The following is a 57,671-nucleotide window of genomic DNA, read 5'->3' as shown; positions in this document are numbered from 1 at the left end:
ATGATATTGAGATGGAGCTGTTACAAAAAGAAATTCAAAGCTATTATTCATCTCTTGAAGTACTGGCAAAACAAATTGAAGAGTTACATGCTGAATTAAAAGATAAAGAGTATATGGATATTACAGCGTTAGGTGAACACATAACAGAATTACAAATTAATCTCGATATCATTAAAGAAAAACGTCAACGCGCGCAAAATGCGGTAACATATATTTCTGATTTACATGAAAATATTAGACGTATTGATGAGCAAATTCATGAGGAAGAAAAAGCGTTCCAAGAACTTGTTGATTTATATGAAGTAATGAAAGGTGATAACGAAAGCCGTATATCATTTGAACGTTACATCTTAATTGAGTATTTAGAACAAATTGTTCAAATTGCAAACGAACGATTACGTAAATTATCAAATGGACAATTTTATTTAAAACGAAGTGAACGAGTTGAAAAGAGAAATCGTCAAAGTGGATTAGGATTAGATGTATACGACGCATACACTGGTCAAACACGCGATGTAAAAACATTATCTGGCGGCGAGAAATTTAATGCATCGCTTTGCTTAGCGCTTGGAATGGCAGACGTCATTCAATCGTATGAAGGTGGGATTTCCATCGAAACGATGTTTATCGACGAAGGATTCGGTTCACTAGATGAGGAATCATTAACAAAAGCGGTAGACGCCTTAATTGACTTACAAAAATCAGGCCGATTTATCGGTGTTATTTCACACGTTCAAGAGCTGAAAAACGCAATGCCAGCTGTATTAGAAGTAACGAAGCAGAAGGATGGGTGTAGTCAGACGAGGTTTGTGGTGAAGTAAGTTCAATTGTAATTCATACTTAAAGCATTGTTTGCGAGTTTCTAGTATAGAACTTATGATAAAACAAATGCCACCTCTTTATAGAGGTGGCATTTGTTTGTTATTCTTAGGAGTTATCAGTAGAAGGCGGTGTATTTTCCAATCGATTATAAGTTTTAAAGGCCGAAATTGCCGAGATAACACCACCGACTAAAAATAAAGCTGATCCACCGACCAAAATGATACGACTGACATATGTTTCGCGCGCTTCTTCAACTTCTTCTTGTAACATTGTTGGCATTTGAATTCCTCCTAAACAACATTTATTTTGTAGATAGTATATACAAATGCCTAAAATATGTTAAAATCACTGGATAGTGTTATGAGGAAGTATATAGTTAGATGTGAATTGTTTGAAAAATCTTCATTATAAATATATGCTAACTTCACATAGAGCACATATTAACATTGTATTATGTATATGTACCAAATAAATAAAGTGAATTGTATTTCATTCTGTTTTTAAAAATTTAAAATTCTATTATTTTTATATAAAGGTTTCTCGTCGGAGTTTTAAATATTTTGGAAATAGATATAAATAAGAGAAATTCACATAAAAGGGGAATGTCTTATGACAACATATACGAGTGAAATGAGAAAAAGTTTAGTTTCAGAAGAAGATGTAGATATTTTAAAAATTATGGCGCACCCAATCCGATTACAAATTGTAAATGAATTAAGTACGAGAAAAACTTGTAATGTAACGCAATTAACAGAATTACTAAATATTCCACAATCGACTGTTTCGCAACATTTATCAAAAATGAAAGGTAAAGTGTTACGAGCTGAGAGAAGGGGCTTAGAAATTTATTATCACATTAATAATTTAAAAGCGAGTAAGATTGTAAGTGTTTTAGGATATATAAACTAATGAAGTATTTTCATATAAAATAGCCGCTGCTGGTAAGCAGGGGCTATTTTTTGTTGTTTTATGTATTCTTATTTAAAATTTTATAGTTTTTATGATTTACAATTGTTCGATCAAATTCAAAAGTACCACCGCTTACATCTGTAATTTCAACTAAGACCGATTCAGTATATAGTTTTAGTACAGATCCTGTAATCTTTAAATTATTTCGGTGAAAAAGTATAGTATCCCCTACGTTTGCTTTCATAGTACCTCCTTATTAAAGACAGAATTATTTTTTTATTATATATATTAAACCACGTATAGATATATTAGTGAATATTTAGTTTTGTTTATCAATAAAAAATTTTTTGTTTTATAAAAAATAAAATGCATCGTAGTGTAAAAATAGTTTTTTTAGTTGTATAGGAAAATCAAAATTTTGTAATCTAGCCATGATATAACTTGAGACATAATTTTTATAAAAGAAGATGGTAAAACAGCTGTAAGTCGTATGGATGTGAAACATGATAATAGCTATTTACGTATTTAATAATTCGTTTTTTGTATTTCGTCCTTCGTATTCTGTAACTGATTCCATATTTTTGACGCTCTATCTTGTAAGTGCTTACATAAGTGGTAACATCTTATACAATGAAGGTGTTAAATCAAAAGAGGTGGTCAATATGAACATAAAAAAAGTAAATTTAGCGAACAGCATTGAAATAGAAAGAGGAGGCGAAAAGGTATGAAAAAATCAAATGTTAATCCATGGCTAGTTGTACTTGGCACAGTCATCGTACAAATGGGGCTTGGAACAATATATACATGGAGTTTATTCAATCAGCCTTTAGTTAGTAAATACGGTTGGAGTCTTAACGCAGTTGCTATAACTTTCTCAATTACTAGTCTTTCCTTAGCATTTTCAACTTTATTTGCAAGTAAATTGCAAGAAAAATGGGGACTTCGTAAACTTATTATGATAGCTGGACTAGCATTAGGGCTAGGGTTAGTACTTAGCTCACAAGCTTCCTCATTAATATTGCTGTATGTACTAGCGGGAGTTGTTGTAGGTTATGCAGATGGTACAGCGTATATCACTTCATTATCCAATTTAATAAAGTGGTTTCCAAAGCGTAAAGGTTTAATTGCTGGTATTTCTGTTTCTGCATATGGTTCAGGTAGCTTAATCTTTAAATACGTTAATGCACAGTTAATTGAATCAGTTGGAGTATCACAAGCATTTATATACTGGGGTTTAATTGTTACAGCTATGATTGTCCTTGGAGCTTGTTTAATCCATCAAGCTGCAGATCAAGGTGCAGTTCATGAGACAAAAACTCACGAATATACAACGAAAGAAATGCTAGGCACAAAACAAGTATACTTATTATTTATTATGTTATTTACATCATGTATGAGTGGCTTATACTTAATTGGTATGGTAAAAGATATTGGTGTTCAACTTGTAGGACTTAGCGCAGCAACAGCAGCTAATGCGGTGGCTATGGTTGCAATCTTCAATACATTAGGTCGTATTATTCTAGGACCGTTATCAGATAAAATCGGTCGTTTAAAAATCGTTACTGGTACTTTTGTTGTTATGGCAAGTTCAGTCTTAGTTCTAAGTTTTGTAGATTTAAATTACGGTATCTACTTCGTATGTGTAGCAAGTGTAGCGTTTTGCTTTGGTGGAAATATTACGATTTTCCCAGCTATCGTTGGTGATTTCTACGGTATGAAAAACCATAGTAAGAACTATGGAATTGTGTATCAAGGATTTGGATTTGGAGCGCTTGCAGGTTCCTTTATCGGTGCGCTTCTAGGTGGATTCAAACCAACATTCATGGTGATCGGCATATTATGTGTCGTATCATTTATTATCGCAATTTTAATTCAAGCACCTAAACAGAATAAAGAACAAGAAGAAGACTATCGCAGTGTAGCATAAGTATATAAATCTTCTTTAGCTCTTTGATTAGAAAAAGCACCCTATTAAATAGGGTGCTTTTTTATGAATAACAACTTGTGGAATTTTCTTGAGGCAAAAAGCGAGTAAAGTATTCATTTGGATTATATTGGAATATTGAAAAGTGATACATTATATTCGAACTACTTATTAAATCTTAAATTATAAACACGATATACATTGGTAATTGCAAGATATACTTTCTCGATATTTTCAGAAAAATGTTGAGAAAGTATATACTCGATTTTTTGGTAAGGCTTTGTAAATGAGGGTATCTATAGTTTATCTTCTTTAATTTTACAAAGAGGAGTAGGAATTAAATGTTTAATGTACGTGTTTATTACTACTTTTAGATGTAATTGCATTGAGAAGTACTAAAATGTTTTATCTGAAAAATAAAAATAGGTTGACAAGTTTATTGAGAAAGATTATCATTTCGGTGTAAGAATATTAAATGAAAAACATTATCAATGAATAATATTTTGATGGAAAGTACACTTGACCAATTAGTTTAGTAAGTGTATTATTTTTTACATTGATAATGATAATCGTTATCAAATTTGGTTAATTAGATTAATTTTCAAGTGAAAGGATAGAGGAAATGAACTTAGGGGAATTTGTTGGAAAAACGGTTTTAGTAACAGGTGCAGCCCGAGGTATAGGTAGTGTTGTTGCCAAAATGTTTTTAGAAAGAGGAGCTACAGTTATTGCGGTTGATCAAAATGAAGAGGGGTTAAATGTTCTCTTAAATGAAAATGAATTAAAGGAAACACACCTGAAAACGTTTCGTTTAGATGTGAGTGATAGTACCGCTGTTGAAAATATGGTAAACGGTATTGAAAATGATATAGCGCCGATAGATATATTAGTAAATGTTGCAGGGGTTTTACGTATGGGAGCAATTCACTCTTTAAGTGATGAAGATTGGAATAAAACATTCTCTGTAAATGCTACAGGCGTTTTCTATATGTCCCGAGCGGTAAGTAAACGTATGATGCAAAGAAAGTCAGGGGCAATTGTTACAGTTGGTTCAAATGCAGCAAATACCCCGAGAATGGAGATGGCTGCGTATGCGGCATCCAAAGCTGCAACGACGATGTTTATGAAGTGTTTAGGATTAGAACTTGCAGCATATAACATTCGCTGTAACTTAGTTTCTCCAGGTTCAACTGAAACTGAAATGCAAAGGTTACTATGGGCTGATGAGAATGGCGCAAAAAATATAATAGCAGGTACTCAAAGTACATATAGACTCGGTATACCGTTACAAAAAATTGCACAGCCTTCAGAAATTGCCGAAGCGGTATTGTTTTTAGCTTCTGATAAAGCAAGTCACATTACAATGCACAATTTATGTGTCGATGGCGGAGCTACATTAGGCGTTTAATAAAAAATAGGGGGCTACTATACTATGAATGAACTTACGGCTGTAAAGGAACTGTCAGAACAATTATTAGAAGATTATAAAACTGAATCTTCGTTCTTTTTCGCTTCACCAACTCGAACGATATTGACAGAAGGAGAGTGTACTACAGTAAAACATCGTGAAATTGAAAGTTTTCCAGAACTAGTACAGGCAGTATTACGTAATGCAAAACAAGCTGAAAATCCGAATCCTATCGTTGTGGGTGCTTTGCCATTTGATCGTAGAAAAGAAGTTCAACTTATCGTACCAGAATATTGCAGAATATCTGAACGATTACAATTAGATACAACAAATCAGCTTGAAACAAATGAGAACTTAACATTTGAAATGACGCCTGTACCAGGTCCTGAAGTGTATATGAATGGTGTGAAGCAAGGAATTGAAAAAATACAAGACGGTGATTTAAAGAAAATCGTTCTATCAAGATCGTTAGATGTTAAATCTTCCGAAAAGATTGATAAGCAAAAGCTCCTTCGAGAATTAGCAGAGCATAATAAGCACGGTTATACATTTGCTGTTAATTTACCGAAAGATGAAAACGAGAATAGTAAGACATTAATTGGAGCAAGTCCTGAGTTACTCGTTTCACGTAATGGCATGCAAGTTATTTCTAATCCGTTAGCTGGTTCAAGACCGCGTAGTGATGATCCAGTTGAAGATAAAAGAAGAGCAGAGGAATTACTTTCTTCTCCAAAAGATTTACATGAACATGCGGTAGTAGTAGAAGCGGTAGCTGCTGCGCTTCGTCCATACTGTAAAACATTACATGTTCCAGAAAAACCATCCGTGATTCATAGTGAAGCGATGTGGCATTTGTCTACTGAAGTGAAAGGTGAACTAAAGGATCCGAATACTACTTCTTTGGAATTAGCAATTGCACTTCATCCTACGCCAGCAGTTTGCGGAACGCCAATGGAAGAAGCGAGAGAGGCGATTCAAAAAATTGAGCCATTTGACCGTGAATTTTTTACAGGAATGCTAGGGTGGAGCGATTTAAATGGAGATGGTGAATGGATTGTTACAATTCGTTGTGCTGAAGTGCAAGAAAATACACTTCGACTATTTGCAGGAGCGGGAGTTGTTGCTGAGTCAAAACCAGAAGATGAGTTAGCAGAAACGTCAGCTAAATTCCAAACGATGCTGAAAGCTTTAGGTTTGAATGATAGCTCATTGAATGAAGATTAGGGGGGAGAAAGAATGCTAATAGGTTATACAAAATGGCCAAAAGAATTTGCCGATCACTATCGAGAGGAAGGGTGTTGGCTTGGTGAAACATTTGGCGGGGTCTTAAGAGAGCGTGCTGAAAAATATGGAGATCAAATTGCGGTTGTAAGTGGTAATACGCATATAACGTATAGTGAGCTTGATAAAAAAGTAGATCGCTTAGCGTCAGGTTTACTGAATTTAGGAATAAAACAAGAGGATCGAGTTGTAATCCAATTACCTAACGTTATCGAGTTTTTCGAAATATGTTTTGCGCTATTTCGAATTGGAGCACTTCCTGTCTTTGCCCTACCTTCACATCGAAGCAGTGAAATTAGTTATTTTTGTGAGTTTGGTGAGGCGAGTGCTTACGTTATTTCAGATAAGGCTCTCGGCTTTGATTATCGAAAACTAGCAAGAGAAGTGAAAGAGAAAGTGTCAACTTTACAACATGTAATTGTAGTGGGAGAAGAAGAAGAGTTTGTGAACATAAGTGATCTGTATATAGATTCTATTCCATTACCAGACGTTCAGCCAAGTGATGTTGCGTTTCTCCAATTGTCAGGAGGGACAACAGGACTTTCTAAATTAATTCCTAGAACACATGATGACTATATTTATAGCTTACGTGTTAGCGCTGAAATTTGTAATTTGAATACGGATAGCGTCTATATGGCAGTTCTTCCAGTAGCGCACAATTACCCGATGAGTTCTCCAGGGACATTTGGAACTTTCTATGCAGGCGGAAAAGTAGTGCTAGCAACTGGAGGTAGTCCAGACGAGGCATTTGCTCTAATAGAAAAAGAAAAAGTTACGATTACTGCTCTCGTTCCGCCATTAGCAATGATCTGGCTTGATGCTGCATCTTCTCGTAATAACGATTTATCGAGCCTAGAAGTGATTCAGGTTGGTGGTGCGAAATTTGGCGCCGAAGTTGCAAAGCGTATACGCCCTACATTTGGATGTACGTTACAGCAAGTGTTCGGTATGGCAGAAGGTTTAGTAAATTACACAAGATTAAATGATCCAGAAGAAATCATCATTCATACACAAGGTAGACCGATGTCTACATACGACGAAGTAAGGGTTGTTGATGAAAATGATAACGATGTAAAAGTTGGTGAAGTAGGAAGTTTATTAACAAGAGGACCATATACAATTCGAGGCTATTATAAAGCAGAAGAGCATAATGCACGGTCATTTACAAAGGATGGATTTTATCGCACAGGAGATCTTGTGAAAGTAAATGAACAAGGTTACATCATTGTAGAAGGTAGGGATAAAGATCAAATTAACCGTGGTGGTGAGAAAGTTGCTGCGGAAGAGGTTGAAAATCATCTATTAGCACATGATGCAGTACATGATGTTGCAATTGTATCAATGCCTGACGATTATTTAGGGGAACGTACTTGTGCATTTGTTATAGCTCGCGGACAAGCTCCGACAATAAGTGAATTAAAAATGTTTTTAAGAGAACGCGGTATAGCAGCTTATAAGATTCCGGATCGAATTGAATTTATTGAATCATTCCCGCAAACAGGTGTTGGAAAGGTAAGCAAAAAAGAGTTACGTAAAGTCATTGCTGAAAAACTTATTACAGTAAAACGATAAAAAATATAAAAATTGGAAGGAAGTGATTAGATGGCTATCCCATCTATTTCAGTATACAAAATGCCAGTTGAATCAGAACTACCAAAAAATAAAGTGAACTGGACGCCAGATCCGAAACGAGCGGTTCTTCTAATCCATGACATGCAAGAATATTTTCTTGATGCCTATAGCGATAAAGAGTCACCGAAAGTAGAACTCATTTCAAATATTAAGGTGATAAGAGAAAAATGTAAGGAACTTGGTATACCAGTTGTTTATACTGCACAACCAGGTGGACAAACATTGGAACAACGAGGGTTATTACAAGACTTCTGGGGTGAGGGTATTCCTGCTGGACCAGATAAAAAGAAAATTGTTGATGAACTTACTCCTGATGAGAATGATATATTCTTAACAAAATGGAGATATAGTGCATTTAAAAAGACAAATCTATTAGAAATTTTAAATGAACAGGGAAGAGATCAACTTATTATTTGCGGTATTTATGCGCATATTGGCTGCCTTTTAACAGCTTGTGAAGCGTTTATGGATGGTATAGAGCCGTTCTTTGTAGCAGATGCAGTGGCGGATTTTTCATTAGAGCATCATAAACAAGCATTAGAGTATGCATCTAATAGATGTGCAGTGACGACATCAACCAACTTACTATTAAAAGAGTTACAAAATGTAAAAGGCGATAAGAGTGAAGTGATCACTTTACAGGAAGTACATGAACTAGTTGCACAATTACTTCGTGAACCAGTAGAAAGTATTGAGACTGATGAAGATTTATTAAATAGAGGACTTGATTCGGTCAGAATTATGAGTTTAGTAGAGAAGTGGCGTCGCGAAGGAAAAGAAATCACTTTTGCGGATTTAGCAGAGAACCCAAGCGTTGTTGATTGGTACCGCTTATTATCTCCGCAAACAGAAAATGTACTTTAATATAGACTACATAATAAAGGGGTAGTAAAGAATGCCTAATAGTCAAAAGGTTCGTCATTCGTTATCATCTGCGCAGACTGGTATGTGGTTTGCACAGCAATTAGATCCACTTAATCCGATTTATAATACTGGGGAGTATGTTGAAATAAGCGGAAATATTAATCAAGAAATTTTTGAATTAGCAGTACGTAAAGCTGTAACAGAAGCAGAAGCACTACATGTTCGTTTCGAAGAGGATGAAATGGGCCCATGGCAAGTTATTGAAGAATTACAGTTTCATATGCATTTTATAGACGTTCGTAAAGAAGAAAATCCTGAAGAAGCTGCTAAAGTATGGATGAAAAATGATTTATCTATGCCGGTCGATTTGAAGACAGATACATTATTTACTGAAGCACTTATTCAAGTTGAAAATCATCGTTTCTTTTGGTATCAGCGCATCCATCACATTGTGATGGATGGCTATGGATTTTCACTTCTTAGCCAAAAGGTAGCGAAAGAGTATACATCACTTATAGAAGAAACAAACAAGAATGAAAAGTCTTTTGGTTCTATTTCAAAAATTGTACAAGAAGACATTGAGTATCGTGAGTCGAAACAAATTCAGGAAGATCGTACTTTTTGGTTAGAGAAGTTTGCAGATGAACCAGAAGTTGTAAGTTTAGCAGAACGAGCGCCGAGAACATCAAATGGGTTTTTACGAGAAACAGCTTATTTATCCAGTTCTAGTACGAAAACTTTACTAGAAGATATTAATGTTTCGTTAACAAGTTGGCCAGAATTTATTGTCGCTGTAACAAGTATATATATGCATAAATTAACAGGTGCAAATGATATTGTTTTAGGTTTACCGATGATGGGGCGCCTCGGTTCTGCATCTATATTTACACCAAGCATGGTAATGAATTTAGTACCACTTCGTCTCACTGTAACTCCCAATATAACTTTTGCAGAATTATTGCAGCAAGTTTCTAAAGAAATCCGAGACGTACGTCGTCATCATAAATATCGCCATGAGGAATTAAGAAGAGACTTAAAGTTACTAGGTGAAAATCAAAGGTTATTCGGGCCGTTAGTGAATGTTATGTCTTTTGATTACGGGCTTAACTTTGCTGGGAATCGTGGTATTACACATAATTTATCAGCAGGACCTGTCGATGATTTATCAATAAATGTTTATAAACGTTTCGATGAAAATGAGTTAATGATTCATTTTGATGCGAATCCGGAAGTATATAATGGTGCGGAACTAGCGTTGCATAAAGAGAGATTTATGAAGTTATTAGAATTTGTGATACATGCTAATCTAAAAGACGAGTCGATTGGAAGCATAAACATTACTCTTCCTGAAGAAAATCACAAAGTCCTAATAGAATGGAATGAAACTAAAGAAGCTGAAGAGTTAATCCCTTTACCTATATTGTTTGAAAAACAAGTACAAAAAAATCCAAATAAAATAGCGGTTACGTGTAACGGAGTAGACTTTACGTATAATGAGTTAAATGAACGAGCAAATGAACTGGCACACTATTTAGTAGAAGAAGGAATAGGGTCAAATCAGTTCGTAGCTTTAGTGTTTCCAAGATCAATAGAAATGGTAGTTAGTATGCTAGCAGTTTTAAAGGCTGGTGCAGCGTATTTACCGATAGATCCAGAATATCCAGCTGAGCGAATCAATTATATTGTAAATGATGCAAAACCAGTGTGTATCATCACACATTCATCTGCTTTAGTTATAGAAAATGATATAAAAAAAATCGAATTAGATAGCGAAGAAACAGAACTAGCATTAAAAGCATATTCTCATATGAATTTACCATTTAGAAATGATGAATCACTTTTAAACCCAGCTTATACAATTTACACTTCAGGATCAACGGGAAATCCAAAAGGTGTAATTGTTCCTATGAGAGCTTTAAGTAACTTTTTATTGGCTATGGACAATATGTTTTCATTACATGAAAACGATCATTTAGTAGCAGTTACAACGTTCGCGTTTGATATTTCTGCACTAGAAATTTATTTACCTCTTATTAGTGGTGCAAGTTTAACAATCGCACAAAAAGAAGTAATTCAAGAACCTTCTGTGTTAACGGCATTGTTGCAAGAAGAAAGAGCGACAATTATGCAAGCTACACCGACCCTTTGGCAGGCGTTAGTAATGGAATATCCAGAGAGACTACAAGGGCTAAAAGTGCTTGTTGGTGGTGAAGCACTTCCAGCTCATTTAGCAAATACATTAAAAGAATTAGGTTGCTCTATTACAAACTTATATGGACCTACTGAAACGACTATTTGGTCTACTTTCAAGAACATCTATGAAAATGAAATGGGTATACCTCCTATTGGAAAGCCGATTTGGAGTACAGATGTATATGTATTAGATGCAGGATTACAACCAGTACCACCTGGAGTAATTGGTGAACTATATATTGCTGGAGAAGGACTTGCGAACGGCTATTTAGGAAAACCAGAGTTAACGGCGGAACGATTTGTTGCAAATCCTTTTGGAGAACGAGGGAAGCGCATGTACCGCACAGGTGATCTTGTGAAATGGCGTAACGATGGTGTGCTGGAATACGTGAGCCGAGCAGATCATCAAATAAAAATCCGTGGTTTCCGAATTGAATTAGCTGAAATTGAACTGGTATTACAACGACATGAAAATATTAAACAAGCAGTAGTAATGGTACGAGAAGATCGCCCGAATGATAAACGAATTATTGCGTATATCGTTGCTGAAGAGAAGGATACAATTAACTTTGCAGAAATTCGTTCTTATATTTCAGAAAGTTTAGCGAATTATATGGTACCTTCAGCGTTTGTGTTGTTAGAAGAATTACCATTAACACCAAATGGAAAGGTTGATAGAAAGAAATTACCAGCTCCTGATTTTAATGAAATGAATAAGGAGAGAGTTGCTAGAAATCCGAAAGAAGAAATATTATGTGATTTATTTGCAGAAGTACTTGGTGTTTCTCGTATTAGTATAGATGATAATTTCTTTGAAATGGGAGGCCATTCGCTTCTTGCATCTCGTTTAATGGCAAGAATTCGTGAAACGTTAAGTGTCGAATTAGGAATTGGAAAATTATTCGAATCGCCAACTGTTGCGGAACTAGCGAAACAATTAGACCGAGCAAAAAGTGCAAGACCAGCTATTAAGAAAGTAAGTAGACCAAATGAAGTTCCACTTTCATTTGCACAGCGTAGATTATGGTTCTTAAATTGTTTAGAAGGTCCAAGCCCTACTTATAATATTCCGTTAGTCATTCGTTTGACTGGAAAGTTGAATGAGGAAGCATTGCAAGGTGCTTTTTATGATGTAGTCGAGAAACATGAAACACTGAGAACAATTTTCCCTAACGTATTAGGTAGTTCTTATCAGAAAATTTTAGATATAGAAAATTTAAATCTAGAAATGATTAAAACAAAAACATGTAAAGATGAATTAGAAAGTATGATTGCAGAGGCGGTAAGATATAGCTTTAACCTAGATGTTGAACCAGCAGTTCGTTTGCAGCTATTTACAGTGAATGAAAACGAACATGTATTACTAATTCTATTGCACCATATTGTTGGGGATGGCTGGTCATTACAACCGTTAACGAGAGATTTTACAGCGGCCTATAAAGCACGATGGCAAGGGGAGAGAGTACAGCTGGAGACACTTCCAGTTCAATACGCAGATTATGCACTATGGCAACAGCAATTGCTAGGTGATGAAACTACACGAGAGAGTCTCATTTCAACACAATTAGATTTTTGGAAACAAGAGTTAAAGGGTTTACCAGATCAATTGGAATTGCCTACAGATTATCAGCGTCCAATTGAAACGAGTTACCGAGGAGAAACAATTCATTTTCAAATAGATGCAGGCATGCATAGTAGGTTAGTAGAGCTTGCACGGAAAAACGGAGTTAGTTTGTTTATGGTGTTGCAAGCAGGGCTTATTGCACTATTTACAAGATTAGGTGCAGGTACTGATATACCAATCGGAAGTCCAATTGCTGGAAGAAACGATGATGCTCTCTCTGATATTGTCGGTTTATTTGTAAATACATTAGTGTTACGTACAAATACATCAGGAGATCCAAGCTTTAAAGAATTATTGAATAGAGTGAAACAATCAAATCTTGCAGCTTATGAAAATCAAGATGTTCCATTCGAACGACTCGTTGAAGTGTTAAATCCAGTACGTACTCGAAATAGTCATCCGCTATTTCAAGTTATGTTAGCTTTCCAAAATACGCCAGAAGCGACCTTTGATGCTCCGGATATAGAAGCGAACCTTGAAATTCAAAGCGTTGGCTCTGCGAAATTTGATTTAACATTTGAAATTAGCGAGAGTAACGGAGTTGATGGTACGCCAAATGGCTTACACGGATTGTTAGAGTTTAGTACTGATTTATATAAACGTGAAACGGTTCAAAAATTAATAGAAAGATACATTCTATTATTAGACGATGCGGCGAAAAATCAGGATCAATCAATTGGTAGACTAGAAATATTAACTTTGGCAGAGAAAAATACAGTGTTAGAAAAGTGGAATGGCGGTTTTCAAATTGTACCAGAAATGACATTACCACAATTATTTGAAAAACAGGCTTATATAAATCCGAATTCTATTGCTGTCGTCTTTGAAGATGAAAAATTAACTTATGAAGAATTGAATAAAAAAGCAAATAAAATAGCTCGATTGTTAATAGCAAAAGGAATCGGTCCGGATCAACTCGTTGCTTTAGCAATGCCGAGATCTTTAAATATGGTTGTAAGTTTACTCGCGGTTCTTAAAGCAGGAGCAGGTTATCTTCCATTAGATCCAGATTACCCGTCTGAACGTATTTCATTTATGCTCCACGATGCGAAACCATCATGTGTTTTAACAAATTCAGATGTGGAAATTGAATGTAATGAGGAACTGAAAGTTTTAGTCGATGATGAAAAAGTAATAAAAGAAATAGTGAAATATAGTGAAGATAATATTGATGAAATGGAGCGTGTGAAGCCATTAACGCCTTCACATATTGCTTACGTTATTTATACGTCAGGCTCAACAGGTAGACCGAAAGGCGTTATAATACCTCATCAAAACGTAGTAAGACTTTTAGGAGCAACTGATCATTGGTTCCAGTTTGACGCAGACGATGTGTGGACGATGTTCCATTCCTATGCTTTTGATTTCTCGGTTTGGGAAATCTGGGGACCTTTATTATATGGAGGGCGTCTAGTCGTAGTACCACATACTGTAAGTCGTTCGCCGAAAGAATTTTTACAACTTATTGTTAAGGAAAAGGTTACTGTTTTAAACCAAACACCATCAGCGTTCTATCAATTGATGCAAGCAGATCGTGAAAATGAAGAGATTGGTCAAACATTATCTTTACGATATGTTGTTTTTGGAGGAGAAGCACTTGAGCTAAGTCGATTAGAAGATTGGTATAGTCGACATCCTCATAACGCACCAAAGCTTATTAATATGTACGGTATTACAGAGACGACAGTACATGTTAGTTATATTGAGTTAGATGAGAATATTGTTTCTTTACGTGCGAATAGTTTAATTGGTTGCAGTATACCAGACCTTAAAGTATACGTATTAGACAACTATTTACAACCAGTGCCACCTGGAGTAGTGGGAGAAATGTATGTTGCAGGTGCTGGGCTTGCTCGTGGTTATTTAGGAAGAGCGGGCTTAACTGCAGAACGCTTTATTGCAGATCCATTTGGTAAGCCAGGTACAAGAATGTATCGTACAGGAGACTTAGCTCGTTGGCGTAAAGATGGGACGCTAGATTATATAGGGCGTGCAGATCACCAAATAAAAATTCGTGGATTCCGAATTGAATTAGGAGAAATAGAAGCGGTTATAATGAAACACCCTAAAGTTGAGCAAGTAGCTGTTATTGTACGGGAAGATCAACCAGGGGATAAACGATTAGTATCTTATATCGTCGCATCTAATAATGAAATGGTTGATACGAATGAAATGCGTCAGCATGCTGGAGGTAGTTTACCAGATTACATGGTTCCATACGCTTTTGTAGTAGTAAATGAGTTACCTTTAACTCCAAACGGTAAATTAGATAAAAAGGCATTGCCAGCTCCAGAATTTATCGCTTCATCTTCTAGTCGTGGACCAAGAACACCGCAAGAAGAAATGTTATGTGACTTATTTACAGAGATTTTAAGTGTACCTCAAATTGGAATTGATGACGGATTCTTTGATCTTGGAGGCCATTCACTTCTTGCGGTGCAGCTTATGAGCCGAATTAAAGAAGCGCTTGGAGTGGAATTAAATATTGGAACTTTATTTGCAGCACCTACTGTTGCAGGGCTTGCGGAAAGACTTGAAATGGGAAATGGTCAAAGTGCACTTGATGTGTTGCTTCCATTACGAGCAAGCGGAGACCAATTGCCACTATTTTGTGTACACCCAGCAGGTGGATTAAGTTGGTGCTATGCAGGACTTATGAAATCTTTAGGAACAGATTATCCAATCTACGGTGTCCAAGCACGTGGTATCGCTAAAAATGAAGAACTTCCAACAAGTTTAGAGGAGATGGCGGCAGATTATTTAAAACACGTTCGTGAAGTACAGCCTCACGGACCATATCGTTTACTCGGTTGGTCGCTCGGAGGAAATGTTGTGCATGCAATGGCGGCGCAACTGCAAAATGAAGGGGAAGAAGTAGAAGTACTCGTTATGCTAGATTCTTATCCTGGTCACTTCTTACCGAATACGGAAGCACCTACTGAAGAAGAAGCGTTAATCGCATTACTTGCTTTAGGTGGATATGATCCAGATAACATGGATGGTAAACCACTTACGATGGAAAGTGCAGTAGAAATACTTCGTAAGGATGGAAGTGCATTAGCAAGTCTTGAAGAAGAGACGATTTTAAATTTGAAAGAAACGTATGTAAATTCGGTAGGGTTGTTAGGGAAATATGTACCGAAAGTTTATAACGGAGATATTTTATTCTTTAGATCTACTGTTATACCAGACTGGTTTGATCCTATTTCTCCAAATACGTGGTTAAATTATTTAGACGGGGAAATTGTGCAACACGATATTGATTGTAGACATAAAGATTTATGTCAACCAGGACCACTTACAGAAATTGGACAAGTATTAGCGGAATATTTGCAGGATAAGAAAGGGGTAAGTACAGTATGACGAATCCATTTGAAAATGATAATTACACATATAGAGTATTAAAAAATGAGGAGGGCCAGTATTCTCTCTGGCCTGTCTTTCTTGATGTACCGATTGGTTGGAATGTTGTACATGAAGAGGCTAGTAGGAATGATTGTTTACAATATGTTGAAAATAAGTGGGAAGATTTGAATCCAAAAAGTAATCAAGTTGGCGAAAAAATATTAGTAGGAAAACGATAATGAAGGAAAAAATAAATCCGAAAGTAGTTGTAAGTATCGTATATATAACAGCGATGTTTATGGCTGCGATGGATGCAACAATTGTGAATGTAGCATTGCAAACGATAAGTAAAGAATTACAAGTTCCTCCATCTGCTATGGGGACAGTTAATGTTGGATATTTAGTTAGCTTAGCTGTTTTCCTTCCGATTTCTGGTTGGTTAGGAGATCGCTTCGGTACGAAAAGAGTATTTCTAACCGCTCTTTTCGTATTTACTACTGCGTCTGCATTATGCGGAGTAGCGAACGATATTACTTCATTGAATATTTTTCGTATCATGCAAGGTGCTGGCGGGGGGCTTTTAACACCGGTTGGGATGGCGATGTTATTCCGAACATTTTCACCAGAGGAAAGGCCGAAAATTTCAAGGTTTATTGTGTTGCCAATTGCTGTCGCACCGGCAGTAGGACCAATTATTGGTGGTTTCTTTGTAGATCAAATGTCTTGGCGCTGGGCATTTTATATTAATGTACCGTTTGGAATCGTAGCGTTACTATTCGGTCTACTATTTTTAAAAGAGCATATTGAAAAATCAGCTGGTCGCTTTGATTCTCTCGGTTTTGTTCTTTCAGCACCAGGATTTGCGATGCTTATCTATGCACTTAGCCAAGGTCCATCAAAGGGCTGGGGTTCTCCAGAGATTATAAGTACTGGAATAGCTGGGAGTATATTCATTACATTGTTTATCATTGTTGAACTTAAAGTACAGCAACCGATGTTAGATTTACGCTTATTAAAAGAACCAGTCTTTAGAAAAATGAGCCTTATTTCATTGTTTTCATCTGCTGGTTTACTGGGCATGTTATTTGTTTTTCCACTTATGTATCAAAATGTAATAGGAGTTTCCGCACTGGAATCAGGTCTTACGACATTCCCAGAGGCGATTGGATTAATGATATCGTCACAGATTGTACCATGGTCTTATAAGAAATTAGGAGCTCGCAAAGTAATTTCTATTGGATTAGCTTGTACAGCGGTTATCTTTGTATTATTAAGTTTTGTAAATCACGATACGAATCCATGGCAAATACGGGCATTATTGTTTGGCATAGGTATTTTCTTAGGCCAGTCTGTTGGAGCAGTTCAATTTTCTGCATTTAACAATATCATGCCACCTTCTATGGGGAGAGCAACGACTATATTCAATGTGCAAAATCGATTAGGATCTGCAATAGGAGTTGCTGTTTTAGCTAGCATATTATCTGGATTTGGAAGTCATGAAATACAGAATCATACACAGTCAGATTTCTTACCATATCAAGCTGCATTAATTGGATCGGCAATGTTTTTACTCGTAGCATTACTATTTTCTTTACGTATTTCTGATAAAGAGGTAATGTCAAAGAAGAAAAAGCAGTTACCTGTATTAAACAAAGAGAAAGCAGTTGTAAACGAATAAGCTATAGAGTAATAATACTCTTTTGAAATAAAATGATATTGTTTGTTAGAAGGAGAGAGTTTACATGATAGAAAGTAAAGTTGTAGATTCTGTACCAACTCTTAGTGAGAATGATTGTCAAATATGGTGGGGAAGAATTTCAGATTTACAATCATGGCATTACAATTTACTAAATGACGTTGAACGAGAGAAAGTAAATTCATATCATCATTCGGTAGATCGTGCACGATTTATAATAGGTTGTGTAATTAGTAGATTAGTTCTTGGAAAGATACTTTCTATGTCGCCAGTCCAAGTACCGATTGATCGAATGTGCCCAGTATGTAAATTACAACATGGCAGACCGCAATTACCAGAAGGAATGCCGCAGTTATCTGTTTCGCATTCAGGTGAGTGGGTTGTTGTTGCATTCACAAAGTCTGCACCTGTAGGCGTTGATGTTGAACAAATGAATCCAAATGTAGATGTTATGAAAATGGCAGAGGGCGTATTAACAGACACTGAAATAGCACAAGTTATGAAATTACCTAATGAACTGAAAATAGAAGGTTTTTTAACATATTGGACTCGAAAAGAAGCAATACTAAAAGCGACAGGTGAAGGACTAATGATTCCGCCAGTACATATTACTGTGTCGGCTCCAAATGATCCTCCAAATTTGTTAGTTTTTAAGGATAGGCAAGAATTAGTAGAAAATACAATGATGGCACATATAAGGCCTAGTGTAGATTATATGGCTTCCATTGCAATATTTAGTAAAGAAGTAACTGAAATCACACAGTTAGATGCAGTAGCGCTTTTAAATTATAAATAAGTTAAATAAAAAATCTTATAGAAGAGGTGTTCCTCATGTTAGTAGCGGAAAATAGAACAAATGAATTCACTTATAATGTACAAGCAATTAAAAATATTTTATTTTCTGGAGATACATCATCTATTCATGCTTTAGAAAATCTTTTGAATGATACAGTTCAGTTTGATGTTCTTGAACAAGAGGTAATTGATAGACAATACATCCCGAAAGAAGCAAAGAATTTCTTTGATAAAAACGGAACATTTCTTTACCGTGTATCCCATGTTAGTTATAAAGGAAAAGTATTATCTGAAAATCTCATTTTTGCGGATACTTCGTTTTTACCAAATACAATAAAGAGTGATTTCGAGAGTGGAAATATTCCAGTTGAAAAACTTATAGAAAAGATGGAAGTAAGAAGGAACGTATTATATGAAGGATATCAGCCGTCTGGAAATATTATTGAATTGTTTGATGGATGCTCTGTTACGGCGAACGTGTATCCAACTAGAAAATATCAAATTGTTAGTAATTGCAAATGTATATTTTATATTTGTGAAGTATATCATGCTGAGAATATAAAAAATCTGCTTAAATAAGAAATAAACAAAAAACCAGCCATTTTATAGGCTGGTTTCTTGTTTATTTAACAGCTTCTTTTAACTCTTTACCTGCTTTAAATGCTGGAACTTTACCAGCAGCGATTTGAATCTCTTCGCCAGTTTGTGGGTTACGTCCTGTACGAGCAGATCTTTCGCGCACTTCAAAAGTTCCAAAGCCAATCAATTGTACTTTATCGCCAGATTGTAATGCAGTAGCAATTGTGTCAAATACGGATTGTACCGCTGCAGAAGCTTCCTTTTGAGAAATATCAGCGGATTGTGCCACGTTTTTAACTAATTCTGTTTTGTTCATGTTTTCACCTCATAAAAAATTTTTTAGAATGAATGTTTTAGTATAATGGATAGTATAGAGAAAGCAATTTATCTGGTTAGAAAGAATGCTATATAGTTATGTTAACTTCGTTGTAAGAAACTGAATCCCTGCTAATAATTAGGGATTAATTAAGAATTGATGTATAGAAAACGCTGTAGTATGAGGATGAGGGGGAGTATACGGATGATTTTTCGTGAAAAAGATGAGAAAGAAAGTATATTAATTCGTCAACATGATCACGGTTTTTTAGCTGGGGAAATTGCGAAGCATATAAAAGAAGATTTTTTTGATGATGACACGTACTTAAAAGCGGCTATTGATGCAATATATGAGCATGATAGAGGATGGATAGAACTTGATAAAGTGCCAATTTTGAATGATGCTAAAAATATCCCATATACATTTATGGACTGTCCAAGTTCATTACGCTTTGTTTTTTATACGATTGGTTTGAATGAAATTGAAGATTCAAATCCATACGGAGCATTACTTTGTAGTAAACATTTTTTATCATTTCCATTAAATGAGGAAGATGAAGAGATGATGTCATTTTATACAGGGGAATTGGAACGACAAAAAAGAATTTTGAAAACGTTAACAAAAGAACAATTTGCGATGTTCGATAAACATTATAGATTATTAAAGTTTTGCGATGAACTTTCTTTATATGTATGTATGAATAAACCTGGTGTAGAAAAGGAAAATGAAATTGATTTGTTTAAAGATGGTTTTGAAGGAACAGAAATGTTTAATAGTAAAGAAGGGAAACCTATTCAAGCTGAATGGGTAGATGAGGAAACAATTCGGATTGCACCGTTTCCATTTCAAACTGAATTTCATACGTATGTAAAATATAAAACTATAAATAAACGTGAAATTGAAGAAAAAGGAATTGTAAAGGCTGATAGGGAGTCAGAAATGAAGAAACAAACCATTCATTTCATACAATAGGGGGGCGATTTTGATTGAAAGAGTACATGTTAAAACAGGTGGATTACCATGCTTGGGCTAATATACGATTATTCAATCGACTAAAAGAATTACCAAGCTATGAGACTATTATTAATGAACAGATACAGAGTGTATTTCCATCAATTAAGGATACTTTTGCACATATGTATATTACAGATCAAGTGTGGTTACACATATTGCATGGTAAAAGTATGAATGAAGCAATACAAGACCGAGAAAGTTTACGAACACAAATCGAAAATAAATCGTTATATGAATTAGAAAAAATGTTTGAAAACATGGTGAATCAATATAAAGACTTTTTAAATACAATACAAGACGTGAATGCTGTGTTTGTTATCGAGAATCCATATGCAGGGAAATTAGAAAATTCGATTTTAGAGTTAGTACAACATGTCGTAAATCATGGGACATATCATAGAGGAAATATAACAGCAATGATTCATCAACTTGGTCATTCATCGATAATGACGGACTTTGTGCTGTATTTACATATGGTACAGAAGAAAGTGAAATAGGTAAAAAAAAGAATGGCTTATTATAGATAAGCCATTCTTTTTTAGTGATTAACTTGCCTGCTTTTTATGACGTTCTTTCAATTTCTCTGCTTGTAAAAAGCGATTTGTTTCAGCTACAACAATACCACTTAACCCAATCAGACCAATTAAGTTTGGAATCGCCATAAGTCCATTTGCAATATCAGCAAATGTCCATACAATGCCTAGTTTTAAATTAGCCCCAATAGCAATCATGACGATAAAGATAGCTTTATAATATTTAACAGCTCCTTCACCGAATAAATAAGCTACACACTTCTCACCGTAATACGACCAGCCTAAAATAGTAGAGTAGGCGAATAATATAATCGCGATACCGAGAATCATACTACCTGCAGTACCAAATACAGATTGGAAGGCTAATGTGGTAGCTTCAACACCAGTTTTTCCTGACTTCCATGCACCTGTAGTAATTAATACAAGTCCTGTAATAGTACATACAATAAACGTATCTAGAAAAGTACCAGTCATTGAAACTAAAGCTTGTTTTGCAGGTGAATCAGTTTTAGCAGCCGCTGCGGCAATAGGCGCACTACCTAAACCAGCTTCGTTCGCAAATACACCGCGCGCCATTCCAATTTGGATAGCAGATGCAACTGTTGCACCGATAAAACCTCCAGCAGCTGCAGTACCAGTAAACGCACCAGAAAAAATAAGTGAAAATGCTTCTGGAATTTGATCGTAGTGATAGAAAATAATAATAAGACCAGCAATGATATAAAAGAAAGCTTTAATAGGAACGATATATCCTGTCACTTTCCCAATTTTTTTAACGCCGCCTAAAATAACAATAGCAATTAAAAAGGACATGAATATACCAGTTAAAGCAGGGGGGAAAGAGAAATTAATTCGCATTGCCTCTGCTACAGAGTTAGATTGCACCATATTACCGATACCGAAAGAAGCAGTTGTACCGAATATAGCAAATAAAACCGCAAGCCATTTCTTACCTAAACCACGTTCTAAATAATACATTGGTCCACCTGAATATTCACCATTTTCATTGCTAACACGGTATTTCACCGCAAGAATTGCTTCGGCATATTTTGTTGCCATACCGAACAAAGCAGTAATCCACATCCAAAAGATTGCACCGGGTCCACCGATTGTCACAGCAGTTGCAACACCGGCTATATTTCCCATACCAATCGTTGCCGCCATAGCTGTCATAAGTGCTTGGAAGTGGCTAATATCTCCAGAGGAAGATGTATCTTCTGATTTTTTAAATGCTAGTTTGTGAGCGTATAATAGTTTACTAAATTGTAAACCTTTTAAACGCACTGTGAGAATGATACCAGTACCAACGAGTAACAACAATGTTGGTAATCCCCACACATAGTGATTGATTTGTTCTAATACTGTACTTACTGTCTCCATCTGTATTCTCCTTTTTTAGAAAAAATAAAAACCACTTCAAGTAAATGAAATGGTCTCTGGAGAAACAAGGGATAGAAAAATAAACCGATACAAATCGGCTTTTTCTTTCGCTTGTCTCTGTCCTTTTACCTGAGAGATTATCCGCTATAGTAGCGGATTTGCTCCTTCGGTGCTCGTTTTCCTCCGCGCTATATAAAGCGAGAGGGAGTCTCTCCAGAGATTCGTCCCCATGCAGTTCTACTTGTAACCAAGACCTGAGAGTTTCAAAGTTGGTTTTACAACTTTTTGCCCCGTCGGTAGATCAATTGATCTTCTCCTGAATGGTTCATCCGAATTATAAAAATTATAAGATCATTGATTGTAAATCAATAAAAACATTATAGACAGACAAAATGTGAATTGCAATCTTTTTTTATTTTAAAATAGTAACCAGTTTTATTTTTTTGCAAGTCTTAATTTAACTTCAACTTCATTTAACGTAGATAAAGCGAGAACAATATGTTGATCCGCAAGTCCTAAAGCATGTTTAGTATTTTCAATTGTTTCATTGGATGGAGTAGAGTTATTTGCTCCGTCTATGATTAAATCTGCTGCGTTTTTCATAAATTTAGAAGCAGTCTTAAATTCAGTTGTGAAATAAATTAGTTGTTCTTGTATTTGTACTTCCGATATATTTTCTTTAATTTTCACAGTGTCTATTTCGTTCATAATTTTTTCGTATTGTTTGGAAATAGCAGTCATTGTGACTAATAGTTTATCTCTGTCTACTGAATCTCCGTTCGTGTTAATTTCTTCCCAGGCAGGCAACCAATCTTTTTCGATTATGTCATTATAATTTGTAGTTAATTCATCAATTTTTGGTTGTAATTTAGTTTTAAAACTTTTTGCATCAACTGTTTCTACGGTAGTTTTTGCGTTATTATTTTTATCTTTAGTTGCGTAGAAAATCGTACAGGTAATAATAAAAATAGAAATAGCTATTGTCCATTTATTAAAAAATAATTTCTTCAACGGGTAATACCTCCAAAAAATCTTTTGATTGTAATATATAACAATAATATTGTTAATGGTAGAGAAAATAGTCTGGAATTGATTTTAATTATATTTTTTCTATACATAAATAATTAATATTAGTAAAATGATGAAAGTTATATGTGAGAAGAGAGGGTTTTTAGTGAAAATGAATAGAAGAAAACTAGTTTCAAATATTTCAACGGCTGTGTTATTAGTTGGTTTATTTACACTTATATATTTAGACAAAGAATCTAAAATTGAAGATTTTCCAGTACCAATGTCAGCAATCCATATTAACGATGATAAGGAAGGGGATTATAAATATATAAGTGTAATACCTATTACAAAGGCCAGTGGATGGGAGAACTTAGGGGAAAACGGGCATACTGTTAGTTTTAAAAAAGGGGAGAGGAATGTAGCTGTAATACATTATCCGGGAGAACTAACGTATTATTTATTTGAGCAAAGGGTGAATAAGGGAGATAAGAAAAAGATGTAATTCGTTATGGAGTACATCTTTTCTTTTGATTCAGAATTATTTGAAATAAAAACGGATAGATGGTTTGATAGATGTAGTGATAAATATGATTCGTTCTATATGTGGATAAGGAACACTAAAGAGATCATAAAATTATTATGTAAACTAAAAGTTGTGAGAGGAAGATAAATTATAGCCTAAGGGGGAATTAAAAATGTTACTAAAAACAATCTATTGTAAAGTGGAAGAAGAGAAAAAAAACTTATTTTCAAAAGCACAAGAAAAATGGCGTGATATACAGCATCTAGATGGATTTCAAGGACAATTTGGTGGATGGAATAAAAATGAGGCATGTGTATTTACTTTATGGGAAGATCGAGGTGCATATCAATCATTTATGAATGGTACTCACGATACCATTTATGTAAATAGTAATCAAGAGGATACGTTTCTTTCATGTGAAATTGAATTGTTTCAAACGTTGTATGATATAACTGAAAAGCCTTTAAATGACGTTGTTACAGAAGGAACATTCGTAAGAGTTGCTATATGTGACGTAAAAGTTGGAAAGGAAAAGTATTTTTTACATAAACAAGAAACGATTTGGAATACAGGAATGGAAAAAGCAAAAGGGATGTTAGCTGGATTTGTTGGGAAGTCTTTAAAAACTGAAAATCGTTACATCGTGTTAACTTATTGGAAAGATGAAATGGCACATCGAAATTATGTAGAAGAGATTTTCCCTGAGTTGTATAAACTAGCTAATATTCATGATGACTTAGAAGATATAAGAGGTAAACAAGCTATATGTAAGGAAGAGTGGCTTGTATATTAAGTGTACAAAACGTGCATAAATGAATGTATAATAAAGATATTTTCTTATAAACGAGTAATTAATAGAAGACGTTATATACCCTTTCATGTTAATATATTTAAGTTATAATAGAAGGCTTACCCTTTTGTATTGTACGGTAGAAGCAGTGTGAGCTTGAAATTTTGTTTAGAAAAGGATGTGCCTAATTTGCGTATCAATAAATTTATTAGTGAAGCTGGAAAAGCGTCTCGACGTGGAGCAGATAAATTAATTAATGAGAGAAGAGTAATTATTAACGGTAAGGTTGCAAAAATCGGTGACCAAGTCAATCCAGGTGATGATGTGCGCGTAAATGGAGAGCAACTTCGTATTGCTCGAGATCACGTATATATTGCTTTAAATAAACCAGTAGGTATTACATGTACGAGTGAAAAAGCTGTAAAAGGTAACATTATCGATTTAGTGAACCATCCTTTACGGATTAGTCATATTGGACGTCTTGATAAAGACTCAGACGGTTTAATATTGTTAACGAATGATGGTGATATCGTTAATGAAATTTTACGTGCTGAAAACAAACATGAGAAAGAATATATCGTTTCAGTAGATAAGCCAATTACACCTGATTTCTTAGAAAAAATGGCAGCTGGTGTGAAAATTTTAGGAACAAAAACGCTCCCTTGTGAGATCACACAGTTATCAAAATATGAGTTCAACATTATTTTAACACAAGGGCTAAATCGCCAAATTCGTCGTATGTGTGAAGCTTTGGGTTATCAAGTATACACGTTAAAACGTACGAGAATTATGAATATCGAATTGAATAATTTACCTGTTGGACAGTGGAGAGATTTATCGAAGAAAGAGAAACGACGTCTATTTTCAGACTTAAATTACGAACCACAAGATTGGTAAAATTGAGAAGGGGAAACCAAGAATCTATTTTTGGTTTCTTTTTTTATTAAATAAAAAAACTTTTTTAAACACTTGCAATAATAAAATGAATAGGATATAGTAAATAACAATTAATGGATGTATTATAAAAGCAAAGAAAAGGACACGAGTTATTTTGCCCGGTTATACAGAGAGGGAAGGAAAGCTGAGAACTTCCTAACGCAGAAAAATAACTTACCACCTTAGAGCTGCACTAGGGAAATTAAGTATCTAGTGCCGTGTAAGCGACGTTATCGCAAAAGAAGCCATTATGTTTTTTGTGATGGGAATCTGGGTGGAACCACGAATATAAGCATATTCGTCCCTAATTTTTAGGGATGAATATGCTTTTTTGCATTCAATTTCATAATAAGCGAAGAAAAGGACACGAGTTATTTTACCCGGTTATACAGAGAGGGAAGGAAAGCTGAGAACTTCCTAACGCAGAAAAATAACTTACCACCTTAGAGCTGCACTGGGGAAATTAAGTATCTAGTGCCGTGTAAACGACGTTACCGTAAAAGAAGCCATTGTATGTTTACGATGGGAATCTGGGTGGAACCACGGGTAAAAGCACACTCGTCCCTATTTTAGGGATGAGTGTGCTTTTTATTATGAAATGGAGAGATGAAAAATGAAAGAACAAATGATTGAAATTAAATTTCCAGATGGTAGTGTTAAAGAATTTGCAAAAGGAACTACTTTAGAAGAAATTGCTGGATCCATTAGTGGTAGTTTGAAAAAGAAAGCAGTAGCGGGGAAAGTAAATAATCAGTTATATGATTTACGCCGAAATATTGAAGAAAATGCGGAAGTAGAAATCGTTACTATAGATTCAAATGAAGGGGTAGAAATTGCAAGACATTCTGCGGCACATATTTTAGCGCAAGCTGTAAAGAGAATGTATGGCAATGTAAACCTTGGTGTAGGACCGGTTATTGAAAATGGATTTTATTATGATATGGACCTTCCAAATAGTGTAAACGTAGAGGATTTACCGAAAATTGAAAAAGAAATGAAAAAGATTATAAATGAAAATGTAAAAATAGAGCGAGTCGAGGTTTCTCGAGAAGAAGCAGCAAAACTGTTTCAAGAAATGAATGATCACCTGAAATTAGAACTGTTAGAAGCAATTCCTAGTGGGGAAAGTGTAACACTATATAAACAAGGTGAATTTGTAGATTTATGTAGAGGACCACACTTACCGTCAACAGGCTATTTGAAAGCATTCCAATTAACTCACGTTTCCGGTGCATATTGGCGAGGTGATAGTAACAATCAAGTGCTTCAGCGTATATATGGCGTTGCGTTCTCTTCTCAAAAAGAATTAGAAGAGTATTTACATTTCGTTGAAGAAGCCGCAAAGAGAAATCATCGTAAGTTAGGTAGTGAGCTAGAGTTATTTATGTTTTCAGAAGAGGCTCCGGGAATGCCATTTTATTTACCGAAAGGCCAGATTATCCGAAATGAATTAGAAGCATTTTTAAGAGAAATTCAAAAAGAGTATAAGTATCAAGAAGTACGTACTCCGTTTATGATGAACCAAGAATTATGGGAGAAATCAGGACACTGGGGACATTACAAGGATAACATGTATTTCTCAGAAGTAGACAATAAAAGCTTTGCATTAAAACCGATGAACTGCCCAGGACATATGCTAATGTTCAAAAATAAATTACATTCTTATCGTGAATTACCAATTCGTATGTGTGAGTTTGGTCAAGTACACCGACACGAATTTAGCGGGGCATTAAACGGATTATTAAGAGTACGTACTTTCTGCCAAGATGATGCTCATTTATTTGTAACTCCAGAACAAATTGAAGATGAAATTAAATCTGTAATGGCGCAAATTGATTACGTTTATAAAACTTTCGGATTCGAATATGAAGTAGAGCTTTCTACTCGTCCAGAAGATTCAATGGGGGATGATAAGTTATGGGAGCAAGCAGAGGCGTCATTAAAAAATGTATTACATTCATTGAATTGTAAATATAGACTAAATAAAGGTGACGGTGCATTTTATGGACCGAAAATAGATTTTCATATTAAAGACGCTTTAAATAGAAGTCATCAGTGCGGAACAATCCAGCTAGATTTCCAAATGCCAGAGAAGTTTGATTTAAGTTATATAGATGAGAAGAATGAAAAGAAAAGACCAGTTGTCATTCACCGAGCAGTTTTAGGATCTTTAGATCGTTTCTTAGCCATATTAATTGAGCACTTTGGAGGTGCGTTCCCGGCATGGGTGGCACCAGTTCAAGTGAAAGTCATTCCAGTTTCGAATGCAGTCCATGTACAATATGCAGATGAAGTTGCAGATAAATTAGAACAAGCTGGTGTTCGTGTAGAACGAGATGTACGGGATGAAAAGTTAGGATATAAAATAAGAGAAGCACAAATGCAAAAAGTTCCTTATATTCTTGTTATTGGGGATAAGGAAATGGAGAACGGAGCTGTAAATGTACGTAAATACGGGGAAGAAAAATCAGAAGTTGTTGAACTAATTGGGTTTGTGGAAAGTATGAAAGAGGAAATAAATAATCGGAAATAAAGTTTAAAAAGAAAACACACCAATTCAAAAGGGTGTGTTTTCTTTTTTACCTTACAAAAATGTAAGGTAAATGTAAGCGAAATCGAAGGAACGAGTTTTAGAAAAGTGAGAATATGAAATAGGAAAAAGGTTTACATAACTCGTGTAACCCTTTCTGATTGAAAAATTAAAAAAATCTTAAGGGTTTACATGAGAAAAAGATAAGAAATATGTGAGAAATTCATTTTATACAAAAGGGATGGAGTGAAAGAGATGTCAACAAATGTAGTTACTGTAGAAAGTGTAGAAAAAACGTATGGGAAAAGAAATGAGAATCAGTCAAAAGCATTAAGGGGTGTGACATTAAGTATTAAAGAAGGGGAATTCGTCGGGATTATGGGTCCTTCTGGCTCTGGAAAAACGACACTACTTAATGTGATAAGTACACTGGATCAAGCGACAGGTGGCAGTGTGACAATAGCTGGCACAAATATTACTTCAATGAAGGGGAATGCTTTATCAGATTTTCGATCTCAAAAATTAGGATTCATTTTTCAAGATTTTAACTTACTAGAAAACTTATCAATTTATGAAAATATTGCTTTACCACTTTCTTTGCAAGGCGTACCTTCAAGCGAGATTACTGGAAAGGTGAATGAGGTTGCGAAAAAATTAGGGATTACTGAAATTTTAACAAAATATCCAACTGCTGTTTCTGGTGGACAAAAGCAAAGAACAGCGGCAGCACGAGCTTTAGTACATAATCCAGCAATCGTATTAGCAGATGAACCGACAGGAGCGCTTGATAGTAAAAATGCAAAAAGCTTATTAGAAGCGATGCAAGATTTACATGAAAATCACAATGTAAGTATTTTAATGGTAACACACGATGCATTTAGTGCGAGTTATTGTGAACGTATTTTATTTATTCAAGACGGCCTTCTATACAAAGAGTTAAAGCGTCAAGGAACACGAGAAAATTTCTATCAAGACATTTTAGGTGTGCTCGCTCATATGGGCTCAGCTGCTGAGTCTAAATAGGGGGGCGAGACTATGTTATTTAAATTATCACGTCATAGTATGAAAAAAATGTTAAAAGATTATATGGTTTTACTTATTGGTCTCGTTATTAGTATTAGTATTTTCTACATGTTCCAAACGATGGCGATGAATAGTGAATTCACGAAGGATAATAGTCTTATTAGTAGTATTAGACTCGTATTTTGGGTAGGGGCAATACTATTATCTTTCATTACTGTATTTTATATTATATATGCTAATTCTTTCTTGCTCACATTAAGAAGAAAAGAACTCGGTATGTATATGATGCTCGGTGCGAAAAAGAAAAAAGTAGCGCAATTATTATTTATTGAAACATTCGGTATGGGTATTGTCAGTATTATTATCGGGATTTTAGTAGGGATGTTACTTGCAAGTGTAGCAGGAAACTTTTTAATGAATGGTATGGAAATTTCAGCGAAAGGTAGTTACTCATCTGTATATACACCAGCAATCTTAGTTACAGCTATTTTCTTCTTAATACTATTTTTTATTACTGGTTTAATGAATAGCATCCGGTTATTACGCAAAACAGAACTAGAGTTAATTCGTGAAGATGAAACACTAGATGAAGTGAAGAAAAGTAAAACTCGTATTATTATAATGACAGTACTCGGTATATTGCTAGTAAGTACAGGATACTACTTTATGGTAAATATAAAAACATTTGCCGAACTTGGTTTTATAATAGCGACAATCGTTACAACACTTGGAACATATTTTATCTTTAGTTCATTGCTCCCGTTTTTTGTGATGAAAATTAAAGGGAATAAAAAACGAAATGAAACGGGCTTAAATAGTTTTACATATGCCCAGCTACGTTTTCGCGTAAATAGTTTATCGAGAGTATTAGGTACGGTAGCGATGTTAATTGCATTAGGTGCAGGAGCAATGACGGCAGGTATGGCGTTTCAAAAAAATGTCGGCATTATGACAGACTTTTCTCGTGTATATGATGTTGTAATTCATGATCCAAATGAACAGGATAATGTGGCCTTGAAAGAAATGAAAATTGTTGAAGAAAGTAAGTACAAGTATAAAGTAGATGGAGAAGCGGTTTATTATTTACGTAACGACTTAACTGCGAAACCACCACTTGTTTCCGATCACTTTGATACAAAAACTTTAAAAGAGCCTGCTCGTAAACGTGTGGCTGAATCTTTAACTGAACCTGTATATTCTGCTTTGGAAGCTCCCGAAGCAGCGAATAAGCTGCCTCGTATGCCAAAAGATTGGGAAGATGCAGTTGTAAGAGAAATACAAATTACACATAATCAATTTAACGGAAAACCTGTAAGAATTGCTGATGAAGAACACTACAAAGCAGTTCAAGGAACGGAACATAGTGTAACATTAGCAATAGTAGATGATATGAAAAAATATAAACCATTGTTGCTCGATATAGATAAGAGGCAAAAAGAATTAATTGAAACAACAACAGGTACAAAAGTAGAACTATATACAAAAATGACAATTTATCAGTTTATGAACAGTTTCATGAGTGGAACAATGTTTATGGGATTTTTCCTTGGAATTGCCTTTTTAGCAATGATGGCAAGTTCGCTAATGTTCAAAATATTAACAGGTGCTTCTCGTGATGTACGCCGTTATGAAATGTTACGAAAAATCGGTGTGAGACGTAGTATGTTAACGAAAAGTATTTATAAAGAAATTTCATATTTATTTATCTTCCCAGCGATTATTGGAATTTCCCACGTGTTAGTAGGGCTTAACTTATTCAGCTTTATACTAGTTGACCCGTTTGTAAAGGTGTGGGTGCCGATAGGGATTTTCTTAGTCATTTATTTCATCTATTACTGGATTACTGTCCAACTTTATAAAGGTATGGTAATGCCGAAAGAAGAAGTAGCGAAATAATTTAAGAAAAGAGTCCTTGTTTAGAAAACAAGGGCTCTTTTCTATATTTGTAATACATTGTGATTGAGTCTTTCTATGAATTGTATATTGAAAATTAAGGAAATATTAAGAGTTTATATAGCGGAAAGTTAAGAAGTGTATGGGATATTAAGAATATGCAAAAGATCAAGGTGAAATTGCAGAGCGAAATTGTCATATATTCATATTATTTTGAGGGAGTTTTACAGAATTAAATTGATGTTTTTATAAATTGTAAAGAAAGGAGACTACTTATGAAGAAGATAAAAAAATTAATAAAACTTATTGGTGCCATCACTACGCTATTATTAATCGTAGCACTAATATTTCCTACATGGACCTCGCAAATAAAAGGGAAGAATAGTATAAGTACATTAGAGCAAGTAGAGATAAATGGAAGTGGTCATGAAATTATGATACGCGGAAAAGATAAGAACAATCCGGTTATTATTTTTGTACATGGTGGACCAGGTACTTCAGAAATACCATATGCTCAAAAATACCAAAACTTATTGGAAGAGAAATTCACAGTTGTTAATTATGATCAAAGAGCGAGCGGGAAGTCGTATCATTTCTTTGAAGACTATTCGAATCTTACATCAGATCTTCTTGTAGAAGATGTATTAGCTATGACAGATTATGTTTCAAAACGTCTTGGTAAAGAAAAAGTAATATTGGTTGGTCATTCTTACGGTACATATATTGGGATGCAAGCTGCCAATAAAGCTCCTGAAAAATATGAAGCATATGTTGGCATAGGGCAGATGAGTGATACAGTAGAAAGTGAAATGGATAGTCTAAACTATGTGATTGAACAGGCACAAAATGCTGGGAATACAGATGAGGTTTCCTATTTAAATGGGTTGACTGAAAAAATTAAAAATGGTGATACATACACTCCGAGAAATTATGTTGCGAAATATGGTGGAACATCAAGACTTATTGAAAATCCAGATGGTGATAACATCGGAATGTTACTCAGTAATGAATATAACTTGTTAGACGTAATTCGTTATAATGTTGGATTATCACATTCTCAAACTGTCTTATTAGAAAAGGATTTAAAGAGTCCATTGCCTACTAAGGTGACTAAAATGAAGCTACCGCTTTATTTCCTTATGGGGACATATGACTATAACACTTCATTTCAGGCAGCAAAAACATATTTTGATACGATTGAAGCAGAACAAAAAGAATTTATTACTTTTGAGAAATCAGCTCATTATCCACAATTTGAAGAGAAAGAAAAATTTTACAAGTGGATGTGCGATACATTTGTAAAATAAATAAAGTGTATCTGAACTTTAGAGAATTAATATAGTTAGCGAGACGTATCAAGATTTTTGATGCATGGTATTAACTGAAGCGAAGTTATATAAAAAGACTCTTGTATAAATGACAAGAGTCTTTTTATAATGTTCTCGATACAGAAGGAAAAGATTGGATAATAGTCGAAAAATATAATATAACTTCCAAGAAATGACTAGATTAATAAAATTTTGTCGAGAGAAAGGATACGAAGTATGAAAGAAATGCTACAGTTATTTCGCAACAAAGTGTATGCACGTTTTTTTCTAGCAAATATTTTAGAGCGACTCGGTTCTATGATTGCTGGAGTTTCTTTAATGTTTTATTTGCTAGATCAATACGGAAAACAACCAGTTTACGCAACGATGACACAAATTATGATGGCATTACCTGCATTAATCTTTTTTCTATTAGTAGGGACAGTAGTGGATCGTTTTGATAGACAGCGTATATGCACGGTAAGTAACATATGTTGTTCGCTCTGTAATATCGGAATTCTAATTTCGCTTTATTACGGGATGATTATACTAGTCTTTATATTTTTATTTTTGGAAAATGCATGTATACAATTTTTCTCTCCATCAGAACAGTCGATGATACAGGGAGTAGTTGAATCCGACCAATACGGTGCAGCAGCAGGTGTGAATCAAATGGTGAATAGTTTGTATGCTTTGTTTGGTGTAGGAATTGCAACGATGGTGTACTGGACTTTTGGAATATACGGGAGTATTTTAGTAAATACGCTCACTTTTATTATGAGTGGTATTTTGATTCAAACGATCTCCATTCCAGAAAAAGTGCGTTTGCCAAACGGTAGAACAAAATGGAAAGAAGTTAATTTGAAAATGTTAATAACAGAGTTTCAAGAAGGGATCAAGTATATATATCAAAATGACACTTTAAAAAAATTACTTTTAGGATTTATCGTATTTGGACTATTAAATGGTATTTTAAGCGTATCCACAACTTACATATTAAAATATAAATTAGCACCTGCAACGTATGAAAGTTTAGCGATGGTGGGTGGTGTAGTTGGAGGGATTTCATTACTAATTGGAAGTATAGTAGCAACAAGTGTAGGGAAGAAATATGCACCAAAGCCTATTATTGTCTTTGGTATGGCAGGCTCAGGGGTCTTTTTCGGTATGTGTTACTTTGTAAACCACGTATGGTCTTTTTATGTATGTATCGCTTTTGCGACTTTCTTTTTACCATTTATTAATGTTGCAATTATGGGCTGGATGTATGAAATTGTGGAAGAATCATTCATGGGACGTGTTCAAAGTTTACTTAGTCCATTAACGACAGGATTCCAGCTGTTATCTCTCGGTGCGATAGCAATGTTGTTCCCGAAATGGATTCGTGCAGATACGTTGTTTATTATTTTATTTGTTTTATTGTTTTTTGTTACGTGTTTATATCAAACCATTTTACCTAGTGGGAAGAAACGGGTGCAAAGTATAGCTGAAGAGATATAATAAATGTGGTTTTTGATTTCTGAATATTCTATCGGATGGTAAGGAGAAATCGTTATGTTGATGCGAATTGCTAAATGGTGTGGGGTTACTTGTTTACAATTAGTAGCTTCCATTTTATGTATAATCTGTCTAGGCGCGCTACCGCGTTTATTTAAGGGATTGCAAATTGATTTAATCGGTTTTTGGAACACGATTGTCTTTCTTGGAGGGAAGATACTTCAACCGGGTGAAATTACATATGGATTTCGAGACTCAAGAAAATTATTTCCGCAAATATGGATTCATTATTTTGAAACGATGATTGTATTTCTATCAGCGTTTTTACTATCTTTGCTTATAGCGTATATACTTGTTGTTTGGGTATTGCAGCGTTCTCATATGAAACAAAAAATGTGGAACGGAGTTTTTCTTACGCTTGAGAGTATACCGGATATTTTACTTATTTTATTATCGCAACTTCTTGTCGTAATTATGTTTCAAAAAACAGGGTTTATGCCGGTCAAACTGGCTGGATTAGGGGAAGAAAGGATACGTTTGTTACCAATTATATGTCTTACAATACCAACAACATTATTGTTTATTAAACTGTTGTTATTACGGTTTAAAGAAGAATTAGAGAAAGATTATAGTTTGTTTGCCAAGAGTAAAGGGCTAAGCTTACGGCATATTTTGACACATCATATTTCAAGAAATGTTTTATTAACGACAATTTATTACGCGAAAACAAATATTTTATTTATGCTTTCTAATTTATATATTATTGAATGGATATTTAATACATATGGTATGTTTGTTTTTGTAAAAGAAAATTCTAAATTAGAAATATTTACAGTGAGTCTAGTAATATTATATGTACCGCTTTTTATACTATTTCGTATATTACATACGCTTTTACAAAATGTTATAAAGGAGCGTGTGTAACATGTGGCAAGTTGTAAAAAGAGATGTGAGATTTTGGATAGGTATTACTTTTTTGAGTGTACTAATGATTATTAGTATTGGATATACGGTGTTTTTTGATGGGAATATTCGTGAACTTACGATGATGTATAACGAAAAAGGGGAACTAGAGGCAGCCCCATTTTCGCCATCAAGTAAATTTTGGTTTGGAAGTGATGTGAAAGGACGTGACCTTGTTCAATTAATCATAGAAGGCGCGAAATGGACAGTTGGAGCAAGTATAATTATAGCGATTTTACGAGTTATAGTTGGCGGGGGAATTGGTTTACTTCTTGGTATGTATGGTAAACGTTCTTTTCCAGTTATTTCATCCTTTTTTGATCCTTTTAGTATTGTACCGATGGTTATGATTTCTTATTTTATGTTAAATGAAGTTTTAACGTTTGATAGTGGAGCAGAAGTTGTGCCGTTGTATTTGCGTGTGGCATTTCAAATTATAGTTCTTGTATGTCTTGCTGTACCAACGGTTATGTTGTATGTAGCGCAAGAAGTAAAGCGTATTAAGAAAGAAGAATTTATGTTGGCAGCTACTGTGCTCGGCGGAAGTAAGTGGCATAGGTTGAAGCGCCATATATGGCCGCATATGTTACCATCATTTCTTTTATTAGTAGCGCAACAATTTGTGAGTACTTTATTGCTTCTTTTACACCTTGGTTTGTTGCAATTATTTTTTGGTGGAACAATAACCTTCAGTGGAATGGACCCAGATAGTGTAACAAAAGAATGGACGGGTCTAATTGGTCAAAACTTCCGCCACTTAACGACTCATACATGGATTGTACTTATACCGATTGCTTTTTATAGTATGACAATTCTTGCGGGAAATCTAGTAAGTAATAGTATGCAAGATGCGATTAAATTAGGAAATGTAAAAATACCTAAGAGCAAGGATAAAGAAGTAAAGGAAGAAAAACGAGTACAAACTAATGTGAATGATTTTTCTTTTTATAGAGAGATACAAAAATAAAAAAGATAGCTGAAGACATATCGTTTTCAGCTATCTTTTTTTGTTTATAGTGGTGGTAAATCAATCTTACCTTCTTCAAATAATTCTTTTATCATATGCTTCGTATAACCAGCGGCCTGACCAAAGGTGATTTTTGCTGGCATTGGTGCTTCATTTGCATCTACAACTACATCAATAATACACGGTCTATTTTGTTTTACCGCATTTTCGAAAGCAGGAAGTAGTTCATCTACATTCTCAACACGGTATCCAATACCTCCGCATGCCTCTGCGTATTTTGCAAAATCAGGGTTTGTTAAGTCTGTACCAAATTCGATATTCCCCATAACTTCTTGTTCGAATTTAATCATGGCGATTTTATTATTATTTAAAACGACGACAACGATTGGCAGTTTATATTTAACAGCTGTTACGAAATCGTTCATTGTCATTCCGAAACCACCATCACCACAAACAGCAAATACTTGTTTATCTGGGAAAGCAATTTTTCCAGCAAGGGCACCAGGTAAACCGCAGCCAAGTGTTGCGAGCCAGCTAGAAATAATAAATTGCTGATTTGTCATACGGAAGTGCCTTGCTGTCCAAACGGTTACATTTCCGACATCGACTGATAATATTGCATCATCATGAGCTACTTGTTGCAGTGCATGCATAACGCGTTGTGGTTTAATTGGAGTAGAAGTATCGACTTCTTGATCGTGTAATTTTTCTTCCCATTTTTTCATCATTTCTTGATGATGCTCTAAGAAGGAATGGTCCTCGTGTTTTTCTGCATTTTCAATTAACCATTTTAATGTTTTATCAGCATCACCAGCTAAGCCGATATCTGTAACGTAACGTTTTCCGATTTGGGCAGGATCAGTATCGATATGGATTGTTTTTGCTTTTTCGGGTAAGAAACCGGTGAACGGATAAGAAGTACCAACCATAATTAAAGTATCTGCATGTTTCATTGCATCATAAGAAGGTTTTGTTCCAATTAATCCTAATCCACCGATACAAAGTGGATGTTCGTCAGGGATAATTCCTTTAGCTGGTAATGTAAGTACAATTGGAGCACCAATGTGTTCTGCGAAAGTAAGTAAAGATTCTCTCGCATGTTTTGCACCTTTTCCAGCTAAAATAACTGGCTTTTTCGCTTCATTTATTGCGAGTTTTGCAGCGTGTAAATCTTCTTCTTGCGGAAATAACTCAGGTAATGTAAAAGAAGTATTTGTAACACGAGCACCACTTTTTACTTCGAATTTCGGAACATCATCTGGAATTGTAAGAACGGATACCCCTTTTTTCGTATAAGCCATTCGAATCGCTTGATTCACGACAGCTGGTAGCTGTTCTGCTGACATAATGCGCTGGTTATAAACCGCGACATCATCGAACAATCTTTCTAAGTTTACTTCTTGGAAAAAATCCGTCCCGAGTAAATCGGTTTCTACTTGACCTGAAATTGCTAGAACAGGTGCTTTATCGAGTTTGGCATCATATAAACCATTTAATAAATGAATAGCACCGGGCCCTGCGATTGCCATACAAACGCCAAGTTTTCCTGTTAACTTAGCATAGGCAGCTGCTGCTAGTGCACCAGCTTCTTCATGGCGAACTTGAATGAATTTAATTTTATCTTGTTTTTTTCTTAAAGCTTCAATGATAGAGTTGATAGAATCTCCAGGCATTCCGTATATGTGTTCTACTCCCCAGTCAATTAATAGGTCAACTAGTGCTTCACCGGCTGTTTTCTCAAACATAATTTTTTCCTCCTTATAATAGGTAGTTACTATTATGTTTTGGAGAAAAAGGAAAAATATACAAATGATAAAATATATTAGTTTTAATGGTGACCAGTAAATAGTGTAAATACTGTTATAAGTAAAAATCCACTAGTAGCCCACGTAAGAAATGAAAGGAAAGAGAGCTGTTTCTTTGCCTTCCAAAGCATTTCATGAATTGTAACATAGCCAAGTGAACCGATAGCGCTCCCCATAATGAGTCCTTGTAAATGTAGGGCTTTTCCTTCCATCAAAATGCCAAAAACAGTACCGGTACCGAGGATAAGGGAAAGTAATAAAGTTGTTAATAAAAAGGAAATATATTTATGTTTTGTAAAGAGGAAGGGGATAATTAAAGCTAATCCTTCAGGAATATGGTGAATTACAATCGCAAGTAAGAAAGGAATGGCAGAATCATTATGATTTATAAATGCTGTACCTAATGCAAAGCCGCTCGGCAAATTATGAATAAATATAGCAAAAGAAAGAAAAAGGAAAGTTTGCCATGCTTGTTGATCTTTTTTATGTATCATTGGATGATGACAATAGTTATCTAATAGGCCCATAACTAAAATACCGATAGCTATACCGAGTATAGGGCCGATTATTTCATAGCTTGCAAATGTTTCAGGAATAATTTCAAGGGATAAAAGCCCAAGCAAAATTCCGCCACATAATGCATATAAACGATGCATTTTTTCCTCAATTAGCTGGCGCGTAGCAATGCCGACAGCACCGCCTAATAGTAATCCACCGAATGAAAAAAATGTAACTATCATAGGAATCCATAATCGTTCCATCGTATCACACTCCAATTCTTCCACTTATTTTTAGCTTACGAAAAGGAAAGTTAGATTAGTCCAAGTAATTGTGTTTGATTATAGAGAAAAAACTAATAATTCGTTATAATTTATATATTAAATTTAAGTGGAAATATGAAATGGGGAATAAGTTTGTATACAAAATGGAGTCTATCTGAATATGAAAATCCAAAACGATATGATATAGAAAATAAAAGTTTGTCAGATTTTCCGTTATTACTATCATGGGCACAAAAACTAAGTATACAAAATGAATGGATTCTAGATATTGCCTGCGGAACAGGAAGGGTTACAATTCCATTTATAGAAAACGGATATAAAATGATCGGTGTAGATATACATGAAGGTATGCTTGCTGAAGCGAAGAGAAAATCTGCGGAGTGTAAAAAAGTAAAATGGCTACAACAAGATTGCTTACAATTAAAGATTGAAGAAACGATTCCGTTCGCATTTATCCCGCGTTAACGGACAGTAAAACTCCCACCTCAAAATTCAGTTGGAGCAAAGAAGTTAGGTGGGAGATCAACTGTCCGTAAACGTCCGATTGGTTCAACTAATAATCAGTGGGGGATGAACAAAACCCCCACTGATTAAAGTTTCACTTTATGGTTGGCCACGGATTTCAGCATTTTCTTACGAATACTGATCAAAATAATTTATTAACATCTATCCATCATGTGTTAGCTAATAATGGTATATTTATATTCGATACACGTTTTCCTTCAAAAGAAGAATTAATACAACCATCTACAGAAGAATATTGGACAACTATTCGTGATGAAATGGGAAGGAAATGTAATTTATATACTGAAATGACATACGATTCAATTCAGCAAATACAGCACTACATAATAACAAGAAGATTTTATGAGGATGATGGGCAAGTAGAGGAACTGAAAACAACGATTGATCTGCGCTATACATATCCGCAGGAGTTAGAAAGATTATTAGCAGCGAATGGTTTTGAATTATTACATATATTTAATGATTGGGAAGGAAATGAGTTAGGGGAAGACTGCTATTCTATGGTAGTAGTTTGCCGGAAGAAAAAATAGTGTCATTTCATGCTATGTGCTGGATGAAGGTTTTACAGATAATAATTGAAAAGAATAGTAGTAAATGGAGGAACTAATTATGCAACAAATTAAAAAAATAGGAAACTCATTTTGGTATATGACACCTGTTTCAGAAACAGATAGACCTATATTAGGAATGGTCGTTGGACAAGAAAAAACTTTAATGATTGATGCAGGGAATTCAGAAGAACATGCACAATTATTTCTAGAAATGCTAAAAGAACAGAATGTATCAAGTCCTGATTTCGTAGCATTAACGCATTGGCACTGGGATCATATTTTTGGATTGCCTGTACTACAAAATGCATTAACTATTGCGCATGCTGAAACGAAAAAAGAAATGCAATCACTAGTATCTTATGAATGGACAGATGAAGCGTTGGACGCACGCGTAAAAGAGGGTACTGAAATTGCATTTTGTGCAGATTGCATCAAGAAAGAGTTTGAAGAAAAAGCGAGGAATATTAAAATCATTCCTCCAACCTTAACGTTCCAGAATCAAATTGAATTAGACCTTGGTGAAGTGACATGCGTGTTAAAACATGTCGGCGGAGATCATGCGCATGATTCAGTTGTTATTTACGTGAAAGAAGAAAAGATATTATTTTTAGGAGACTGTATATATGCAGATATCTTTTCTTCAAAATGGAACTATACGACGAAACGAACGTTTAAATTAATCGAAGAGTTGGAGGCATTTGATGCTGAAACCTATATTCTTTCTCATGGGACAGCTATAAGTCGGGCTGAGTTTTTACAAGAAATGCATTTGTTAAAAACAGTGGGAACTTATACAGAAATTCATAAAGGCGATGAAGAGAGAATAAAGGCAGCGTATAAACTAGACATAGATAGAGAATTAAATGAAGATGAATTAGAAACAATAACGTTTTTTGTAAATGGTTATGAAATGGATAATCAGTAAGATACTACATGAATCAAATATAATTAAACTGCACAAAAAGAGTATTGAAATTTAATTCAATACTCTTTTTAATAGTTAAATATGTAGTTTCAACCAAATGCTAATTAGAGGGTTACATCGTTTGAAGTGATGCCATTCTATTTATTTTTCGTATAGATAAGTTTTCAAAATGAAGCTTTCTTCGCTAATTCAGTTATATAGTTAAAAAATCCATTGTGGTTTACATCATAAACGACATTTACAGGTCGCCCGCCATCAAATTCTACTGTACGTCCTTGGCTAGGTCCATATGTATGAACAATACTATAAATTGTTTGTAATTTGGCAAGGTCAGACTTCCCGATAAAGGCAGCAGTTAATACATCCCACAAATAGTAAGTAGAGTTCGTTGAGAAATGAACGAGAGGAGGGACCATTGCATAGCATTGACCAAGGAAATCAATACCAATATATTTTCTCTCTTTTGCCCAACGTTCACGTATGTCTATAGTTAATGGGACTTGGTTTGTACTTTCTAGTGTCACTAAGTCAATTTTAATTTTTGATTCCCAAACACGAGCTACTGCTTCAGGGTCCCAAAACGAATTCCACTCAGCTGTTCCATCATGTTCGGGTTCACGAACATTGCCGGCAGTACGAAATGTTCCTCCCATCCAAACAAGGCGCTCAATTTTTTCTTCGATTACAGGTGCTTCATATAGTGCACGGGCTAAATCGGTAAGCGGACCTGTAAATAATAAAGTTGTTTTCTCTTCAGTTTGTAGTAGGGTTTCAATTAAGTGGTGATGTGCAGGTTTTGCCGCTATAGGTGTTACAACTTTTCCAGACTCATTTAAAATTGGTAAAGCATCTACATAAAATGCATGCATCCGCCAGTCTTTTGGAAATGGATTTTTCGCACGGGAATTTGATGCAGCTACTTCAATATTTCCATTGCCGAAGCGATCAATAATTTTGCGACTTGCAGACATTGCTGGTTCTAAATAGCAATCTGCAGGGATAACGGAAACACCTGTAAGCTTGACATTATCCATCTGGAGTAATAAAAATAGTGAAATTAAATCATCTACACCACCATCATGATTGAAGTACACTTTTTGCATCATTGTAATCTCCATCCTATATAATTTAGTAAGGAATTAAATATGAATTGCAGAAAAATCATCAATAATTTCCACCACTTTAATTTTCCCATTAATCAGTAACTCAGGAAGTTCATTACTAACGTTTCCTTTCCAATACTCTCTAGCTTGTTCAATTTTTTTGGAGAAAGGAATACCGTCTTCTTTCGGTAAAAGGTTACCGTCACCTTCAAAACAATGTCCAATCACTCGTAGTTTAACAATCTGCAACACTTCTCGATTGTAAGAATCAAATAATGTTTTCCATTTTAAAGCATTTTCATAGCTCTTTGCAGCATATAAACAAGATAATCTTGAAGGGTATTCAGGGAATTCTTGTAGCCTTACCATTTCTACAATCGTTTCTCTAACCGCTCTAATTGTTTGATCCATATAATTCATAACTACTTTAGCGTTCTCATTCTTTATAAGTAATCCTTCATTTGTATAATGTTCTTTTAAAATTTGCATAGTATCTTGACCGTTAGAATTTAAATGTTCTCTTTCAAAAAAGAAATGAAAGAGGGTATTCGTTTGATTTTTTTCGAAATGAATGATTTGTCCCATCTTCATTTTTTTCCTTGTTACGATGTGATATGCGTAAAACTCTTGTTTATCCATGGTTATCCTCCTAGTAGTAACTATCAGGTATTACAAAGTTAAATTTAATAATTCAACATTGAGATATATAAAACCTTTATAAATAAAAATAAGGATTTGAGTAGAAAGTAAAGCAACCATATGATAACGCTTTAAATTTGTTCACAAAATGTTCACTTACGAAGAGGTTTCCACAATCGATATAATGACAAAGACTTAAACAGAAAGGATGATAGAAATTGCCAACAACAAGAAAGGAAAACCTCCAGTTTGGTATGATGATGTGCCTTGGGATGGTTATTGTAATGACGTTTTATAATTTATTCATGAATGGAACGGGGGGACCAATTCATATTAAGGAGATCGCATTAGAACTAGTAATTGGATTCATTATTGCACTGTTAATTGAAATATGTATCGTTGGACCTTGTGCGAAAAAACTTGTATTCGCGTTACCGTTTGACAAATCGAAAAAAGTAAATATGATTATTGCGATGGCGACAGCTATGGTAATTGGAATGGTTTTCTTTATGTCTTTTTACGGAATGGCTATGATGTATTTACATGGTGGACTACAAGGAGACTCGTGTATTTCGATGTATTTTTCAATTTTTATTAAAAATTTCATTATGGCGTATCCATTACAATTAATTATTATGGGGCCACTTGTGCGATTCATATTTGTAAAGTATGTTTTGAAGAAGAAATCTGTTAATGTAGCGTAGTCATTATTATTAAAATTATATATATTAATGAACAAAAAACACACCTCAATTATTTTGATGTGTGTTTTTTGTTCATTCGCAGTTATTTTCATACTGATGTGACATTTGTCCTTTTGCCTTTATAGGATTATAGCGTTTAATTAAGTCAGAAATAGAAGATTAGGAGATGATTTTTTGAAAGGTATTGTATTTGCTGTTTTAGCTGGCGTATTTATTACACTTCAAGGCACATTTAATGCGAAACTTAGTTCACATATTGGTATATGGTCGACGAGTATTATTACGCATTTTATTGGATTCCTTATTGCAACAACAATATTTTTGTTAAAGAAAGAAGAGAAAATAGCGGATTTGAAGAATGTGAAAAAAATATATTTAGTAGCTGGTGCACTTGGCGGGTTAATTATTTATGCAGAAACAGTAGCGATACATTCAATGGGGGTTACTTTAACAGCTGGAACACTTATGGTTGCGCAATTGTTAACAGCAACTTTTATTGAGATGAAAGGATTATTTCAAATGAAAAAGATACAGATGGAGAGATATCATATTGTGGGAACAATAGTAATGATTTTAGGTATCGTTGTATTTAATATGTAAATGAAAGAAGGAAATGAAAGTGGAGAATAAATCAGATTTAATTACACATTATTTAGAAATTAATAAAATGCTTGAAATTTTTTCAGAAATAGATACAGCTTATTTTCAAGTGAATTATTTTGAAAAAGGCGAGCTTCTTTGCAATATAGATGACGAAATGGATCATTTATTTTTTGTTGTTAAAGGTAAAGTAAAAGTTTATACGATTACACCAGAGGGAAAGAAACTGATCCTTCGTTTTATCAATCCATTGGCGGTTGTTGGTGATATTGAATTCATACAAAATAGCAAAGCGCATAATGCTGTTGAAACGTGTTCAGAGGTTATAGCAATCTCCATTTCTCATACGATTATTAGAAACAAGTTATTACATGATCCTATATTTATGAACTTCTTACTTGCAAACATTGCGAACACATTAAAAATATCGACACGTTTTACAGCTCTTAATTTACTTTATCCGGTAGAAGTACGTGTAGCTAGTTATTTACTTTCTATTTCCACTGATAGTAACGGAAATATGTATAAAGAAGATTTGGATGCGACTTCTGTATCAAGTATTGCGGATTTTATAGGAGTAAGTTATAGGCACGTAATTCGGGTGTTACAAAAATTTTATAAAGAGAAATTAATTGAAAAGAACAATGGAGTTATTGTAATTAAAGATTTTTTGAGAATGAAGGAAATTGCTAAAAATAATATATATGAGCAATGAAAAGGGGAGAGGGAGTATGATTGGATTTAGTTTAGCTATAGTAGCAGGTGTATTCATTAGCTTGCAATCTGTTTTTAATGCAAAGGTAAATGAAAGTGTAGGACAGTGGTTAACAACTTCATGTGTTCTTGGAATAGGTCTCATAAGTTCTATTCTATTTTATATCATTACAGAAAACAGTATTAGCATTAAAGTGTATACTACAAATTATTTGTTTTATGTAAGTGGATTGTTTGGCATTGGGTTAATTATTTGTATAATGGGTGCAATAAAGAGTTTAGGTCCAGCGTATACGGTGCTCATTAGTCTTATTACTCAATTAGTTGTTGCATTATGTATTGATACATTCGGATTATTTGGAATAGAGAGCATTCCATTACAAATTAATAAATTAGTTGGGATAGGTCTATTAATTATGGGGATAGGGATTTTTAAAAATCTATTTTCGAGTAAAAAAGCTATTCTTATAAAGGAGGGTAAGAAGTAGTGAATATATTTTTGTGAAGAGTTTACATCTATACAATACAATTATAAGTCAGTAACTAAAGCGGTTGAAAAATAAGTGAAGAAGACCTTGAAAACTTAAGGTCTCCTTTACTTATTTTCTATTGAACCGCACATGAACAAACTTCAACATCTTTATTAAGTTTACAATTCGCATCATAATGCGCGTACTACCATCCCAATCTTTATTTGTAGGTATATTTTTAAAGAAAGGAGAGCAGCTTAATACTTTTATGTTTGAAGACCATTTTTCTAGTGTCTTTGGATTATTTATATAAAAATACATTAGGGCGCCATTATTACCTGATTTTTTGACTGTAGCATTTGAAAGATTCAGTGCGAATTTTGATTCAGCGTCAAAGTATAATTCGCCTCCAAGGAAACGTTTTGACATAGCGACTATGATTTTCTTCAAATCCTCTTCTTTAAAGTAATAAAACACGCCAGCTGATATAAAAAGAATACCGTCGTTTGGATTATATTTTATATCGTCAAACCAAGAAGTATCAAAAAATGATTTAGCGACGCTCATGTTTCTTGGTGTATCTTCAATTAATGTTTTTCGAAATGAAATAGCATCGGGCAAATCAAGATTATACCAATGTATCGTACCATTATCAATTCTAGAAAAAGTAGTGTCTAGTCCAGAACCGATATTTACAATAGTAGCATTTGGATGTTTTATAATGAATTTTTTTATCGTATCATCAATTTTTCGTGCGCGAGTAATGTATGTGATACATCCGTATTCACCAAATGTATTTGCTATTGTTGAGAAGTCAAAATCACATTCTTTAATAATACGAATAGCCTCTGGATCATCTAAAATATCTTTATTGCTCTCACTGCCATACGCCCGTCCCCAAAGAGGAATAAGCATCGTACCTTGTACTGAATGTATATCTATTTCTTTAACCATGAAACATCCTCCGTGTAATGAAAAATTATTTGTATTTTTAATCGTTATTTAGCATTTTTGAGAGCATTTTATTTGTTTTATACAATCCGTAAGTTAAATCACGTTGATCTTCTTCGCTTAGTTTCTCAAGATTATGAGTGAAATTATTATATATTTGTTTCCATCTCTCATAATGTACCTTTTCAGCTTTTTCTGTCAGAGAAATGAGTACAGCTCTTTTGTCTACCGTATCTTGTTTTTTTATAATATATCCGTTTAGTTCTAAATTACGAACTGTTACGCTTAATTGTTGTTTAGGGATGTTTAAATAACTAGCAATCATTTTTAAATTTACATGCACCTTTTGTTGTGCGATATATTCCACTACGTGTTGCTCTATATGTGTAAATTCAGATGATTTTTCCGATAATAATTTGAAAGTACCTGACATATTTAATAACAAATTCATGTATTCGTTTAATAATTCGTTTTGGGTCATCATTTTCGCTTCCTTTATGCATTTAGTAATTATTTTATTACTATTTTAATGGTAAATCAAATGATTTAATCTATTATAGTAAATTAATGTTTACTATATTTTTTTAAGGAAATTATATGAATTGAAATAGAAGAGTATGAGAGATGTTTTTAGGAGAGGAGAGTATGACTGGAAAGGAAATATTACTAAATACAAATAAGTAATGCATGCAATGTCTTTTTCAGTTATTATGTTGTAAATAATTTTATGTTAAAATCTTTTACATAATGAAATAAAGGGGTAGTATTCTATGGGTTATTTCTCAAACAGTTTATTAGTTTTGTTTGTCCTGATCGTCTGTAGTTGTATGATTTTTGGTTAATAATATAATGATAGATTTATATAAAAGAAGTTAACTGAGGTGAAGTTAACTTCTTTTTATTTTATGATAAGAAGGAATTATATTGTTCTTATGGAAGTTTGTTTAAGTTAATTTCATATTAAGGCTAATTTTATACAGTACAAACGAGAAAATAAGGAGTATTCACATGAATAATAGTATAAATTACACAATGGAACACCCGACAGATTTCAATGGATTATTAGCGTTATATGAATCTTTAGGATGGAATTCGCTTCAATTAACGGTTAACGAGTTAGAACAAATGTGTAAACAAAGTTGGTATGCAATGTATGCTTTTGATGATAAGAAATTAGTAGGGATGGGGCGTATTATATCAGATGGTGTAATTACGGGTGTTATTTGTGGTGTTTGTGTATTACCAGAGTATCAGTCCATAGGTATCGGAAAAGAAATAGTAAAGCGATTAGTCCGGCACTGTGAACAAAACAAGGTTATTCCCCAACTTATGTGTGTGGAAAAATTGCAATCTTATTATGAATCTATAGGATTTGACGCATTTTCTGTTGGAATGACAAAACATATAATAAGATAGTGTGGCTTCTTCTTTTTGGTTTATTTATATATTTTTTAATAAAAGAGCATGTTTGAAAAAATTCAAACATGCTCTTTTATTAAAGTAAATCAGTTTAATATGAATGGCCTAATCCGTTCCAATAAAAAGAAACGATTTCTTGTGCTAATTCATCTATATTAGCAATAATAGGATTGTGATTTTCATCTTTAAAATTCCCAATTGATAATAAAGATACGAATGCATGAGCCGCAAAAGTAGCGTTTCCTCTTGGGATTTCTCCAATTTGCATTGCATCATCAAGTGCTTTTTCTAATACTTCATACATGTTGTCTTCAGCATTTTTTAATTGTTTCAATTGTTCTTCAGATAATGATAGTTTTGCATCTTTCATAAAATTCTTCATATCAATATCCATCGTTGCGTGTAAGTAGACTTTAGCGAAGTCCAATAATCTTTCTTTTAAAGTCTTATTTGTAGAAAGGATTTGAGACATATTTTCGCGTATACGTACCATCATTTGAATCATAGTAGCGGTAAATAAATCTGCTTTTGTTGAATAGTAATAGTAGACGGTTGCTTTCGTAACACCACAAACTTTCGCAACTTCATCCATAGAAACAATTTGATAATTTTGAGTAAGAAATAACCGAGTTGCAACTTCTAAAATCATTTCTTTTTTAGATTTTGTATTTTTATTTTGACGAGGCCTTCCAAGAGGACGTTGTTTTTGTTCCAAATCCATTCGCTCCTGACATGTATTATTGAGATAATTATAACATAAATTTTTATTCATTCTTGATTAATTAACCGACCAGTATATATAATTAATATTGGAGGAGAAAAGGAAGGTGGGTTTTTATGAAAAAGCACCCGTTACATATGTTAGGGAGGCTTGTAGCAGGGAAGAATACACAATGGATAACTTTATCGGTATGGATTCTTATTACATTAGTACTTTCATTTACATTGCCACAAGTAAACAGTACGAAAGAACCGAATCCGAAAAATTTACCTGAAACAGCTATGTCGCAGCAAGCGGAAGCACTTATGAAAAAAGAGTTTCCGAATAATGCAGGGAATCCTTTGTTAGTAGTATGGTATAGAGATGGTGGATTACAGTCACAGGATTATAAACTCATACAAGACGTTTATAAAGAGTTAAAAGCTAGTCCTTTAAAGGAGCAATCAACATTACCGCCATTTGATACAATTCCGGAACAAGTATTATCAAAAAGTGCATCAAAAGATGGTACATCATTTGTTACACCAGTATTCTTTAATAAGTCGGCTGGAACAGATATATTAAAAGGAAATCTTGATGATTTAAGAAACATAGTGAATAGTAAGGTCGATGAAGATCCATTTAAACGAAAAATAAGTGATTCTGGTTTACATGTTCGATTATCTGGACCTGTAGGTATTCAAACGGATGCAGTTAGTTTATTTAGTCAAGCAGATGTGAAATTATTAATTGCTACTGTATTACTCGTATTAGTCCTATTAATTTTACTGTACCGTTCACCAATTTTAGCAATTTTACCTTTACTTGTTGTTGGCTTTGCATACGGTATTATTAGTCCGACTCTTGGTTTTTTAGCTGATCACGGTTGGATTAAAGTAGATGCTCAGGCAATATCAATTATGACAGTATTATTGTTTGGTGCTGGGACGGATTATTGTCTATTTTTAATTTCGAGATATCGAGAATACTTGCTAGAAGAAGAAAGTAAATATAAGGCGCTGCAACTTGCAATGAAAGCTTCTGGCGGAGCAATTATAATGAGTGCGTTAACTGTTGTACTTGGATTAGGAACATTATTACTTGCTCATTATGGTGCCTTTCATCGATTTGCAGTACCATTTAGTGTTGCTGTATTCATAATGGGCATTGCTGCTTTAACAATTTTACCAGCGTTATTATTAATTTTTGGTAGAGCTGCATTCTTCCCATTTATACCGAGAACAGCTTCAATGAATGAAGAATTTGCAAGAAAGAAAAAGAAAGTCATAAAAGTTAAAAAATCAAAAGGTGCCTTTAGTAAAAAACTTGGAGATGTGGTAGTACGAAGACCGTGGACAATAATTATGCTTACTGTATTTGTATTAGGTGGCTTGGCATCATTTGTACCACGTATTCAATACACATATGACTTATTAGAATCGTTTCCAAAAGATATGCCTTCACGCGAAGGGTTTACGTTAATTAGTGATCATTTCTCAGCTGGTGAACTAGCGCCAGTAAAAGTTGTTGTTGATTCGAAGGGAAAAGAGCTTTCTATTAAAGAAGAACTAGAGAAGTTTTCTTTCGTAAAAACTGTGAAAGATCCAAAAGAGGGCAAAGAAAATAAGAAAATACAAATGTATGAGGTTTCTTTAGCTGAAAATCCATACTCAATTGAAGCGTTAGATCAAATCCCTAAATTGAAAAACAGTGTAGAAAAAGTATTAAAAGATGCTGGGATTAGTAATGCAGAAGATCAACTATGGATTGGCGGAGAAACGGCGTCATTATATGATACAAAGCAAATTACGGAACGTGATGAATCAGTTATCATTCCAGTAATGATTAGTATTATAGCGTTATTGTTACTTGTTTACTTGCGATCAATTGTTGCGATGATTTATTTAATTGTAACTGTTGTATTATCGTTCTTCTCGGCATTAGGAGCAGGGTGGTTATTACTTCATTATGGTATGGGAGCGCCGGCCATTCAAGGTGCAATACCGTTATACGCATTTGTATTTTTAGTTGCTTTAGGTGAAGATTATAATATCTTTATGGTTTCAGAAATATGGAAAAACAGAAAGACACAAAATCATTTGGATGCAGTAAAAAATGGGGTTATACAAACAGGTAGTGTAATTACATCAGCAGGTTTAATTTTAGCAGGAACTTTTGCGGTTTTAGGTACACTTCCAATTCAAGTTCTTGTTCAATTTGGTATTGTAACTGCAATTGGTGTACTACTAGATACGTTTATTGTTAGACCGTTACTTGTACCAGCAATTACAGTTGTTCTAGGACGCTTTGCTTTTTGGCCAGGAAAGCTTTCAAGAAAGAGTGAAGAAGTACAAAAGGTGGATGCATAGTTAAGAAAGCCAAGGATATGTTCCTTGGCTTTCTTCTATGTAGTCCATTAATTTTTTGAATTTAAATCTTCAGTTTCAGTGTGATCAGCATCTTCAATAGTAGTTTCTGGCATTCCATATAAGCCGTTCATTGCTTGTTCTTCGATATTAAGATTTGCAGTATTATCATTTTGAATAGGTGTAGCGTTTTCGGTAACAGTTTCTTTTTTATTTACATTTTTGTTATTCATGTAGGCATCCTCCGAATTTCATTTGATTTATTTATAGTATGTGGATCTATTTCTAGAAATATGTGAACGGATTTTTGCAGATGTTATATAATTAAATAAAAACTTGAGGATAAATTTAAATTGAAAGGAGTGAAAAATTGTGGTGAGAACAAGAAAGTTAGCCTTCTAAAATAAAATGAAATTTTAGGAGGCTATTAAAATGAGGTTTCATATAATTGACAGAGAAAATTGGAATAGAGAGCAGTATTTTGAACATTATTTAAAGTTGAAATGTACGTTTAGTGTGACTGTGAATGTTGATATTACGAGGTTATTAAAGGAATTACATCAAAAGGGAATAAAATTTTATCCCGTTTTTATTTATTTAATTTCTAGAGTAATAAATAATCATAAAGAATTTCGAACATGTTTGAACGATGAAGGAGTTTTAGGTTATTGGGAGGAAATGATACCAAGTTATACAATCTTCCATAAAGATGATAAGTCTTTTTCAAGTATATGGACGGATTATTCTAGTGATTTCCACATTTTCTATAAAAATTACGAAGAAGATATGAGATGCTATACTAATGTGCATGGTCTCTTCACGAAAGAGAATATGCCGCCAAATGTTTTTCCGATTTCTAGCATACCTTGGGCTAGTTTTACTGGATTTAATCTAAATATTAATAATGATGGTGATTTTCTATTACCAATTATAACTTGTGGGAAATATTTTAATGAAGAGAATAAGGTTATGCTACCAGTTTCATTGCAAGTTCATCATTCGGTTTGTGATGGATATCATGCGAGTCGATTTATAGAGGATTTACAGAAGTTAAGTAATAGTTGTAACGAGTGGCTTAAGTAATTTTTATTCTTTAATGAGAATAGGTTTTGTTATTTAATAGATAAAGTAGAAAATAAAAAAGAAGAGCATCTGTATATTTACAGGTGCTCTTCTTTTTTACATTTATACTATTTTCAGGTGGAAAATATAGGTATATTAGTGGTTTAATAGAAAAGAGATTATTATTGTAAAATTTCTCTATTTTTAAATAACTATATATGTTGCATAATTTATCGGTTTTAATAGAAGGGGGAAGTAGAATGAAATTTTTACTTATTGAAAAGGATGAAGTTTTAATCAATAATATGGGACAGTTATATTGTAAAGCATTTGAGAAAACTAATTTCAATGAAATGATTGAGCGAATTAAAAGACATATAGAATATCCAAATTTTAAAGGTATAGTAGCAATTAATGAGGAAAAAGAAGTCGTTGGTTTTACTTATGGTTATCGCTCACTAGAAGGACAGTACTATAATCAATTAATGAGAGAAGCGTTACATCTGGAGCAAGTAAATCATTGGCTGCAAGACTGTTTTGAATTTGTAGAGTTAGCAGTGGACCCGAAATATCGAAATGAAGGACTTGGAACAAGATTACATAATGAATTATTAGAAGGGATTTCAAATAGAACGGGCATTTTAACAACACAAATAAACAATCAAAAGGCACGTTCGTTATATGAAAGATTAGGTTGGGTGGATGTATTAGAGCCATTTCATCCAAGTAAAAATGATGTTCCATATGTAATAATGGGCAAAAATTTAAAAATAAAAGTAAATGGATAACTATTTCGTTCACAAAAGTTATTGGTTTTTAGTAATGAAGGGGAAAATAAAATGGCGATAATTTGTATAGAAAAAGCGACAATTTTAGATGCTGTAAAGTTAACAGAAATAATGGTAAGAACATTTGATGAAGAAGCAAAACGATGGCTATGCGGTCAAGGTGATGTAATTGACTATAACATCCAACCACCAGGTTATTCTTCAATTGAAATGATGAAATATTCGATTGAAGAATTGGATTGTTACAAAGTGATAATGGGTGGAAAAATAATCGGGGGAATTATAGTTACGATCTCAGGTAAGTCATATGGCCGAATTGATCGTATTTTTGTAGATCCTGTTTATCAAGGAAAAGGAATTGGTTCACATGTTATTAAATTAATAGAAGCGGAATATCCGAACATAAAAATTTGGGATCTCGAAACATCTAGTAGACAAATTAATAATCATCATTTTTATAAAAAAATGGGCTATGAAATAATTTTTAAATCTGAAGATGAGTATTGTTATGTAAAAAGAATAACTGTAGAGTCGGTTGAAGGGAACCTAATAAAGAATAAAGATATGAAAAATAGCCAATACGAAAACTGTAATCTAGCAAATACAGAGTATTATCAAGTGAATGCAAAAAACAGTTCATTTGTTGGGAGTAATATGATGCATATGGATATGAGTAATTGTAATGTAAGTCAATCAAAATTTAGAAATATAAATTTTAGAAGTTCTTCATATGCAGATTTAAATTTTTCAGGTAGTAAATTTAATTTTGTGACTTTAGGTGGAGTTAAATTTACAGATACAAGTCTAGGAGAAGATAAACATCCTATTTCGTTTAATAGATGTGATTTAGAAGGTAGTATGTTTAGTAATAGTAATCTGAAAGATATTGAAATAGAAAATTGTGATATATCCGGTATGAAAATAGATGGTATTCCAATTGAAAATCTACTTGAGTTATATAATAAAGTAAAAAGTTAACCTGTGATTTCGGTGTAGGTAAGGTGTTCGTAAATCGTATGCTATACTGAAATAATTATGTAAAAATAACACAAAGAAATACAGAAGAGAAGGGATTTCACCCAGGGTTCTAGAATGAAAAATATGTATTGTTATGGATATGGAGGAGAGAAGATATGGGGATCAAAGTAAGAGCGGTAGAAATTCAAGATGCTAGAGCTATTCATCGTATATGTATACAAGATGATGTTTTACCTTATATGGTTTTCTTGCCTAGTATGCGTGTAGATGCAATGGAAAATAGAATTCGAAATTTAGCGCCAAATCAATTTGAATTTGTTGCAGAGTATGATGGGGAAGTTGTTGGATTTGTTGGGTTAACTCAAAGTCCAGGCCGTAGATCTCATTCGGGTGATTTATTTATAGGGGTAGATAGTGAATATCATAATAAGGGTATTGGGAAAGCACTTCTTACAAAAATGCTTGATTTAGCTGATAATTGGTTAATGTTAGAGCGAGTAGAGCTTGGTGTTTTAGAAACGAATCCGAAAGCGAAGTCACTATATGAAAAATTCGGATTTGTAGAAGAGGGAGTAAAGATAGGGAATTTGAAGGCTCACGGAAAGTTTATTAATGAAATAATGATGAGTCGTTTTAGACCTGATGGTTTAATCGTACATAACGAATAGTGAAAAGCATGACAGTACAATGTCATGCTTTTTTATTAGAGATTGGTTGTAATAAAAATAATGCTAGACCAATGAAAATAATTGAAATACCTAGTGCTTGTTGTATAGAAATGGTCTCATTTAATATAAAGTACGCTAGTATACAAGTCCCAATCGTTTCTCCTAAAATACTCATAGAGATTACAGTAGCGCTCATCCATTTTAATAACCAATTGAATATTGTTTGACCTAAAATCGTTGCAATGAAAGCTAAGCCAATAAAGCACACCCAAGTTTGTGTAGAATAATGGATGAAAGCTTCGTTTTGCATGTAAGCAAATATACCAAGAAAACAGGCGCTACTTCCATAACTAATTACCGAATACGGTATAAGTGATAAATCTTTACGAACATGTTGGCTAATGAAAAAGTATGCGGTAATAATTCCAGCTGCAATAAACGCTAAAATGTCCCCGTACAAAGCTTCTCCGCTAATTTGTAAGTCTTGCCATCCAATGACGATACTTCCTGAAATGGCGATGAGGCAACCAATAACTGCTCCTTTCGTAAATCTCTCCTTAAATAAAAAATAACCACCAATCATTGAAAATAAAGGTTGCAACGTTACGATAACTGTAGAGCTTGCTACAGAAGTATATTGTAATGATTCAAACCATAGTACATAATGTGCAGCTAAAAATAGACCGGATATGAATCCGAATCCCCATTGTCTTCTTGTTACTGTTTTTAGCTCACTTCGATTATTTTTATTAAATAGTAATAACGGTAATAGAATCAGTGCAGCAAAGAATAATCGATAAAAAGCAACGATAGCCGCAGGAGCGTCTGCTAATTTTACGAAAATTGCTGAAGTTGATAGGGCGAATACGCCGAAAAATAAGATGAAATATGAAAGAATAGGTGATTTCACAGTTTGTTCCTCCGATACAATGTTTATTATAATAAACTTAATGCGATATAATGTACAAAGGTAAGTATATAAGTCACTGAGACGATAGGAAAGGATTATTTGCCTTTGTTTACTATGTCAGCACAAAGACAGCGAAAGATGCAATATGATGGACGAAAGGAAGTTTTTACTATGATCCATGATAGACTCGGACAAACTGTATTAAGTTATCGTAAGAAAAATAATATGACAATTCGTGAATTTGCGGATTATGCAGGGATTAGCACGTCACTAATTAGTCAAATTGAAAGAGGACATGCGAATCCTTCTTTAAGTGTATTGGAATTAATTGCGAAAGCATTAAATGTACCATTATTTACACTTTTTATTAATGAAATCGATACAGATTCACTTATTTCTAAGAAAAAAGATCGAAAAAAAGTATATCGGGAAAACAATGATCACATTGTATATGATGTATTAACACCGGATTTTATGAAAGCTCGTATTGAAATGTTAATGATGGATTTAAATAAACAAGCAAAAACAACGGAAAGTCATTATTCACATGAAGAAAAGGAAGAGATTGCTGTTGTCATGAAAGGAGAAGTGTATGTGGAGTTAGAAGGAAAAGAATATTTTTTAGAAGAAGGCGATGTTGTACGTATTCCGCCAAATGTGAAACATCGCTTTTTGAATAAAAGTGATGAAACGAATCACATTTTATTTGTATTGACGCCATCTTTAGGATGAGTATAAAGTGATGGGGGATAAAAAGATGGAAAATAAAACTGTCTTAAAAAATGGCCTTTCAATTATTTCTCAATGCAAAAGACAAACAAATGATATTTGGCATGCGCATTTCGGAGCAGCTGCAATTGCTAGTTATTTTTTCATAAAAGATAACAATATGGAAGAAGGAATAACTCGTAATATGTATTCCCAAACAAAAAGGATGTTGAACAAGCAAAACTTAGGTGAAATGATTGAAGATAAAGAAGAAATTGATTTTCAAAGTGCTGAAAAAATAATTATAGAATCATTGGAACATACAATTGATGAACTTCATTGGGTGGGGCATAATGTCATTTATGCTGCATTAAGTTTATTAGCTATGAAAGAGTTACAAAAATGGGGCGATAATCAAGAGATTGAAGGGATTACTAACCTTATATTTTCGTTTCGTAAAACAATTCCTGGTAGATCGTGGATTGGTTTTACGACAAAGGAAGTAAAACGATTAAGTATAAAAGAAGAGATAGAAAGTGAATTAAGAAATCCGGAGCAATTATCTACGTTTATTTTAAAAGAGCTTTCGCAATTTAATATTATTTATAGAGCGGAAGCACACCATGATTTAATAGGTCATTTACTTACTTTTTCTCATGCAATTAATATTATGTACGACTTAGGTCATAGAGATATATTCCAACGAGGGATACGTCCGCTGTTAAAACTAGTATACGTGTTACGTGCTAGTCAAAACTTAACGTCAAATAGTGAAATAATTTTACACTCACCAATAGATTGTTTACCTTTAGTCGAATCTAAACGTGCTCATATATTACCAACAGAAAATCAATTTTGGCTAAAAGACTATGGTGCATTTGATTGGGATTTCGGACATATCTTTAAATTCTCATATAGTTACTTTGATCATATTAAGAGAGCTCCAAAATATAAAGATATAACATTAGAGAAATTCCGATTTATTATTCATACGTAATGAATTCTGATGAATTGGAAAAAGGGCTAAATATTAAATTTCTTTGTTGATAGTATATTATTTTTATATTTGTAAGATTTTACATGCGTATTTTACTTTTACTAATTATGTAAATAGGCTATACTAAAATACATACATTTTAGTATTGGAGAGAGAAGTAAAACGACATGGAATTAGTGAAATTGGAAAAAGTCATTGAAATAAAGAAAGAAGAGCTTTTATATTTAGTATCGGATTACGGTATTCAACATGAAAAAGTATTGGCATTAAGTCAAGAAATAGACAAATTAATTAATTACTTTATGTTTTTAAAATAAAAAGAACTATGACATGATTTGAAAATGTTTTAGTTCTTTTTTATTTGGAAATTAAGATATAAATTCTATATACTGTTAATTAATAGAATATTCAATTTGAAAGGGGGAGACATGAATGAAATTACATACGCACATTTCAGGTGAAGGAGAACCAATTGTGCTTTTACATTCTGGAGGTATGACAGGTTTAGTAGAATTCGAAGAGCAGGTAGCATTTTTTCAAGAAAAAAATTATCAAGTCATTCGTCCTGATTTAAGAGGGCATGGAAAGTCAGGGGGGACATTGGAGGATTATTTCTTACGTTCTGTAAAGGATGTACATGATACGTTAGTGCATTTACAAATTGATAGATGTCATATAGCTGGTGTTTCCTTAGGAGGATTAGTCGCTTTATTATTTGCAAAAAACTATCCAGATAGAGTAAGAACATTAAGTTTTTCAGGTATCTTTCCGGTTAAGAGAGAAAATTGGGAGGAGTCTCAGGAGTATGAAGCGAAGTGTCATCAGCAATTGATGGGAAATGAAGAAGTTGTAACTTATATGAATCAAATTCATGAAAAAAGTGATTGGAAAGCATTGCTGGAGTCGTGGCAAGTTAAAGATTGGTATCCATTTGATGAAACTGGTGAAGTAGCTAATCTTCAAGTACCTACACTGTGTATAGCTGGGGGAGATTCAGAAGATGAAGTTGCAGCTGCTACAACGTTCAAACAATTAAACGAAAATATACATATTGCTGTAATTCCGTTTGCTGGTCATTTAGTGCATAATGATCAACCGGAAATCTATTCAAATATATTGTCTAATTTCTTACAGAATGCACAAGCTGCTAGTCGAATATAAGGACTTTTGGGTATAATAATAAAGGAATTATTAATTGTATCGGTTAGGAGCGCAGCACATATGAAAACAGTTGTTGTTATCGGTGGAGGTATAACGGGACTTTCTACTATGTTTTATTTAGAAAAATTAAAAAAGGATTATAATGTTGATTTAAATTTAATCCTTGTAGAAAAAGAAAAGTATTTGGGCGGTAAAATCCATAGTGTAGAAGAAAAAGATTTTATTATGGAATCAGGAGCAGATTCTATCGTTGCTCGTAATGAACATGTTATGCCACTTGTAAAAGATTTAAATTTAGAAGAAGAAATGGTATATAACGAAACGGGTATTTCTTACATATATTCTGATAATACATTACATCCAATTCCTTCTGACACTATATTTGGGATA

Annotated in this window: 54 protein-coding genes, 2 pseudogenes, 1 riboswitch and 2 other annotated features (1 of these 59 running past the window's edge); of the genes and pseudogenes, 42 read left to right on the top strand and 14 right to left on the bottom strand. The window is 33.9% G+C overall.

The annotated features are described in order from the left end of the window. Positions 1-821 carry the 3' end of an AAA family ATPase gene (locus MR113_RS09575; RefSeq protein ID WP_242253823.1) on the top strand. Its footprint begins 2,269 nt before the window's first position, so 821 of the gene's 3,090 nt are visible here — the last part of the coding sequence; its start codon lies beyond the left edge, outside the window; its stop codon occupies positions 819-821. Positions 822-927: 106 nt separating this feature from the next. Here MR113_RS09575 and MR113_RS09570 read toward each other — a convergent pair whose 3' ends face one another. Then, a complete protein-coding gene (locus tag MR113_RS09570; RefSeq protein WP_001142748.1) occupies positions 928-1,101 on the bottom strand; it encodes a hypothetical protein in 174 nt (57 codons plus the stop codon). 330 nt (positions 1,102-1,431) lie between these two features. On the opposite strand from MR113_RS09570, the gene MR113_RS09565 reads away from it, so the two are divergent. Then, positions 1,432-1,731 (top strand): ArsR/SmtB family transcription factor, encoded by a 300-nt coding sequence (locus MR113_RS09565; RefSeq protein WP_000214798.1) that lies wholly within the window; start codon positions 1,432-1,434, stop codon positions 1,729-1,731. A 58-nt stretch (positions 1,732-1,789) separates the two neighbouring features. Here the strand turns inward: MR113_RS09565 and MR113_RS09560 are convergent, their stop codons facing one another. Further along, positions 1,790-1,975 carry a YkvS family protein gene (locus MR113_RS09560; protein WP_242253821.1) on the bottom strand — a complete coding sequence of 62 codons (186 nt, stop codon included), beginning with the start codon at positions 1,973-1,975 and terminating at the stop codon, positions 1,790-1,792. A gap of 480 nt (positions 1,976-2,455) precedes the next feature. Here MR113_RS09560 and MR113_RS09555 point away from each other — a divergent pair, with 480 nt between their 5' ends. The 10 genes from MR113_RS09555 (at position 2,456) to MR113_RS09510 (ending at position 19,072) form a co-directional block, all read left to right on the top strand. Further along, the gene (locus tag MR113_RS09555) at positions 2,456-3,658 is read left to right on the top strand and encodes an L-lactate MFS transporter (RefSeq protein ID WP_242253819.1); all 1,203 of its coding nucleotides are present in this window, start codon (positions 2,456-2,458) and stop codon (positions 3,656-3,658) included. Between the two features lie 619 nt (positions 3,659-4,277). Continuing rightward, complete coding sequence (gene dhbA, locus MR113_RS09550; protein ID WP_242253817.1) at positions 4,278-5,063, top strand: 2,3-dihydro-2,3-dihydroxybenzoate dehydrogenase; 786 nt, start codon at positions 4,278-4,280, stop codon at positions 5,061-5,063. Between the two features lie 24 nt (positions 5,064-5,087). Then, positions 5,088-6,287: an isochorismate synthase DhbC gene (dhbC, locus tag MR113_RS09545; RefSeq protein WP_242253815.1), complete on the top strand. Its 1,200-nt coding sequence runs from the start codon at positions 5,088-5,090 to the stop codon at positions 6,285-6,287. 12 nt (positions 6,288-6,299) lie between these two features. Next, positions 6,300-7,916, top strand: a complete 1,617-nt coding sequence (locus tag MR113_RS09540) for a (2,3-dihydroxybenzoyl)adenylate synthase (protein WP_242253813.1) — start codon at positions 6,300-6,302, stop codon at positions 7,914-7,916. A gap of 30 nt (positions 7,917-7,946) precedes the next feature. Then, a complete protein-coding gene (locus MR113_RS09535) occupies positions 7,947-8,840 on the top strand; it encodes an isochorismatase family protein (protein ID WP_242253811.1) in 894 nt (297 codons plus the stop codon). 31 nt (positions 8,841-8,871) lie between these two features. Then, positions 8,872-16,020 (top strand): amino acid adenylation domain-containing protein, encoded by a 7,149-nt coding sequence (locus MR113_RS09530; protein WP_242253809.1) that lies wholly within the window; start codon positions 8,872-8,874, stop codon positions 16,018-16,020. Then, positions 16,017-16,241, top strand: a complete 225-nt coding sequence (locus MR113_RS09525; RefSeq protein WP_242253804.1) for an MbtH family protein — start codon at positions 16,017-16,019, stop codon at positions 16,239-16,241. Before MR113_RS09530 ends, MR113_RS09525 begins: the two co-directional genes overlap by 4 nt. Beyond that, complete coding sequence (locus MR113_RS09520) at positions 16,241-17,680, top strand: MDR family MFS transporter (RefSeq protein WP_242253803.1); 1,440 nt, start codon at positions 16,241-16,243, stop codon at positions 17,678-17,680. Before MR113_RS09525 ends, MR113_RS09520 begins: the two co-directional genes overlap by 1 nt. Before the next feature lie 64 nt (positions 17,681-17,744). Further along, positions 17,745-18,494: a 4'-phosphopantetheinyl transferase Sfp gene (sfp, locus tag MR113_RS09515; RefSeq protein WP_242253802.1), complete on the top strand. Its 750-nt coding sequence runs from the start codon at positions 17,745-17,747 to the stop codon at positions 18,492-18,494. A gap of 35 nt (positions 18,495-18,529) precedes the next feature. Then, positions 18,530-19,072, top strand: a complete 543-nt coding sequence (locus MR113_RS09510; protein WP_242253801.1) for a chorismate pyruvate-lyase family protein — start codon at positions 18,530-18,532, stop codon at positions 19,070-19,072. Between the two features lie 43 nt (positions 19,073-19,115). Here the strand turns inward: MR113_RS09510 and MR113_RS09505 are convergent, their stop codons facing one another. Then, positions 19,116-19,388: an HU family DNA-binding protein gene (locus tag MR113_RS09505; protein WP_001043960.1), complete on the bottom strand. Its 273-nt coding sequence runs from the start codon at positions 19,386-19,388 to the stop codon at positions 19,116-19,118. A gap of 204 nt (positions 19,389-19,592) precedes the next feature. Here MR113_RS09505 and MR113_RS09500 point away from each other — a divergent pair, with 204 nt between their 5' ends. Next, positions 19,593-20,360, top strand: a complete 768-nt coding sequence (locus tag MR113_RS09500) for a DUF3891 family protein (protein ID WP_242253800.1) — start codon at positions 19,593-19,595, stop codon at positions 20,358-20,360. A gap of 14 nt (positions 20,361-20,374) precedes the next feature. Next, on the top strand, positions 20,375-20,899 hold the full coding sequence (locus tag MR113_RS09495; RefSeq protein ID WP_242253799.1) for a DinB family protein: 525 nt from the start codon (positions 20,375-20,377) through the stop codon (positions 20,897-20,899). 48 nt (positions 20,900-20,947) lie between these two features. Here MR113_RS09495 and MR113_RS09490 read toward each other — a convergent pair whose 3' ends face one another. Together MR113_RS09490 and MR113_RS09485 are read right to left on the bottom strand one after the other, a co-directional pair. Continuing rightward, positions 20,948-22,315 carry an alanine/glycine:cation symporter family protein gene (locus tag MR113_RS09490; protein WP_242253798.1) on the bottom strand — a complete coding sequence of 456 codons (1,368 nt, stop codon included), beginning with the start codon at positions 22,313-22,315 and terminating at the stop codon, positions 20,948-20,950. A gap of 107 nt (positions 22,316-22,422) precedes the next feature. Further along, positions 22,423-22,542: riboswitch (glycine riboswitch) on the bottom strand. A gap of 208 nt (positions 22,543-22,750) precedes the next feature. After that, positions 22,751-23,326, bottom strand: a complete 576-nt coding sequence (locus tag MR113_RS09485; protein ID WP_242253796.1) for a hypothetical protein — start codon at positions 23,324-23,326, stop codon at positions 22,751-22,753. A 127-nt stretch (positions 23,327-23,453) separates the two neighbouring features. Between MR113_RS09485 and MR113_RS09480 the strand changes: the two genes are divergently transcribed. From MR113_RS09480 to MR113_RS09435, 10 genes are all read left to right on the top strand, one after another. Continuing rightward, complete coding sequence (locus MR113_RS09480; RefSeq protein ID WP_242253793.1) at positions 23,454-23,828, top strand: hypothetical protein; 375 nt, start codon at positions 23,454-23,456, stop codon at positions 23,826-23,828. A gap of 193 nt (positions 23,829-24,021) precedes the next feature. After that, positions 24,022-24,642: a YdbC family protein gene (locus MR113_RS09475; protein ID WP_242253792.1), complete on the top strand. Its 621-nt coding sequence runs from the start codon at positions 24,022-24,024 to the stop codon at positions 24,640-24,642. A 186-nt stretch (positions 24,643-24,828) separates the two neighbouring features. Next, entirely contained in the window at positions 24,829-25,536 is a 708-nt protein-coding gene (locus MR113_RS09470; RefSeq protein ID WP_001222159.1) for a pseudouridine synthase, read from the top strand. 124 nt (positions 25,537-25,660) lie between these two features. Then, positions 25,661-25,884 (top strand) — a binding site (T-box leader). A 37-nt stretch (positions 25,885-25,921) separates the two neighbouring features. After that, positions 25,922-26,144, top strand: a binding site (T-box leader). 44 nt (positions 26,145-26,188) lie between these two features. Next, positions 26,189-28,108, top strand: coding sequence for a threonine--tRNA ligase (thrS, locus tag MR113_RS09465; RefSeq protein WP_242253790.1), 1,920 nt, complete (start codon positions 26,189-26,191; stop codon positions 28,106-28,108). Positions 28,109-28,360: 252 nt separating this feature from the next. Next, entirely contained in the window at positions 28,361-29,128 is a 768-nt protein-coding gene (locus MR113_RS09460) for an ABC transporter ATP-binding protein (RefSeq protein ID WP_242253788.1), read from the top strand. 12 nt (positions 29,129-29,140) lie between these two features. Further along, positions 29,141-31,024: an FtsX-like permease family protein gene (locus tag MR113_RS09455; RefSeq protein ID WP_242253781.1), complete on the top strand. Its 1,884-nt coding sequence runs from the start codon at positions 29,141-29,143 to the stop codon at positions 31,022-31,024. Between the two features lie 272 nt (positions 31,025-31,296). Then, positions 31,297-32,328 (top strand): alpha/beta hydrolase, encoded by a 1,032-nt coding sequence (locus tag MR113_RS09450; protein ID WP_242253780.1) that lies wholly within the window; start codon positions 31,297-31,299, stop codon positions 32,326-32,328. A gap of 237 nt (positions 32,329-32,565) precedes the next feature. Beyond that, positions 32,566-33,828 (top strand): MFS transporter, encoded by a 1,263-nt coding sequence (locus MR113_RS09445; RefSeq protein WP_242253779.1) that lies wholly within the window; start codon positions 32,566-32,568, stop codon positions 33,826-33,828. Between the two features lie 54 nt (positions 33,829-33,882). Further along, the gene (locus MR113_RS09440; protein ID WP_242253778.1) at positions 33,883-34,749 is read left to right on the top strand and encodes an ABC transporter permease subunit; all 867 of its coding nucleotides are present in this window, start codon (positions 33,883-33,885) and stop codon (positions 34,747-34,749) included. 1 nt (position 34,750) lies between these two features. Beyond that, positions 34,751-35,755 (top strand): ABC transporter permease subunit, encoded by a 1,005-nt coding sequence (locus MR113_RS09435; protein WP_242253777.1) that lies wholly within the window; start codon positions 34,751-34,753, stop codon positions 35,753-35,755. Positions 35,756-35,799: 44 nt separating this feature from the next. Here MR113_RS09435 and MR113_RS09430 read toward each other — a convergent pair whose 3' ends face one another. Both MR113_RS09430 and MR113_RS09425 read right to left on the bottom strand, forming a co-directional pair. Further along, positions 35,800-37,500, bottom strand: coding sequence for a pyruvate oxidase (locus MR113_RS09430; RefSeq protein ID WP_242253776.1), 1,701 nt, complete (start codon positions 37,498-37,500; stop codon positions 35,800-35,802). Between the two features lie 83 nt (positions 37,501-37,583). Beyond that, on the bottom strand, positions 37,584-38,321 hold the full coding sequence (locus tag MR113_RS09425) for a ZIP family metal transporter (protein WP_242253775.1): 738 nt from the start codon (positions 38,319-38,321) through the stop codon (positions 37,584-37,586). Between the two features lie 135 nt (positions 38,322-38,456). Here MR113_RS09425 and MR113_RS09420 point away from each other — a divergent pair. The 3 genes and pseudogenes from MR113_RS09420 to MR113_RS09410 form a co-directional block, all read left to right on the top strand. Then, positions 38,457-38,792: pseudogene (locus MR113_RS09420) on the top strand (class I SAM-dependent methyltransferase); the annotation flags it as partial. Positions 38,793-38,944: 152 nt separating this feature from the next. Further along, positions 38,945-39,397: pseudogene (locus tag MR113_RS09415) on the top strand (SAM-dependent methyltransferase); the annotation flags it as partial. 79 nt (positions 39,398-39,476) lie between these two features. Beyond that, positions 39,477-40,343, top strand: a complete 867-nt coding sequence (locus tag MR113_RS09410) for an MBL fold metallo-hydrolase (RefSeq protein ID WP_242253774.1) — start codon at positions 39,477-39,479, stop codon at positions 40,341-40,343. 164 nt (positions 40,344-40,507) lie between these two features. Here the strand turns inward: MR113_RS09410 and MR113_RS09405 are convergent, their stop codons facing one another. Both MR113_RS09405 and MR113_RS09400 read right to left on the bottom strand, forming a co-directional pair. Continuing rightward, complete coding sequence (locus MR113_RS09405) at positions 40,508-41,449, bottom strand: nucleoside hydrolase (protein ID WP_242253773.1); 942 nt, start codon at positions 41,447-41,449, stop codon at positions 40,508-40,510. Positions 41,450-41,482: 33 nt separating this feature from the next. Then, a complete protein-coding gene (locus MR113_RS09400) occupies positions 41,483-42,085 on the bottom strand; it encodes a DUF2441 domain-containing protein (protein WP_242253772.1) in 603 nt (200 codons plus the stop codon). Between the two features lie 218 nt (positions 42,086-42,303). Here MR113_RS09400 and MR113_RS09395 point away from each other — a divergent pair, with 218 nt between their 5' ends. The 4 genes from MR113_RS09395 to MR113_RS09380 all read left to right on the top strand — a co-directional run bounded on the left by MR113_RS09395 (position 42,304) and on the right by MR113_RS09380 (position 44,591). Continuing rightward, positions 42,304-42,789: a DUF2798 domain-containing protein gene (locus MR113_RS09395; protein ID WP_242253770.1), complete on the top strand. Its 486-nt coding sequence runs from the start codon at positions 42,304-42,306 to the stop codon at positions 42,787-42,789. A gap of 174 nt (positions 42,790-42,963) precedes the next feature. Beyond that, on the top strand, positions 42,964-43,389 hold the full coding sequence (locus MR113_RS09390) for a DMT family transporter (protein WP_242253769.1): 426 nt from the start codon (positions 42,964-42,966) through the stop codon (positions 43,387-43,389). A 19-nt stretch (positions 43,390-43,408) separates the two neighbouring features. Further along, the gene (locus MR113_RS09385; RefSeq protein WP_061679073.1) at positions 43,409-44,104 is read left to right on the top strand and encodes a Crp/Fnr family transcriptional regulator; all 696 of its coding nucleotides are present in this window, start codon (positions 43,409-43,411) and stop codon (positions 44,102-44,104) included. A 16-nt stretch (positions 44,105-44,120) separates the two neighbouring features. Then, complete coding sequence (locus MR113_RS09380) at positions 44,121-44,591, top strand: DMT family transporter (protein WP_061679072.1); 471 nt, start codon at positions 44,121-44,123, stop codon at positions 44,589-44,591. 111 nt (positions 44,592-44,702) lie between these two features. Here the strand turns inward: MR113_RS09380 and MR113_RS09375 are convergent, their stop codons facing one another. Next, positions 44,703-45,527: a class I SAM-dependent methyltransferase gene (locus MR113_RS09375; protein WP_242253768.1), complete on the bottom strand. Its 825-nt coding sequence runs from the start codon at positions 45,525-45,527 to the stop codon at positions 44,703-44,705. Between the two features lie 37 nt (positions 45,528-45,564). After that, the gene (locus MR113_RS09370; protein WP_097864302.1) at positions 45,565-46,005 is read right to left on the bottom strand and encodes a MarR family winged helix-turn-helix transcriptional regulator; all 441 of its coding nucleotides are present in this window, start codon (positions 46,003-46,005) and stop codon (positions 45,565-45,567) included. Between the two features lie 527 nt (positions 46,006-46,532). Here MR113_RS09370 and MR113_RS09365 point away from each other — a divergent pair. Next, positions 46,533-46,940: a GNAT family N-acetyltransferase gene (locus MR113_RS09365; RefSeq protein WP_242253767.1), complete on the top strand. Its 408-nt coding sequence runs from the start codon at positions 46,533-46,535 to the stop codon at positions 46,938-46,940. A 94-nt stretch (positions 46,941-47,034) separates the two neighbouring features. On the opposite strand, the gene MR113_RS09360 is transcribed toward MR113_RS09365, so the two are convergent. Then, entirely contained in the window at positions 47,035-47,658 is a 624-nt protein-coding gene (locus MR113_RS09360) for a TetR/AcrR family transcriptional regulator (RefSeq protein WP_242253764.1), read from the bottom strand. 122 nt (positions 47,659-47,780) lie between these two features. Here MR113_RS09360 and MR113_RS09355 point away from each other — a divergent pair, with 122 nt between their 5' ends. Further along, positions 47,781-50,012: an MMPL family transporter gene (locus tag MR113_RS09355; RefSeq protein ID WP_242253759.1), complete on the top strand. Its 2,232-nt coding sequence runs from the start codon at positions 47,781-47,783 to the stop codon at positions 50,010-50,012. Positions 50,013-50,059: 47 nt separating this feature from the next. Here the strand turns inward: MR113_RS09355 and MR113_RS09350 are convergent, their stop codons facing one another. Further along, positions 50,060-50,242 (bottom strand): DUF4021 domain-containing protein, encoded by a 183-nt coding sequence (locus tag MR113_RS09350; RefSeq protein ID WP_063261091.1) that lies wholly within the window; start codon positions 50,240-50,242, stop codon positions 50,060-50,062. 199 nt (positions 50,243-50,441) lie between these two features. Between MR113_RS09350 and catA the strand changes: the two genes are divergently transcribed. From catA to MR113_RS09330, 4 genes are all read left to right on the top strand, one after another. Further along, a complete protein-coding gene (gene catA, locus MR113_RS09345; protein ID WP_242253755.1) occupies positions 50,442-51,092 on the top strand; it encodes a type A chloramphenicol O-acetyltransferase in 651 nt (216 codons plus the stop codon). Positions 51,093-51,331: 239 nt separating this feature from the next. Continuing rightward, complete coding sequence (locus MR113_RS09340; protein WP_063261089.1) at positions 51,332-51,859, top strand: GNAT family N-acetyltransferase; 528 nt, start codon at positions 51,332-51,334, stop codon at positions 51,857-51,859. Positions 51,860-51,910: 51 nt separating this feature from the next. Continuing rightward, positions 51,911-52,837 carry a GNAT family N-acetyltransferase gene (locus tag MR113_RS09335; RefSeq protein ID WP_242253753.1) on the top strand — a complete coding sequence of 309 codons (927 nt, stop codon included), beginning with the start codon at positions 51,911-51,913 and terminating at the stop codon, positions 52,835-52,837. A 155-nt stretch (positions 52,838-52,992) separates the two neighbouring features. Next, on the top strand, positions 52,993-53,505 hold the full coding sequence (locus MR113_RS09330) for a GNAT family N-acetyltransferase (protein WP_242253750.1): 513 nt from the start codon (positions 52,993-52,995) through the stop codon (positions 53,503-53,505). 22 nt (positions 53,506-53,527) lie between these two features. Here MR113_RS09330 and MR113_RS09325 read toward each other — a convergent pair whose 3' ends face one another. Beyond that, on the bottom strand, positions 53,528-54,415 hold the full coding sequence (locus MR113_RS09325) for a DMT family transporter (RefSeq protein ID WP_242253746.1): 888 nt from the start codon (positions 54,413-54,415) through the stop codon (positions 53,528-53,530). 171 nt (positions 54,416-54,586) lie between these two features. Between MR113_RS09325 and MR113_RS09320 the strand changes: the two genes are divergently transcribed. The 5 genes from MR113_RS09320 to MR113_RS09300 form a co-directional block, all read left to right on the top strand. Continuing rightward, positions 54,587-55,147 (top strand): helix-turn-helix domain-containing protein, encoded by a 561-nt coding sequence (locus MR113_RS09320; RefSeq protein ID WP_242253741.1) that lies wholly within the window; start codon positions 54,587-54,589, stop codon positions 55,145-55,147. 25 nt (positions 55,148-55,172) lie between these two features. Further along, on the top strand, positions 55,173-56,120 hold the full coding sequence (locus MR113_RS09315; RefSeq protein ID WP_242253739.1) for a hypothetical protein: 948 nt from the start codon (positions 55,173-55,175) through the stop codon (positions 56,118-56,120). 167 nt (positions 56,121-56,287) lie between these two features. Beyond that, complete coding sequence (locus tag MR113_RS09310; protein ID WP_000424361.1) at positions 56,288-56,437, top strand: aspartyl-phosphate phosphatase Spo0E family protein; 150 nt, start codon at positions 56,288-56,290, stop codon at positions 56,435-56,437. A 115-nt stretch (positions 56,438-56,552) separates the two neighbouring features. Further along, positions 56,553-57,281 carry an alpha/beta fold hydrolase gene (locus MR113_RS09305; RefSeq protein WP_242253736.1) on the top strand — a complete coding sequence of 243 codons (729 nt, stop codon included), beginning with the start codon at positions 56,553-56,555 and terminating at the stop codon, positions 57,279-57,281. 60 nt (positions 57,282-57,341) lie between these two features. After that, the coding region (locus tag MR113_RS09300) for an NAD(P)-binding protein (protein ID WP_242253735.1) at positions 57,342-57,671 on the top strand (330 nt) is incomplete at its 3' end.

This window comes from Bacillus cereus group sp. BfR-BA-01379 (assembly GCF_022663605.1).
Classification (GTDB): domain Bacteria; phylum Bacillota; class Bacilli; order Bacillales; family Bacillaceae_G; genus Bacillus_A; species Bacillus_A mobilis.
The sequence above is the reverse complement of the archived record's forward strand: the minus strand, read 5'-3'. Positions and strand labels throughout refer to the sequence as shown.

Coding starts and splice junctions, on each gene's coding strand:
- MR113_RS09475 (WP_242253792.1), top strand. CDS start 24,022: ATGTTACTAAAAACAATCTATTGTAAAGTGGAAGAAGAGAAAAAAAAC.
- MR113_RS09435 (WP_242253777.1), top strand. CDS start 34,751: ATGTGGCAAGTTGTAAAAAGAGATGTGAGATTTTGGATAGGTATTACT.
- dhbC (WP_242253815.1), top strand. CDS start 5,088: ATGAATGAACTTACGGCTGTAAAGGAACTGTCAGAACAATTATTAGAA.
- MR113_RS09445 (WP_242253779.1), top strand. CDS start 32,566: ATGAAAGAAATGCTACAGTTATTTCGCAACAAAGTGTATGCACGTTTT.
- MR113_RS09365 (WP_242253767.1), top strand. CDS start 46,533: ATGAATAATAGTATAAATTACACAATGGAACACCCGACAGATTTCAAT.
- MR113_RS09370 (WP_097864302.1), bottom strand. CDS start 46,005: ATGACCCAAAACGAATTATTAAACGAATACATGAATTTGTTATTAAAT.
- MR113_RS09540 (WP_242253813.1), top strand. CDS start 6,300: ATGCTAATAGGTTATACAAAATGGCCAAAAGAATTTGCCGATCACTAT.
- MR113_RS09565 (WP_000214798.1), top strand. CDS start 1,432: ATGACAACATATACGAGTGAAATGAGAAAAAGTTTAGTTTCAGAAGAA.
- MR113_RS09335 (WP_242253753.1), top strand. CDS start 51,911: ATGGCGATAATTTGTATAGAAAAAGCGACAATTTTAGATGCTGTAAAG.
- MR113_RS09530 (WP_242253809.1), top strand. CDS start 8,872: ATGCCTAATAGTCAAAAGGTTCGTCATTCGTTATCATCTGCGCAGACT.
- MR113_RS09430 (WP_242253776.1), bottom strand. CDS start 37,500: ATGTTTGAGAAAACAGCCGGTGAAGCACTAGTTGACCTATTAATTGAC.
- sfp (WP_242253802.1), top strand. CDS start 17,745: ATGATAGAAAGTAAAGTTGTAGATTCTGTACCAACTCTTAGTGAGAAT.
- MR113_RS09490 (WP_242253798.1), bottom strand. CDS start 22,315: ATGGAGACAGTAAGTACAGTATTAGAACAAATCAATCACTATGTGTGG.
- MR113_RS09510 (WP_242253801.1), top strand. CDS start 18,530: ATGTTAGTAGCGGAAAATAGAACAAATGAATTCACTTATAATGTACAA.
- MR113_RS09480 (WP_242253793.1), top strand. CDS start 23,454: ATGATGAAAGTTATATGTGAGAAGAGAGGGTTTTTAGTGAAAATGAAT.
- MR113_RS09440 (WP_242253778.1), top strand. CDS start 33,883: ATGTTGATGCGAATTGCTAAATGGTGTGGGGTTACTTGTTTACAATTA.
- MR113_RS09450 (WP_242253780.1), top strand. CDS start 31,297: ATGAAGAAGATAAAAAAATTAATAAAACTTATTGGTGCCATCACTACG.
- MR113_RS09305 (WP_242253736.1), top strand. CDS start 56,553: ATGAAATTACATACGCACATTTCAGGTGAAGGAGAACCAATTGTGCTT.
- MR113_RS09315 (WP_242253739.1), top strand. CDS start 55,173: ATGGAAAATAAAACTGTCTTAAAAAATGGCCTTTCAATTATTTCTCAA.
- MR113_RS09310 (WP_000424361.1), top strand. CDS start 56,288: ATGGAATTAGTGAAATTGGAAAAAGTCATTGAAATAAAGAAAGAAGAG.
- MR113_RS09330 (WP_242253750.1), top strand. CDS start 52,993: ATGGGGATCAAAGTAAGAGCGGTAGAAATTCAAGATGCTAGAGCTATT.
- MR113_RS09555 (WP_242253819.1), top strand. CDS start 2,456: ATGAAAAAATCAAATGTTAATCCATGGCTAGTTGTACTTGGCACAGTC.
- MR113_RS09425 (WP_242253775.1), bottom strand. CDS start 38,321: ATGGAACGATTATGGATTCCTATGATAGTTACATTTTTTTCATTCGGT.
- MR113_RS09505 (WP_001043960.1), bottom strand. CDS start 19,388: ATGAACAAAACAGAATTAGTTAAAAACGTGGCACAATCCGCTGATATT.
- MR113_RS09410 (WP_242253774.1), top strand. CDS start 39,477: ATGCAACAAATTAAAAAAATAGGAAACTCATTTTGGTATATGACACCT.
- MR113_RS09375 (WP_242253768.1), bottom strand. CDS start 45,527: ATGGTTAAAGAAATAGATATACATTCAGTACAAGGTACGATGCTTATT.
- MR113_RS09355 (WP_242253759.1), top strand. CDS start 47,781: ATGAAAAAGCACCCGTTACATATGTTAGGGAGGCTTGTAGCAGGGAAG.
- MR113_RS09455 (WP_242253781.1), top strand. CDS start 29,141: ATGTTATTTAAATTATCACGTCATAGTATGAAAAAAATGTTAAAAGAT.
- MR113_RS09535 (WP_242253811.1), top strand. CDS start 7,947: ATGGCTATCCCATCTATTTCAGTATACAAAATGCCAGTTGAATCAGAA.
- MR113_RS09520 (WP_242253803.1), top strand. CDS start 16,241: ATGAAGGAAAAAATAAATCCGAAAGTAGTTGTAAGTATCGTATATATA.
- dhbA (WP_242253817.1), top strand. CDS start 4,278: ATGAACTTAGGGGAATTTGTTGGAAAAACGGTTTTAGTAACAGGTGCA.
- MR113_RS09405 (WP_242253773.1), bottom strand. CDS start 41,449: ATGATGCAAAAAGTGTACTTCAATCATGATGGTGGTGTAGATGATTTA.
- MR113_RS09500 (WP_242253800.1), top strand. CDS start 19,593: ATGATTTTTCGTGAAAAAGATGAGAAAGAAAGTATATTAATTCGTCAA.
- catA (WP_242253755.1), top strand. CDS start 50,442: ATGAGGTTTCATATAATTGACAGAGAAAATTGGAATAGAGAGCAGTAT.
- MR113_RS09340 (WP_063261089.1), top strand. CDS start 51,332: ATGAAATTTTTACTTATTGAAAAGGATGAAGTTTTAATCAATAATATG.
- MR113_RS09570 (WP_001142748.1), bottom strand. CDS start 1,101: ATGCCAACAATGTTACAAGAAGAAGTTGAAGAAGCGCGCGAAACATAT.
- MR113_RS09525 (WP_242253804.1), top strand. CDS start 16,017: ATGACGAATCCATTTGAAAATGATAATTACACATATAGAGTATTAAAA.
- MR113_RS09350 (WP_063261091.1), bottom strand. CDS start 50,242: ATGAATAACAAAAATGTAAATAAAAAAGAAACTGTTACCGAAAACGCT.
- MR113_RS09400 (WP_242253772.1), bottom strand. CDS start 42,085: ATGGATAAACAAGAGTTTTACGCATATCACATCGTAACAAGGAAAAAA.
- MR113_RS09460 (WP_242253788.1), top strand. CDS start 28,361: ATGTCAACAAATGTAGTTACTGTAGAAAGTGTAGAAAAAACGTATGGG.
- MR113_RS09560 (WP_242253821.1), bottom strand. CDS start 1,975: ATGAAAGCAAACGTAGGGGATACTATACTTTTTCACCGAAATAATTTA.
- thrS (WP_242253790.1), top strand. CDS start 26,189: ATGAAAGAACAAATGATTGAAATTAAATTTCCAGATGGTAGTGTTAAA.
- MR113_RS09380 (WP_061679072.1), top strand. CDS start 44,121: ATGATTGGATTTAGTTTAGCTATAGTAGCAGGTGTATTCATTAGCTTG.
- MR113_RS09320 (WP_242253741.1), top strand. CDS start 54,587: ATGATCCATGATAGACTCGGACAAACTGTATTAAGTTATCGTAAGAAA.